The organism is Ammonifex thiophilus (genome assembly GCF_003368535.1).
In the GTDB taxonomy this organism is placed as follows: Bacteria; Bacillota; Desulfotomaculia; order Desulfotomaculales; family Ammonificaceae; genus Ammonifex; species Ammonifex thiophilus.
Genome location: NZ_QSLN01000008.1, coordinates 1 through 56715, shown reverse-complemented (window position 1 = coordinate 56715; position 56715 = coordinate 1). Strand labels below are relative to the sequence as shown.

The window sequence follows — 56715 nt, the reverse complement described above, 5'->3', positions numbered from 1 at the left end:
CCACGCTTATGCCCTCCGCCACAGAAAGCAAAGCGCACATGGGAGCCTGGAGATCGGTGGGGAAGCCAGGGTAAGGCATGGTGCGCAGGTCTACCGCCTTAAGGGGCTTCCGCCGCCAGACCCAGATCCTGTCTTCTCCCGCTTCTACCTCTGCTCCCGCCTCCCTCAATTTGGCGATGAGCGGCTCCAGGTGCTCCGGTATCACGTTCTCTACCTCCACCTCCCCCCCGGTGAGGGCAGCAGCGATGAGGTGGGTTCCCGCCTCGATGCGATCAGGGATGACCTGGTGTCCTTTGGGCGCCTGCAGCGGTTTGCTAACCCCCTCCACTCTTATGGTAGAGGTACCGGCACCCCTTATCCGCGCCCCCGCTCGGTTGAGGAAGTTCTGAAGGTCCACGATTTCCGGTTCTTTGGCCGCGTTCCCTATGATGGTGGTTCCCTCAGCCAGCACAGCCGCCATCATCAGGTTCTCGGTCGCCCCCACGCTGGGAAGATCGAGGTGGATCTCGGCCCCCCGTAGACGATCCGCCTCGGCTACGATGAAGCCTGCCCGTTCGGTGATCTTCGCCCCCATGGCCTTAAGCCCCTTGAGATGCAGGTCGATAGGCCTGGCTCCGATGTTGCAGCCGCCAGGAGCGGCAATCTTGACCCTGCCAAAGCGGGCCAGCAAAGGCCCCATGACCAGACAAGAGGCCCGCATGCGGCGGGTGAGCTCTTCCGGGATCTCCTCCAGCTGAAGAGAGCTGGTATCCACCTTTAAGGTTTCCCCTTCCCGGCGGCAAAGCACTTTCAGATGGCGTAAAACGACGCCCATCACCGCCACGTCACCCAGCTGGGGCACCCCGTGAATTACGCTTTCGCCATCGCAGAGAAGGCAAGCGCAAAGTATGGGCAAAATGGCGTTCTTGGCTCCACTCACCTTTATCTTTCCTTTTAGAACGTTGGGTCCCTTGATAATCAGGCGCATATCTCCCCGTCCCACCCAAAAGATCCTAAGAACTTTACCTCCGGTTCCAGCTTTATCCCGAACTTAGCTTCCACCAGGCTCTGCACCTGGCGGATCAGGCACAAGACGTCTGTCGCCCGCGCCCTTCCCAGGTTGACGATGAAGTTGGCGTGCTTGGGAGAAACCATGGCCTCCCCTACCCGCAGGCCTTTGCCCCCCGCGAGCTCTATGAGCTTCCCGGCTGCCGGGGCGCCAGGCGGGTTTTTAAATACGCTCCCTGCGCTGGGATATTCCAGAGGCTGGGTGAGTTGGCGCTTTCGCCAAACGGCCGCCATGCGTCGAGCCACCGCCGTGGGATCATCGGGGCAAAGCTCAAGCTCCACCTCCAGGACCACGACAGGTAAGTGCTGCAGGACGCTCTGCCGGTAGCCAAAACCCAGTTCCTCTCCTCGCAAAATCTCCACCCGTCCTTCTCGATCCATCACCTTGACCCATCGCACCACTTCGGCCATGCTCTGCCCGGCCGCCCCGGCGTTCATGACTACCGCTCCCCCCAGGCTAGCCGGAATACCACAGGTGAACTCCAGGCCGGCAAGCCCGGCTACCTGCGCCAAGGCCGCCAGGCGAGCGAGCTTCGCCCCCGCCCCCGCTCTCAACCGCCTCCCTTCCACCTTTACCTCGCCCATAGCCTGGCCCATCTTCACCACTATTCCTGGCACTCCGGCATCGCCGACCAGGATATTAGAGCCGTTGCCTATTAAGTTGAGAGGGATTCCTTCCTCTCTTGCCAAGCGCAGAATAAGAGCTAAATCTTCTTGGTCTGCTGGCTCTACCAGCATCTCCGCTGGCCCGCCTATGCGCCAGGTAGTATGGCGCTCCATGGGCTCCCGGAGGTAGACGTGACCCTTAAGCTTCACCTTAGAAACCCAGGAAGCAACCGGCGTCACTACTTCGCCCCCTTCAAGATTTCAAGCAGTTCCTTACCTACCCGGTAGATATCCCCTGCGCCCATGGTCAACACTAGGTCTCCTGGAGAAACGATTTCTTTAAGGAACGCCGCTTTTCCTGTGGAAGGCAGACGGTAAAGTGGGAGGTCGGGGCGATGAGCCTGGCAAGCCTTGGCAATGAGCTCCGCTGTCACCCCCGGAAGGGGCGGCTCACCGGCGGGATAAATCTCATCCAGCACCAAAACGTCACTACCTGCAAAAGACCGGCCGAACTCGAGATAAAGCAAAGCGGTGCGGGTGTAACGGTGCGGCTGAAACACCACTACCAGGCGCCCCTGGTGTATCTGCCGGGCGGCCTCGATGGTGGCCTGGACTTCCGTGGGGTGGTGGGCGTAGTCGTCCACCACCATCACTCCCCCCGCTTCTCCCAGGAACTCGAAGCGCCGCCGCACGCTTCTGAACTCCGCCAGCGCCTGCGAGGCCACCGCGAAGGGAATTCCTAAGTAAGCCCCTACGGCCACCGCCGCCGCGGCGTTCAAAAGATTGTGCTTCCCGGGCAGGTTAAGTTTGAGCTGCCCTAAGAGTCTTCCCCGGTAGTAAAGCAGGGCGGAAGAGGAGCTGCCGGAAAGCTCCACCTTTTTCAGGACGTAGTCGGCTCTTTCTTCCGTCCCGTAAGTGACCACCGGGATGCTCAAGACGTCGATCAGCTGGCGCGCCAGAGGGCTATCAAGGCAAACCACGGCCGTCCCCGGCGGCTCTATGCGCGCTAGGAAAGCGCGAAAGGCCCCCAGCAGCGCTTCCAGATCCCCGTAGTAGTCCAGATGGTCGTTTTCTACATTGGTGACCACCGCCACCATCGGCGTGAGGAGGAGAAAAGAAGCGTCGCTCTCGTCGGCCTCGGTAACGAAGTAAGGCCCCTTGCCCAAGCGGCAGTTACCCTCGATGGGCGGCCAGTACCCTCCCACCAGAACAGTAGGGTCAAGTCCCCCGGCCAGCAGCACGCTGGCCACCATAGCGGTAGTGGTGGTCTTTCCGTGCGCTCCCGCTACCGCTATTCCCCGATACTCCTTCATGACCCAGGCCAGCAGCTCCCCGCGCCGGACGATGGGGATCTCCCGCTCCCTGGCCGCAAGCAGCTCCGGATTGTCGGGCTTAATGGCGGAGGAAACCACCACCAATTCCGTTTCCGGAGCCAGATTGGTCGGCGCATGCCGGTCGTATACCCTGATGCCGGAAAGTCTTAAAGCTTGCAGGAAATAAGAGTCACCCGTATCCGAACCAGTCACCTCGTACCCCTGCTGCTTCAGGAGCAAAGCCAGACCGCTCATCCCCACGCCGCCTATACCTACGAAGTGAAGATGACGAGGAATTTCCCTCAAGCCCAAACTCCCCTTCTCCTCCGCTCCCGCCTTGCCCTGGGTATAATATGCGAGGCGGGAAACGACTGCTACTGAACTTGTCCTTTCCTGCGCCAAAAGATATCATCCCCTCGCCAATCTTATCACGAGATCCACCAACAGGTTAAGGGCCTCGGGCTTGCCCAGGCGGCGAGACTCTTCCGCCATACGAGAAAGTTCCGCTGGAGAAGCCAAAAGACGCTTAACTTCGGAGAGAAGCCTTTCCCCGGTAAGCTCGGCGTCTTCTATGACCACGGCCGCCCCCTTATCCGCCAGGGCCCGGGCGTTGTAGTCCTGGTGCCTGCCCGTAGCGTAAGGGTAAGGAATGAGAATGGCTGGACGGCCAAGGCAGGTAAGCTCCGCCAGCGTGGCCGCCCCGGCCCGGCAGATGACCAGGTCTGCTGCTGCCAGATAGTCGGCGATGTAATAAAAATAGGGGAAAATCTTGATGTTAGGTCGAGATCCGAGATCTATTCCCTCTGCTTCTAGTTCCTTGAGAAAAGACTCGTAGTGCCCTTGGCCAGTGGCGTGGAAGAGATAAATTCCTTCCTTATCCCTAAAGTAGCGGATGAGCTCCTTCACCGCCTCGTTTATCCGGCTGGCTCCCCGGCTCCCCCCAAAAGAGAGGAGCAGCTTATCTCCCTCTTTCAAGCCCATCTGCTTACGCGCTTCTTCCCGGCACACATTAAGTATTTCTTCCCGCACCGGTAGTCCCGTGACCACTACCCGGGCCCGGCGTGGCAAATAGCGCGCCGCTTCGGGAAAGGTGAGGGCCGTCACCTGGGCCAGGCGGGAAAGAAGGCGGTTGGTAAGGCCGGGGAAGGCGTTTTGCTCGTGAATGAGAACCGGTATTCCTCTAAGCCAAGCCGCCAGAACCACCGGTCCGGCCACATACCCCCCCGTGCCGATTACCACCCGCGGAGAAAGATGCCCCAGCAAGCGGTAAGCCGCCCCTAACCCCCGGAAAGCCCTAAAAAGAGCTTTGAGATTCCTCAAGGTTAGATGGCGCTTGAGGCCGGCCGCTTCAATGGCGTAGAAGGGAAAGCCGGCCTTGGGTACGAGGTCGGCCTCCAGCCCCTCTGCCGTTCCCAAATAAAAGATCTCCGCCTGAGGAAGTCTTCTTTTTAGCCCCTGAGCTATGGCCAGGGCGGGATAGATGTGTCCCCCTGTGCCCCCGCCCGTTACTACAAAACGCCACTTACGCATCCTTTCACCTTACGCTGTAGCGGGATATATTAAGCAAGATTCCTATAGAGGCCAAAGTGAAGACCAAGGAGGTCCCACCGTAACTTATCAGGGGAAGGGGGATGCCGGTTATAGGCAGACTGCCGGTCACCACTCCTATGTTTATGAAAGCCTGCAGCCCTATGCCCGCCGTGATCCCAGCAGCCAAGTAGCAGCCGAAGGCATCGGGAGCGTAAAGAGCCGTCCGCAACCCCCTCCATATGAGAATCACGAAGAGGGTTATGACCAGTAAGGCCCCTATAAATCCCAGCTCCTCGCCTATAACGGCAAAGATGAAGTCGGTGTGCTGCTCCGGCAGGTAAAGCAGTTTCTGCTTCCCTTGTCCCAGGCCCAGGCCAAAAAGCCCTCCCGACCCTATGGCGTAAAGGGACTGGATAATGTGAAAACCCGCCCCCAAAGGATCCTTCCAGGGATCGAGGAAGGCAAACAGGCGCTTTAAGCGGTAAGGCTCAAGCTTTATCGCTAACCCCACGCAGGCCAGGCCTGCTAGACCAAGAAGCCCTAGGGTGGAAAGAGGAACTCCAGCACAAAAAAGTAGCACAAAAACGGTACCGGCCAAAGCCAGCGCCGTACCCAGGTCGGGCTCGAGCAGGATGAGCAAAGCGGCCAACCCAGTAACTCCCAGGTAGGGAAGGAGGGCTTTGAACTTTCTAACTTCCGCTCCCCGGCGGCTCAAGCCATCGGCCACGAAAAGCAATAGCCCGAATTTCACTATTTCCGCCGGTTGAAAGCTAAAGCTGCCTATAGAAATCCAGCGCTGGGCGCCGTGAGAGGTATCGCCCACCCCGGGGATGAGTACTAAGATCAGGAAGATAAAGGACAGGCCCAGCAGAGGGAAAGTCAGACGGCGAAATTGCCAATAATCGTAGCGGAGGAAGAAGAAGAGGGCAGCTAAACCTAAGCAGGCATGAAGAAGCTGCCGCTTGAAAAAGTAGAGACCGTCACCGTAGTAGACCAAAGCCGCGTACTCACTGGAGCTTAAGACCATCACCAAGCCCAGGGAAAGAAGGGATAAAACGGTGAAAAAGAGCAGGAAGTCCGGCGCCCTCTTCTTCCGCATGTCGTTTCCTACCCCCGCTCGATCCCGGTTTCCTCCTGGACTAACTCCTTAACCGCCTGTCTAAAACACTCTCCCCGCTCCTCATAATTCCGGAACATATCCCAACTGGCGCAGGCGGGGGAGAGAAGAACCACATCTCCTGGCTGGGCTTTCTCCCGAGCTCGGCGTACAGCCTCGGGTAAATCCCGGGCTAGGATAATGTCGCTCATCCCTGCTGCCTTGGCCTGAGCCGCCAGAAGAGGAGCGCTTTCTCCGATCAACACCAGCGCTTTCACCTTCTCCTTCATTTTGGAAACCAAGAGGCGAAAGTCACTCCCTTTGTTGCGCCCTCCGGCTATTAAAACAATGGGGCAATCGTAAGCCTCCAAGGCTTTTATGGTAGCCTCAGGGTTGGTCCCTTTAGAGTCGTTCACGTACTTAACTCCGTTTATCTCGGCCACCAACTCCAGACGGTGGGCTACCCCCTTAAACTCCCTTAGGACCCGGCCGATCACCTCTAAGGGCACATTCCGGGCCACTGCCGCAGCGGTGGCCGCCAGCGCGTTTTCCAGGTTATGGGCCCCGGGAAGGGCCAAGAAGGCCACCTCCGCCACCTTTCCTTCCACCCCTTCCCACTTCACCAAGATTGCGCCCTCGGCTACCCAAACACCTGTTGCCAATTTATGTCGGCGGCTGAAGAATAATACCTGCCCTCTGGTTTCCGCTGCCATACTCCTGACTTCCGGATCGTCGTAGTTGAGCACTGTAACTTCTTTATCGGTCTGACGAGCAAATATCCGCGCCTTGGCCCGCCGGTAGGAGCTAAAGTCGCCGTGGCGGTCTAGGTGGTCAGGAGTAAGATTTAAGATCACCGCTACCGCTGGCCTAAAGGTGGAGGTGGTCTCGAGCTGAAAACTCGAAACTTCCACCACCAAGACATCCTCTGGCCCTGCTTCCTCCACCACCTCGCTCAAGGGTAGGCCGATATTGCCCGCCACCCAGGTGCGCAGGCCAGCAGCCTGGAATATGGCTCCGGTGAGGGCGGTGGTGGTAGTCTTGCCGTTAGTGCCAGTCACCGCCACTACTGGAGCTCGGGCAAAGCGAAAGGCAAGTTCCAGTTCCCCCACTATCTCGATGCCGGCCTCCTCAGCCTCCCTAACTGGTGGCACGGTCAGAGGCACCCCGGGACTTAAGACCAAAAGGTCGAAGTCTTTAGCCGAAGGATATCCCCCCTGAACCAGGTGAACCTTTCCAGGAAAAGGTGGCAAGTCTATCTTCTGGCTGTCCGCCAAGACAACCTCGGCACCATGGCGCAGGAGCAGACGGGTAGCCGCTATGCCGCTTTTCCCCGCCCCTATTACCAGTACCTTCTTTCCTTTGAGTTCCACTTCCTTAAAACCTACCTCCTAACCTAGGCGGTAAAGCCCTGAAAGTCCTAAGATTCCGGCCACTATTCCCCAGAAGGCAAAGATCAGGACCACCTTATTTTCCGACCACCCTTTAAGTTCGTAGTGATGGTGCAACGGACTCATGCGCCAAATCCGCCTACCGGTCAGGCGAAAAGAAACCACCTGCAAGATCACCGACAGGGTTTCGGCCACAAAGACCGCTCCGATCACGGGCAGGAAGAGTTCGGTGCGCGTCAGCACCGCCGCTGCACCTAGGGCTCCTCCCAGCGCCAAAGAGCCGGTGTCTCCCATGAAGACTTTCGCCGGGTGGCGATTGAAAACCAAAAACCCCAGGCAGCCGCCTACCACCGCCGCCAAAGCAACGGCCACGCCTACTTTGTCCACCACCAGGGCAATAAAAACGTAAAAGCCGGCTGCTATAGCCGTTAAGGTGGCGGCCAAGCCGTCCAGCCCATCGGTGAGGTTCAAGGCATTGGCTGAACTTACCAGCACCAGGATGGTGAAAAAGAAGAAAAAGAGAAAGCCTAAATCGAAGCGAACTCCTCCTACTTCCCAGAAGCCCGAGAAGGGAAGCACGTAATCGGTACCCCGTCCGGCGAAAGCGCAGGCCCACCAGGCCAAGCCCGCCGCCACCAAAACCTGCGCTAGAAGCTTTTCCCGAGCGCGTAGGCCCAGAGAGCGACCCTTTATGATTTTCAGAAAGTCATCTAAAAAGCCTATGAGACCGTAGGCAAGGGCCACCAGGAGGACCACTATTCCATCGGGTTGGTGCCGAGCCAGGGAGAGAACCGCCACGGTCATTCCGCCGAGAAACGTGATCCCGCCCATGGTAGGCGTGCCTGCTTTTACCAGGTGCCGGGCCGGGCCGTCGGTACGGATCCTCTGCCCCACTCTAAGCTGTCTGAGTAACGGGACGAGCCAGAAGCCCAGGATAACCGTCAAGCAGGCTGAAAGCCAGAAAGCCCGGCTCACCTCGGCCGTCAATGCCTCTCCCCCCATCGGCGTAGGGCCTCGACCACCCGCTCCAAGCCCACGGCCCGGGAAGCCTTAACCAGAAGCACTTCATCCCCTTTAAGCTCGCTCACGAGTTGCCTTATGGCCTCTTCCACCGTAGCCACCGCCAGAACCTTACCTGGGGGCATCCCAGCTGCCAGGGCACCCGCCACCAAGTCGGGAGCCCTTTCCCCCACCGCCACCAGCAGATCGGCCACCGCCGCCGCTCTCTCCCCCACTTCCCGGTGAGCCGCCGCCGCCCTCTCACCCAGCTCCAGCATATCCCCCAGCACCGCTACCTTGCGCCTGCCCTTTCCCAGCTCAGCCAGTACCTCCAAAGCACCCACCATAGAGGCGGGGTTAGCGTTATAAGCATCGTTTATCACGGTAAAGCCCCTCCAGTGTTCTATTTCCAGCCGCATTCCGCTTGTTTGCACCCGACGCAGGCCTTCCTGCACTTCTTCGGGGGAAAGACCGAGTTGCCGGGCTACCGCTACCACGGCCGTGCAGTTCAAAGCGTTGTGGTAGCCCGGAAGAGGAAGCTGATACTCTTCCTCACCCGCAGCGGTGCACACCCGGAAAATCCCCCCTTTCTCCCCCAGGGAAGCATAGGAGAGCAGGCGGACCTGGGCTTTGTCGCTTTCTCCGAAGTAAATTACCTTCCCCCGGCAGCGCCGGGCTTCCTCCTCGATGAAGGGGCTTTCCGCCGGCAGCACGGCGAAGCCTTCCGGGGGAATGTAGTCCAGGATTTCTCCCTTGGCCCGGGCGATGGCCCGCACGCTTCCCAGTCTTTCCAGGTGCGCCTCGCCGATGTTGGTTATCACCGCCGCGTTAGGTTCGGCCAAAGACGAGAGGGCAGCTATCTCCCCCTCTCCACGCATGGCCATCTCCACCACCGCGAACTCGTGCCCCGGTTCAAGTTCCAGGAGGGTAAGCGGAACCCCTATCTCGTTGTTGCGGTTGCCCCGGGTGGCCAACACCCGGTACCTAACCGCCAGCACGGCGGCCAGGAGGTCCTTAGTAGTAGTTTTGCCGGTGCTTCCCGTAACCCCTATCAAGAAAGGCATGACGGCCCGCCGCACATGGTGTGCAAGCCTTTGCAGGGCCGCCAGCACATCGGGCACTTCCAAGATGAGGAAATCGGAAGGTAAAGGTTGTTCGGGCAACCGGCTGACCACCGCCCCTAAAGCCCCCTTGGCTCCGGCCTCGACGACAAAATGGTGCCCGTCGAAACGCTCCCCTTTCAGAGCGAAGAAAAGAGCTCCTTCCGGTATCTCCCCCCGGGTATCTGTGAAGACAGCCCGAACTATCCGCTCGGGAGAACCGCTTACTAGGCGAGCCCCTATGATCTCGGCCAGGCGTCCGGCCTTTAGAGGTATCATCGGGTCTTCATCTCCCGCAAGAGACGGCGGGCCACTTCCCGATCGTCGAAGGGGATGCGCTCATCCCCTATTATCTGGCAGTTTTCGTGCCCCTTGCCCGCCAGTATTACTATATCTCCCGGCCGGGCACGGGCAAAGGCCTCTCTTATGGCCGCCTCCCGATCGGCGATGAGCAGGTAACGGGAGGGAGGGGCCACCTGGGCCAAGCCCTGGGCGATGGCCTGCATGATGGCAACCGGATCTTCGCTTCGGGGGTTGTCGGAAGTGACCACCACGAAGTCGGCGTGCTCCCCGGCTATTCTTCCCATTACCGGCCGTTTAGAGGGATCCCGGTCCCCACCGCACCCGAAAACCACGATGACTCGCCCTCGGCTTATATCTCTGGCGGTGCGCAGGATGTTCAGTAGACCGTCGGGGGTATGAGCGTAATCGACCAGCACTGTAAAATCCTGCCCCTCATCGATCCGCTCGCACCTCCCGGGAACGGCCTGCACCCGGGACAAAGCGCGGGCGGCCAAATCCAAAGACATCCCTTCGCCCACCGCCACAGCCAAAGCCGCCAGGGCGTTGTAGACGTTAAAGAGTCCCGGCAGGGAAAGCCTAACTTCTACCCTTTCTCCCCCCGCGTTAGCCAGAAGACGGGTGCCTTCGGGACGGAGCTCATAGTCTAAGGCGTGCACCTCCCCCTTTCTTAAACCGTAGGTCAGCACTTCTGCTCCCTGGCATAAAGATAAGAGTCGTTGCCCATAGGGATCGTCTCGGTTAATGACCGCCAGCTTCTTCCCCGGCTTCCCCGTCAAGAGCTCCGTAAAAAGCCGGGCCTTGGCCTGGAAGTAGTCTTCCAAGTCGCGGTGAAAGTCCAGATGGTCCTGAGTGAGATTGGTAAAAACGGCCACATCGAACGCCACCCCGGTCACCCGCTCCAAGGCTAGACCGTGGGAGGAAACCTCCATAACCGCCACCTCTATCCCTTCCTCCACCATACGAGCAAGCCAGGACTGCAGATCCAGCGACTCGGGCGTGGTGCGCTCCCCTGGGAAGATCTTCTCTCCCAGCTTCACGTAAAGGGTACCTATGAGCCCCACCTTTTTTCCCTGTTCCTGGTAAAGGGAGCGCAGGAGATGGGTGGTGGTGGTCTTCCCGTTGGTTCCCGTCACCCCCACCACGTGTAGCTTACGGCTGGGGTAGCCGTAAAACTGAGCCGCTGCCCAGGCCAGAGCCCGCCGGGTGTTGGGCACCACCTCCAGCACCACCCCCGGCGGGACCTCCACTTCCCTTTCCGCTACTACCCCTATAGCCCCCCGCGCTACAGCCTCAGGGATAAAATCGTGCCCGTCCCTGACCAGTCCCTTGATGGCGAAAAAGATGTATCCTTTCTCTACCCGCCGCGAGTCGTAGGCTAATCCTGTAGGGTTTAACTTCATTATCCTTTCCAGCGCCAACTCACCACCTGCCGCTAAAACAATTATTTCCACATCAAGGGGGTGTCTTGAGCTCCGGAGGAGCAAATTTGACCTTCACAGCCAGACCGCGCTTGACCCGCTCTCCCGGAGCTGGGGACTGGCTCACCGCTATCCCTGTACCTTCAGGGTTCAAGACCAACCCTAATTTCTCTAGGAGCACCGCCGCCTCCCGCACCCCCAGCCCGCCGAGGTCCGGTACGGTAACCTCCGCCCCTCCCCCTTCAGGAGTCGCCTTTAGATTCAATACTACCTGAGTGCCCGCGTTCACCGTGGCTCCTCCCTGCGGAACCTGGGAGCAAACCACGTCTCCTTCTCCCTCCAGGACAAAGCTAAGTCCCGCGGCCTTGAGGGCCCGCACCGCTTCGTGAACCGGCAGGTTCACTACCGAAGGCACCTTGACCGGTTTGGACTCCGGTACCTGCTCGTACCAGGGCTTGGTCGGCCGGGCCAGCCCCTCCTGCGGGGGAACTCCAAGGTAACGCAGGGCATCCTGCATTACTGCCTTGAAGACCGGCGCAGCCACCTCGCCGCCGTAGTAGGCTCCCTGGGGCTCGGAAATGACCACCAGCGTCACCAAGCGCGGATCCTCCACTGGAGCAAAACCCACAAAGGAGGCTACGTACTTGCCAGGAACGTAACCTCCTTTGGGGCTCACCACCTGAGCCGTTCCCGTCTTGCCGGCAGCCCGGTAGCCGTCGAGATAAGCTTTTACTCCTGTCCCCTTAAGAACTACATTCTCTAGTAACTTGCAAAGCTCTCGGGCCACCTGAGTCGGGATCACCTGGCGCACCGGCTGAGAAGAAAATTCCTTTATTACCTTGCCCTCCGGGGAAACAATAGCTTTCACTACATGGGGATGTACCAGGTATCCCCCGTTGGCCACCGCTGCAGCGGCAGTGATGAGCTGGATGGGGGTGACACCGATCGACTGACCGATGGAGATGGTGGCTAAGTTAAGGTTGGTAACCTTATCCTCCGGGATCAAGAGACCGGAAGCCTCGCCCGGAAGATCTATGCCGGTCGGCTTGCCGAAGCCGAAGGCCCGGATGTAGTGATAAAGCTTTTCCTTCCCTAACTTAAGCCCCACCTGGATAAAGCCCACATTGCAAGAGTTCTGCACCACTTCGGCGAAGGTTTCACTACCGTGTCCCCCGTCCTTCCAGCAACGGATGACGCGGTCAGCTACCTTAATGTATCCGGGGCAGTAAAAGTGGTCCTCCGGTCGCACCACTCCTTCGGCCAGGGCTGCTGCTGCCGTGACGATCTTGAAGGTAGAGCCGGGTTCATAAATCTGCCAGATGGCCAGGTTGCGGTTCCAGACCTCGGCTGGGGCCTTCTGCCAGTTCCCCGGGTCGAATGTGGGGCGGTTACCCAGGGCCAGGATCTCCCCCGTTTTCGGGTCCATAACGATTATAACTGCGCTGGCGGGATGATACTGCGCTACAACTTTATCCAACTCCCGCTCTACAAAGTGCTGGATGGTCTCGTCGATAGTGAGAACCAGTTTATCTCCCGGCCGGGGAGGATAAAAGCGGTGAAGGGCCGAGGGTATATCTCTCCCCACCGCATCTTGCTCGATGACGATTCGCCCTGGTACCCCCCGGAGCACCTGATCGTACTCCTTCTCCACCCCCAAAAGGCCCTGGTTATCCACACCGACGAAACCCAAAACGTGGGCGGCCAAGGAGCCGCAGATGTACTGTCGGCGGCTTTCCTCGTAAAGTTCTATTCCCTCCAAGCGCAACTTTCTTATTTTCTGCGCTGTGTGGTAATCCACCTTGCGCTTAAGCCACACGAAAGCCTGCCGACGGGAGAGAAGCTCTTTGAGCTTTTCTTCTGGCATCTCCAGAAGGGGAGCAAGCTCAGCTGCCACCTTCCCTGGATCCTTTATCTGTGGGGGGAAAGCAGCCACCGACTCAGCGCTGACGCTGGTTACCAGCAGCCGACCGTTGCGATCCGTTATATCCCCCCTTTTGGCCTCCACCGGAATGTCCCGCATGCGGTTTTCCTGCGCCTGCTTCTGCAACTCCGCTCCCTTCACTATTTGTAACCAAAAAAGCCTCCCCACCAGGCAGGTGAAGAACAGAAGAGAAGAGAGGAAGAGCAAAGCCAGACGCCGCCTGATTACGATGTTAGCCATCTACGCTCCCCTCTGTCCCAGGTGCGCCGCCAAAAATTGCAGCAACTCTTCCAGCCACCCCCTCCGCCCTTTATTCTCCTCTTGTTTAGCAGCTTCTACCTGATTTGCCGGTGGTAATACAATCTCTCCTGCTGCGGAGGAAGGATAGACCATGCCTAGCTGTTTCTTAGCGATGGCCTCCAGGCGGTCGGGGGCAACCAAGCTTTCCAGGTTGGTTTCCAGCAACTGGTTTTCGGCCCGCAAACGATCGATCGACTTCTCCAGCGCCTGCAGTCGAAAGCCCACCAGAGCTATCTGGGCCTGACAGTAAACCAGAGTGGTACACAAGAGGAAGCCCAGAAGAAGCAGAGAGCAGGCTTTCAGCCGCGAAACCTGAGCAAGCCTCTTGGCAGGCTTCCTTCTAGGCTTAGTACTCCTCTCCGGACCCCTTTGGGGCAGAGAGGGAGTCTGCCTTTCTTGCGCCGCTATCAACTTATTCGCCTCCCTCCGGGTTTAGAATTTTCTCCGCCGCACGCAACTTGCAGCTCGACGCCCGGGGATTCCGCTCCATCTCTTCTGGCGAAGGGGTCAACGGCTTTTTAGTAAGGGGGCGAAGGTAGGGGGATCGGCGGAAGAATTCCTTCACCAAGCGATCTTCCAATGAGTGGTAACTCAGCACTACCAGCCTCCCCCCGGGCTTTAAGTGGTCGGCCGCCTGGGGTAAAGAAGCCTTCAAAGCCTCCAGTTCCTGGTTTACCGCTATGCGCAAAGCCTGGAAGGTGCGGCGAGCGGGATGAGGACCCCGGCGCCGAGCGGGGGCCGGGATGGCCTCCTTGATTATCTCCACCAACTGGCCAGTGGTGAGGATGGGTCGGCGGGCCCGGGCCCGCACGATGAAGCGGGCTATTCTTTTGGCCCATCTTTCCTCGCCGAACTCCCGTATGATGCGGGCCAGCTCTTCCTCTTCCAGCCGATTCACCAGGTCGGCCGCCGTGATGGGAGAAGAAGGATCAAAACGCATGTCTAAAGGAGCGTCCTCGCGGTAGGTGAAGCCCCTCTCCGGTCGGTCCAACTGATAGGAGGAAACTCCTAGATCGTAAAGGACTCCGTCCACTTCCTTCACTCCTAACCCCGCTAGCACCTCCGCTAGGTCGGCAAAGCTGGCGTGGACCAGGTGCACGCGGGGGTCGCTTCCCAGCCGCTCCCGGGCAAAAGAGAGCGCTTCTGGATCCCGGTCAAGCCCGATGAGCCGGCCCTCATTTCCTATGAGGGCCAAGATAGCCGCCGCATGTCCTCCACCCCCCACAGTGCAGTCCACGTAGAGCCCCCCTGGCTTAACCGCCAGGTAGGCCAGCACTTCCTTCACCATTACCGGCTCGTGAAAAAACCCTTCCGGCAGAGCCTTTGGCCCCCTTTACCCTTCCTGGCCGGTGGAAAAAGCCACCAGCTTGGCCGCCAGTTCCTCGTACACCGCCTGAGTATCAGCCTGATAACGTTCCCATAGTTCCTGAGCCCAAAACTCCACCCGGTTGGCCACTCCTAGTATGACCACTTCGCGCTGGAGTTGGGCGTACTCGCGGAGATAGGGGGGAATCAAAACCCGTCCCTGCCGGTCGACCTCCAGCTCCGCCGCCCCGGCAAAGAAAAGGCGGGCAAAAGCCCGGACCTCCGGTTGGGTGAAAGGTAGCTTTAATAGCTTTTCTTCTAGCTTGGCAAATTCTGAAACCGAAAAACCGAAAAGGCAACCTTCCAGTCCCTTGGTAATCACGAAGCACTCTCCTAGACCTTCGCGCAAACGGGCCGGGATAAAAAGCCGCCCCTTGTTGTCCAGGGTGTGGACGTAGGTCCCGATAAACACCGGCAGTTTCTCCCCACTTATCCCCACCTTCACCCACCTGAATTCGCCGGGCAGAAAAAAATTCCTTCCGACCCGGTCCCAGCAAATTTTGCCGGGGTGTAAATTCCGACCGAAGTCCTTACAACCGGGCGTACTAAAGTCCCGGGTGGAAAGACATACTACCTAAAAAAGTGCACCCAAAGGGAGGAGAAGCAATGTATCGTTGGCAGGAAATCCAGGACCACCTGAACCGCCTGCGTCAGGAGATCAACAACATAAGCCAGATGGTGATGCAGCTGAGCCAGGCCGAAAGTCAGGCACAAAACCAACTTGCCCGGCTGAGCCAGACCGAAGGTATGAATAGCCAGCAACTGCAACGCATTCACCAGATATGCTTGAGCCTGCACAACGAAATTAACGCTCTGGCCAGCGCCACTCAGGCAATGATGCCCGGGGCCGCGATGCCTGGACAGTGGGGAGGCATGGGGACTCAGACCTGGACCCCAGGAATGAGTTACGGGGGCAGCATGGCTTACCGCACCGAGGAGACCAGCATCCGTAGCGATGTGGGAAACCTGGAGCAAAAGCGCGATCTTTAAGGAAATGAAGAGGGGAGGTCCGACAAAGACCTCCCCTCTTCTTTCTTTTAGAACCGTTCCCTTCTATCTACTTTTGTGTTATTGTATAGGCAAAAAGGGGAGGTAAAGGAAATGATTAAGCTTTTGCGGGAGGGAACTACTTACACCCAGAAAGACGTCATTGAAATGCTGTCCGAGTTTTCCGCTTTCAAAGACCGGGTAGCCAAAAAATTCCGGGAGGTGGCCAAGGAGCTGGAGGGAAAGAGTAACGAGCACGAGTTGTGGGTAAACCTTTTCCTCATCGCCAGCGATTACGCTGACGACTGGCTTGCCCGCCGCCAGCGCCAGGAAGTGGCCCTGCAAAAGATCTCCTAGGAGGGATTGCGGCCCCCCGGTCAAGCGTGGTAAAATACGCACGTCATACGAGGCGAAACCACCGGAGTGCTAGGGGGAAGAGAAGTGGCTAAAAAATCTTCGCTTAAGCGGCTGCGCCAAATTCGCAAGCGCACCTTGCGCAACAAGATGCTACGCTCGGCCTTGAAGACAGCCATCAAAAAATTCGAACAGGCTTTGGCGCAGGGAGCTCCCGATGTGGAGGAAAAGCTGCGGGCCGCCCTGCGGGCCATCGACAAGGCCCGGACGAAGGGCATCTTGCACCGCAACACTGCGGCGCGCAAGAAATCGCGCCTTATGCGTAAGTATAACCAGGCCAAGCTGGTCGCCAGCTAACCAGCCCCAGCCATAAGCCAAGCCTGCCACAGGTTGCGCTCCAGTCCCAGCCAGAAATCCTCTCGCCCGCTTTTGAAGGCGGCGTCCAGTTCTACCAACTGCAAGAAGAGCTGCTGGGCCTGTCCGCGGGGAAAACATCGGGCATGGCCCAATACCTTTTTAGCCACCCAGAGGGGTATTTTCCCTTCCTGGGCCAGCCTTTCTTCTCCTCCTCCCTCTGCTAAGATCTCCTGGGCCAGGAGCAGGAGACGCAGCTGCCGCAAAAAGAGGGCCAGAACCACTCCCGGGGGTTCCTTTTCCGCCAACACGCGGAGGCGGCTGAGGGCTCTCAGGTACTGCCGCTGGCTCAGATCGTCGGTCACGCGGAAAAGGAGTTCCTCTGGCGGAGGAGTTACCACTTCCTCCACCAGAGAGGAGGTAATTTCCTTTCGCTCCCCGGCGTAGTTCAGAACCTTCTCCCATTCCTGCCGCAGGAGGAAGAGATCCTGCCCCACACTCAAGAGTAGCCGGGCAGCTTCGGGAGCAATCTGCTTCCCAGCCTCACGAGCGCGCTTCTGCAGCCAGCGTAAAAGGTCGGAGGAAGAAAGATAAGCAAACTCTATTATCTTGCCTTTCTCAGCTAGCAAGCGGATAAGACCCTGCCTCTGCCGGTCGATCGGGGCCGTGGTGCAGAAGATGAGACAGGTAGTGGGAGAAGGATGGCGCAGGTAAGCAAGCAAGGCCCGATCCGCCTGCCTCCTGCCTGCGGCGAAATAAGGGGCGTTGTCTACCACCACCAGGCGCCACTGGGCCAGCACCGGCGGGGTACTGGCCGCGGCGGCCACCTGTTCGCCTGAAGCCTCCTCTCCGTCCAGCCGGACGAAGTCGAAGGGGTTGTCCTCCCCCACCAGCAGGACCCTGAACCAGCGCACGGCCTCCTTCTGCAGGTAGCGCTCCGGCCCCCAAAAGAGGTAGAAGGGACGAATCTCCTGCCGCTTTAGCTCTTCTAAAAGCTCAAGAAAGTACTGCACCTTAGCTTTCCCCCAGTTCGCGCTTTACCGCCGCTACCTTCCCTTCCAGGCTAAGCTCTTTGTCCCGGCGTTCATCGATCTTAACGGTAGTCACCACCCGCTGCACCCCCGCCGCGAAGGGGGCCAGGTGCATTTTCCGCACCAACTCTAGAATCTCTTCCAGCTCCCCCTCCACCAAAGTCCCCATGGCGGTTATCTCGTGCTTAAGGCCGCTTTCCTGGACGATTTTCACGCACTCGGCGACGTAACGCCCCACGCTGGGCGAACCCGTTCCCAGAGGAACCACCGAAATCTCAGCCACTACCATCTTTTTCGCCCCCCGTGGCCAAGCCTCTCCCCACGTTTCTTAAATTTTATCACGCCCCGAAAAAGTCTTGCGCCCTCTCTTTAAGAGAGGGCGCGCACCTGGTGAAGAAGCCTAGCTCAACTCTTCCCACTTGGAGCGGTAGAAAGCGCAAAATTCCTCGCCCAACTTAGTCAGGCTGCAAATCTTACTCTTGCCCTCGGCGGTCACGTCCACCAATCCCAGGGCGTAAAGTTGCATCACCACGTGATCAAGAACTGCCCGTTTCACCCGGGCCATGAGCGAGAGCTCCTCTTTGTTCATGCGCCCACCGTCACCCAAAGCGCGCAGCACCCGCCAAGCTTCCTCCGGGAGGCGGTGGTTGACGTAGGAGAAGTACTCGGAAAGAGGAGTCGCTAAGCTCAGCAAGGGGTCTTCCCTCCTCCAACCAAATAATTAACTTTTCGGCTTTTATTATGCTCCGGTTCACAGTTTTTTATTAGCGATTAAAAGTCGCCTTCGGTAGAGAAAAGACCCCTTAAAGGCGAGCCAGATACCGTTCTAGGGCATCCTCCCAAGAAGGCAAGCTGTAGCCTAGGTACTCTTTAAGGGGAAAGGTATCCAGAACCGTGTAGCGGGGGCGGCGGGCCGGACGGGGAAAATCCTCGCTGCGACAGGGGACAACGTTAGCCTTGATGCCGGCCAGGCGCACAGCGCTGCAGGCCAGTTCGTACCAGGAAGCTTTTCCCCCGTTGGTCACGTGGAAAGTCCCTCTGGCTCCAGCCAGGATGAGGTCGGTGATGGCTCGAGCGGCATCCGGGGTATAGGTGGGAGAGCCGTACTGGTCTTCCACCACCTTTATTTCTCCCTCGGCTTCCGCCAAGCGCAAAATCATACTCACGAAATTGCGCCCGGTGCCGAAAAGCCAACTGATCCGCACGATCAGGTAATCTCCGCCCTCCTCTCTTATTGCCGCCTCCCCCCAGTACTTGCTCTCTCCGTAGCGGTTTATAGGACGAGGAGGATCGTAAACGTGGTAAGGCTCTCCTTTTTCCCCGTCGAAGACATAATCAGTGCTTATGTGCACCAGCTTGGCCTCACTGGCAGCACAAAGGGAAGCCAGATACTTAACCGCCAGGCCGTTTACCAAAAAGGCCCGCCGGGGATCCTCCTCGGCCCCGTCCACATCGGTGTAAGCGGCGCAATTAACCACCACCCGAGGCCGGTACTCCCTGAGAACTTCCGCCACCGCCTTGCGCGAAGTTATATCTAGCTGCTGCCGCGCCAGCCCGATCACGTCAAAGCCACGTCCTTCCAACTCTTTAACCATGGCGCGCCCTAGGCGCCCTGCAGCTCCCGTCACCAGCACCCGCATAAAATCCCTCCTCATTCGACCCACTCTAAGGGTGGAAGATGGGGAATGATTCCCTGGCGGTGTCCCTCCTCCAGCAAAAGCCTCACCGCCTCTTTTCCTTTCGGCCCCAAGTCGAGCGTCCAGGAGTTGACGTACATCCCCACGAAGCGATCGGCCTCTTTTCGCTCCAGCCCCCGGGCAAAGGAAAGAGCGTAGTTTAGGCTTTCTTCCCGATGGGCCAGAGACCAAGCAATGGCTTCGCGTAGAAGGGAAGCCAGAAGAGAAGCTTTTTCCTGGTGGCGCCGGTGCAGTACGTTCCCCCCTAGAGGCAGGGGGAGACCGGTTTTTTCTCGCCACCATACTCCCAGATCGACCACAAGTTTTAGCCCCTCACGGGCATAGGTCAGCTGCCCTTCGTGAATCAGAAGACCCGCCGGCACCTCTCCCGACTTGACCGCCTCACCTATGCGGTCGAAAGGAAGAGTGACCGTCCGCACCTCTGGGGACCAGAGTTTGAGGGCCAGGTAAGCCGTAGTCCACTCCCCCGGAACGGCCACCAAGGAAGGAGTTCCCTTTACCTCTTCCCGCGTCACCACCACGGGACCGTAACCATCCCCCACACTGGCCCCGCAGGAGAGCAAGAGATAGTGCCGGGCCACATAAGGGTAGGCGTGGAAGGATATGGCCGAGAGATCGTAGGTCCCCTCCCTGGCCGCTCGGTTGAGCGTTTCGATGTCGGCCAGCACGTGCCGGAAAGTGAAGCCCTGGGTGTCGATCTTCCCTAGGCTTAGAGCGGCAAACATAAAGGCGTCGTCCGCATCCGGGCTGTGAGCCAAAGTAAGCTCCAAGGACTGCTCGCTCCTTTCCTCAAGGCTCGCTTTAACAGGACTTCTACAAAACTCGTTTCACCCCCTCCTCAGAACGGAGGAAATACTTCGGCACCGGGAGAAACTAAAGGTAAACGACGCTAAAGGGGGACCTTTATGGCAAAGATCGCCATCATCGGAGCAGGATCGGTAGGAGCCACTGCCGCCTACGCGCTTATAGCCAGCGGGCTAGGAGAAGAGATAGTGCTCATAGACGTAAATCGCGCCAAAGCCGAAGGAGAAGCCCTGGACCTGGGAGACAGCACCGCCTTCACTACCCCGGTTAAGATCTACGCAGGGGATTATTCGGATGTCGGCAATGCCGATCTTATTATTTTCGCCGCCGGGGCCAATCAGCGCCCCGGTGAGACACGGCTCGATCTCACCCAGCGCAATGTGGCCGTGCTGAAAGAGGTGGCAGGAAAGCTGGCCGTCCACTGGCGAGGGGGCATTTTGCTGATGGTGACCAACCCCGTGGACGTACTGACCTACGTGGCCTCGCGCCTGCTCGACCTCGATCCTCGACGCGTTCTAGGCACAGGAACCATTTTAGACAGCGCCCGCTTCCGCTACGCCCTAAGCCAGTATACCGGGGTGGATGCCCGCAACCTACACGCCTACGTCATCGGCGAACACGGAGATACGGCCGTTCTCCTGTGGAGCCGGGCCACCGTGGCCGGCATACCCTTGGAAGACTTTTGTCAACAGCGCGGCCTAAAACCGCCAGATAAGGAGCAAATCGACCAGTATGTGCGCCAAGCCGCCTACCGCATCATCGAGCGCAAAGGAGCCACCTACTATGCCATCGGGCTCGGGATCCGCCGCCTCTGCGAGGCCATACTCAAGAACCAGCATAGTGTGCTAACCGTCACCGGTCCGGTGGAGGGAACCTACGGGTACGAAGGGGTGGCCTTCAGCCTGCCTACCGTGGTGGGCAGAGAAGGACGACTCTTCACCCTTGAGCTCCCCCTTTCTTCCAGGGAAGAAGAAGAGCTCAGGCGCTCGGTGGACACGCTTCTAAAGGCACAAGCCGAGGTAGGTTTCTAAGAGCCTACCTCGGCCACATAGTATTCGAGAAAGGTGAGGAGCTCTTCCTTGAGCTTGTTCTGCTGGTAGATGCCCCAGCCAGCTGTGAGCATGAGGGGAGAAAAGATGAGCACCCCTGCTGCTCCTGCTGCTGCCTTATCAAGCCAGCGAGTGACTTGAGTGGAAACCTCCACTCCTTCTCCGCGCGGGCGCAGGTAAACGGTAAAGGCGGCGGACATGCCTGCCACCTGCGCCCACGTCCCTCCCTTGCGGGCCTGCACCACCACCCCGGTCTCGTCCTTGAGCCTCTGGGTCTCAAAACCCCGCCTTTTGAACCACAGCTCCACCGCCTGCCCCAGGTGTTCAGGGGTGAGTGAAGTACGATAAATGCGCAGGCTCAATTTTTAAGCCACCACCTATCTTCAAAGGATTAGCATGGCATCCCCGAAGCTAAAAAAACGGTAGCGCAAGCGTACGGCTTCAGCGTACGCGCGCAGGATTTTTTCCCTCCCGGCAAAAGCCGCCACCAGCATGAGGAGTGTGGAGCCGGGGAGGTGAAAGTTAGTCACCAGGGCGTCTATCACCTTGAAGCGGTAGCCTGGATAGATGAAAAGGTCAGTAAAGCCTCTCCCGGCTCGTACGAGTCCCCGCTCGTCGGCCACCGACTCCAGGCAGCGAACTACCGTGGTCCCCACCGCCACTATCCTCCTTCCCTCTCTCTTGGCTCGGTTCACAGCTTCGGCCGTAGCCTCCGGGAGATGGTACTCCTCCGAGTGCATGCGGTGGGCGGTTATGTCTTCCTCCTTGACCGGGCGAAAGGTATCTAGCCCTATATGCAGGGTGAGGGTTACCACTTCCACTCCCTTTTCTTGAAGCTTTTGCAAAAGCTCCGGGGTGAAGTGAAGTCCGGCCGTCGGCGCGGCAGCCGAGCCAGGCTCAGAAGCGTAGACCGTCTGATAGCGCTCCGGCTCAGCCAGCTTCCTTTTTATATAGGGAGGGAGAGGAATCTCCCCTAGCCGGTGCAGCAAAGAGAAAAAATCCCCTTCGCAGGTAAACCGGATGAGTCTCCCCCCACTTCCCAGGCGGCTCAGGACCTCCCCCCGCAAAAGCCCCCCACCGAACACTATCCGGGTGCCCTCCGGCACCCGGCGCCCGGGGCGGACCAGCACCTCCCACAAGTCCGGTTCCAGCTGTCTCAGCAGCAAGACCTCCACTTTCCCGCCAGTGCCTTCTTTCGCGCCGTAAAGGCGCGCCGGCAAAACGCGGGTGCGGTTGAGCACCAGAACGTCCCCGGGCACCAGGTACTCTGGCAGGTCGCGGAAAAGCCGATGCTCGAACTCCTCCCGGTCGCGGTAAACCACCATGAGACGCGACTTGTCTCTTTCCGGCAAAGGTTCCTGGGCAATGAGCTCCTTGGGCAAATAGTACTCGAAATCGCTGCGCTTAAGCGCCACCGCCATTTTAACCTCCAGGCACTATTTTAACACTCTCCGTCTGTCTCAATTGACAAATTCTCTAGCCGAAAGTTAAAATGAAGCCAATCGCAAGCTCTTTAAAGGAGGTTTTCGTCCATGCAGAAGATCCTGGTGCCGATAGACGGCTCGGAAAACTCCCTGCGCGCCCTACGGGAAGGGATTAAATTGGCGCGGATAAGCAACCAGGCCAAGCTCACCATTCTCACTGTGGCACCGCCGATAGACCCCACTTTCGAGTACGGCCCCTGGCTTACTCGGGAGCAGGTGGAGGAGGCCGAAAAGAGGGCTGCGGAAAAGATACTGGACGAGGCAGAAAAGATAGTTAAGGAAGAAGGATACCAGGCAGACAAGGTAGTGCTAGTAGGGGACGCGGGGCAAGAAATAGCCAACTACGCGGCCCAAAAAGGCTACGACCTTATAGTCATGGGCAGCCGGGGCATGAGCCCCCTCAAAGGAATATTTTTAGGGAGCGTGAGCACTAAGGTCATCGCCCTCGCTCCCTGCCCGGTTGTGATCGTGAAGTGAAAGGCTCCCAGCCTTTAAGACAGCCGGGCAGCCAAAAAGCTCAAAAGGTAAAGAAAGGCCAGCGAACCAGCAGTCAAAGCCAAAACCCAAAGGTCGGTGGTAGAAAGCTCGACTCTATCGGCCAGATGATGCCAGAAGGTTTGCTTATTCTCGCTTACCGCTCCTAACCCCAACGCTCTTTCCTTCATCAACTCTTCCTCCTCCGGGAAAAATTAGGCGCGACCGCCGGTTTTCACCCCCCCGGCGGTCTACCACGATAGAGGGTTTCGCTTTTTATCTCTTGCAAAAAGCGTGCCACAACTCCTGCCCTTTCCGTCACTTATTTTTCCCCGCAAGGAGGAAAAGCCGCCGCCTAAAATCTGAACACCGGTGTTCATAAGGTTAACAACTCTCTCCCGGGGAACGGACAACCTTGCGGGCGAAGACCAGGAAGCCCGTATGCCCTACCATACGATGGTATGGGCGCACGCTCTTCCCCTCTACCTGCCAGTGACGTACCAATACTTCCAAAGACTCTATCAAAGCGAAACTTTCCCTCTCCTCCAGCGCTTTGACCAACTGATCCACCTGAACGATGGAGGGAACGTAAGCGGAGAAAATTCCACCGGGCAAGAGGGTGGCCTCCACCGTATCCAAGGCCCGCCAAGGTTCAGGCACGTCGAGCAAGACTCGATCGAAATTTCTTTCAGGTATAGGCTCGTAGATGTCCCCCAACTTGAGCTCCAGCCCAGGAAGTTCTCCTAGGAAGTTTTTAGCATTCTGCTCTGCCCAGGCCAGCATGTCCTCTCGCACATCGTAGGCCACCACCCTGCCTGTCGGCCCCACCTGGCGCAAAACGGCTATGAGCAAAGCTCCACTCCCCACCCCACCGCAGAGAACCCTCGCTCCGGGGAAAATATCTGCCCAGACCAAGATAGTAGCCACATCCTTGGGATAGATAATCCCGCTTTTACGCGGCATGTTGAGGGTGTACTCCTTAGTAGAGGGATAGAATACCAAAAACTCGCGTCCCAGAGAAGACTTTACCACGGTGCCGGCCGGAGCCCCTATAATTTGGTCGTGGTCGATGTAGCCCCGGTGGGTGTGGAACCTTTTACCTGGGGTCAGTCGTTGCAAAAAATAACTCCCTTTGGGATCGACAAGTATCACTAGGTCGCCTTCCTTGAAAACCAAACCTTTCCCCCCTCCCTACTTCTCCGATAAGTTTAACAAGCCCCTTGCCTCCAGGCCAAGAAGGGAGCAAAATAGAAGCAAGCGAAGCTTGAGAATTTGGTAGTAAGGAGGAAAAGAAGTGGAAGAAGAGCTTTTGCTTCCCCCGGGAATGAAGCCGATAATCCATAACCTGGCCAGTGAGCTCGTGCTCAACCCCGGAGAAGAAAAGGTTTTCCCCGAGCTCAAAAGCCGGCTACTCAACGCCAACTTCCGCATCAAAACCGACGGGAAACTCATCCTCACCCTGGAGGAGAACCAGGACTCGAACTGGGTAGCTACCGACAAGACCGCCTGCCACGAGGGGGTTACCCTCTGGCAGTGCCTGCTTAAAAAGTCCACCTTCCGAGCACGGGTGAAAAACCCTACGAACAGAAAGGTGCAGGTGACCCTGGATGTGCTCATCCCCGAGATCGAGGAATAACTTGCCTCGGCGCGGAACCTTGGTAGCAGTGTGCCTCAGCGGGCAGAAGGGAACCGCCAAGGAACCGGTGGAGATGGGGAAGCTGGTGGCCGACTGGGGCCTGGAAGGGGACGCCCACGCCGGTACGGAGAGGCAGCTTTCCCTTCTTAACGAAGAGAAGGCCCTGCAGCTTACCCGCGCGTACGGTCTACCTTACCGCCCCGGGGTCTTCGCCGAAAACCTGGTGGTGCGCGATCTGGATCTGGATCAGCTTCAACCAGGCGACCGGCTGCGGGTGGGAGAAGCTCTTCTGGAAGTAGTGCAGCGGGGCAAAGAAGCAAAACCCCACCACTACTCCTATCACGGGTTGCGCCTTCTGCCTACAGATGGGATCTTCTGCCGGGTGGTCAAAGGCGGTTTAGTGCGCCAAGGAGATCCGGTGGAGCAAGTGTAGCCGTGAAGGAAGGTCGGTTCTTCCTAGGAACGAGTGGCTATAGCTACTCGCACTGGCGGGGGAAATTTTACCCGCTGGAGCTCGAGCGCGACAAGTGGCTTTCTTTTTACGCCCGGGAGTTCAACGCCGTGGAGCTCAACGTGACCTTCTACCGCTTGCCCCGACCCTCCACTTGGAAAAAGTGGCAGGAGCTAACCCCACCGGCTTTCGCCTTTGCCGTAAAGGGGCACCAGAACATCACCCACCGAAAGCGCCTGCGGGAAGTAGAAGAGGAGCTAGACCGTTTTTTGGCCCATGCTTCTCTGCTGGGAGAAAAGCTTCACCTTGTTCTCTGGCAGCTCCCTCCCGGAGCTCGTGCCGAGGAGGAGCGCCTGGAAAGCTTCTGTCGGCTGCTGAAAAGCCACCCGGTGGCCAGTAACTGCCGGCACGCCTTCGAGTTCCGTCATCCCTCCTGGTTCCGCAACGAGACATACGCGCTTCTGCGCCGCTTCAACTTCGCCCTCTGCTGGGCCGACGCTCCCCGCTGGCCCTGCGTGGAGGAGGTGACCGCTGATTTCGTCTACCTCCGCTTCCATGGACACGAGAGACTCTACGCCTCCTGCTACCCCACCGAAATACTGAACCGCTGGGCGCAAGTCATCCGCCAGCAGCTGAACACCGGGAGAGACGTCTACGCCTTCTTCAACAACGACGCCGCCGGTTACGCCGTGGCCAACGCTCGGGAATTAAGGGAGTTGGTGAAGGCCCTTAACCCCCCAGGCGGCTAAGGTGGTCTATCTCCGGCAAGGAGGAAGGGCGGGAGCGCTTCAAGACTATCGCTTGAGCCAGAAGGCGCACCAGCTCTTCTTCCCCTGCTCCTGCCCGCAACGGGCCTTTCAGGTCCACCTCCCCTCTTCCGAAAAGACAGGGGTGGAGCATACCGGTGGCGCTCAGACGCAGACGGTTGCAGCGGGAGCAGATGTGTCCGCTCATGCCGGCAATGAATCCTACGGTACCCTGCGCTCCGGGAATCCGATAGTAACAGGCCGGGCCAGCACCCTGTAGTTTTTTCACCTCAAGCAGGGGACCGAAATGTTTTTCCAGTCGCGCTCGCACTGCCGCCGCGCTCAGAAAGGCCTCCCGAAACCAGGCACGGGCCGGACCAAAAGGCATGAGCTCGATGAAACGGACGTGCAAAGGACGTTCCAGGGAAAGAGCAGCCAGCTTGATAAGTTCGTCTTCGTTAAACCCTTTTATGACCACCACGTTGAGCTTGACCGGCTCAAGCCCCAGCTCTAAGGCTAGTTCGATTCCCTCCCACACCCGGATAAGTTCTCCTCCCCGCGTGATGAAGCGGTAGCGGTGGGGGTCTAGGGTGTCGAGGCTCACGTTCACCCGCCTAAGCCCCGCTGCCGCCAGTTCCCTGGCCTGCGCCGCCAGAAGAATCCCGTTGGTAGTAAGGGCCAAATCGTCGATCCCCTCGACAGCTGCCAGCTGGGCCACCAGAGAGGAAAGATTTTTGCGCACCAAAGGCTCTCCGCCGGTAAGCCTTACCTTCCTTACTCCTATGCGGGTGGCGGCCCTCACTATCCGGGTGATTTCCTCGAAGCGCAAGATTTCCGCGTGCGCCACTGTCTTTACCCCTTCTGGCGGCAGGCAGTAACGACAGCGCAGGTTACAGCGATCGGTCACCGACACCCGTAAGTAGTTGACCTTCAAAGTATCGCCCCTCTTAATGGGGGAGGGTGCCGTGGGAGAAAAAGGCTAACAGCACGGTGATTATCAGAAGGAAAGCCACCGCTACCAGGTCGAGCGTCACCGTGGGACGGTAGACTCCCAGGATGAGCTGCCGCCGCACCCAGAGAAAGCGAATGGTGGCCAGCACTAGGAGTACCGCCGCCCCGCCCAGCAGTATCTCCCCCATTATTTTCAAGTGCCCCCCGCCAGCCCGTGCAGCCCCGGTCGGAGAGGCCATCTCTATGAGAGAAGTCCAACGAACCAGCACGAAACCAAAAGCGATAAGCGCCAGGCAGGTGCGCACCCAGGCCAGAAAAGTGCGCTCGTTGGCCAGGTGAGCCCGCACGTGCGCCCGCACGGTGAGGTACTCTTCCTCTTTCTTCCCCTTATCTACCGGCTCCTCCGGTCGCATATCAACTCTTCTCCTACCGTTCCCGGCGGAACGAAAACCACCCGGCTGCGCAAACGCATAACCTCCTTGGCGCGGGCCGCCAAGCGCTCTGCCAGCTCCTCCTTAGGCTCTACCCCTTCCGCCAGCTCCGCCTCCAAGGTGAGTTCATCTTTAAAATCGTGCTGGGTGACCACGGCCCGCAAGGCTTTGATTTCCGGAAACTCCTGGGCCAGAGCCTTGACTTGATGGGGGTAAAGGAAAAGACCCCGCACCTTGACTCCCGCCGCCGTACGCCCCAGCACCCCCGCTAGGCGCCTGCCCGGGCGTCCGCAGGGACAGGGCTCGGTTATGAAGGCGCTCAAGTCACCGGTAGCTAGCCGCAGGAGAGGATAGGTGGCATCCATCAAGGTTAGCACCACCTCACCCACCTCCCCTTCTCCCACCGGCTGCCCTGTATCCGGATCCACTATCTCCACGATGACTCCTTGAGCCAGGTGCATCCCTTGCTTAACCGGACACTCGTAGGCCACACAGCCCACGTCCGCCGTCCCGTAGCCCTGGAAAACCTCTACGTCGTATTTGCTCCGTAAAAGCTCTCGGAGCTCCGGGGCCAAATACTCGGCCGTCACCCAAGCCCGCCGAAGCTTGAGCTCCCCTACCAGGTTCATCTCCTCCGCCTTCTTGAGAAGAGAGTAAAGGAAGCTTGGCACCCCGACGTAGCCGGTAACCCCTAGGTCGCGCATCACCTTTACCTGCAGCTCAGTATTTCCTACCCCGGCCGGGACCACCACGCAGCCCAGTTTTTGCAGAGCTTCGTCGAACATGAAGCCAGCCGGAGTGAGATGGTAAGAGAAGGTGACCTGCACGATGTCTCCCGGGCCGAAGCCGGCGGTGCTCAGTGCCTCTTCCCAGCGCCAGTAGTCCTCTTCCCTCCCCTGCGGGTCGTAGATGGGCCCGGGGGAGACGAAGATGCGGCGCAGATGGGAAACTGGAGCAGCTAAGAAACCTCCGAAGGGGGGTTCGGCCTGCTGGCGCTCCCCCAACTCCGTCTTGCGCAAAAGGGGGAGCCTAGGGAGATCGGCCGGGGAGCTCACATCTTCCGGCCTGAGCCCTGCCCGGTCAAAGCGCTCCCTTATCGCCGGAGCTCGTTCGTAGGCGTAGCGGATGAATTCTTGGAAGCTTAAAAAGCTCACGACAGCCACCTCTTGCGCCGTTTGTAGTGTTTGACCTCTCGGTAGCTCTTGCGCCCTTCCGGCGTAAGCCCCAGATAGAACTCCCGCACATCTTCATTTTCTCTAAGCTTCTCCGGTTCTCCTTCCAGGACTATACGCCCGTTTTCCATGACGTAAGCGTAATCGGCCACCGACAAGGCCACCCGCGCGTTCTGCTCCACCACCAAAATGGTGGTCCGCTCCCGGCGGTTTATTTCCTTGACGATGTGGAAGATTTCGCTGACCAACAGGGGCGAAAGGCCCAAAGAAGGCTCGTCCAGCAGAACAAGGTGCGGACGAGACATCAAAGCCCTGCCTATGGCCAGCATCTGCTGCTCCCCACCGGAAAGGTAACCGGCTATCTTCCGTCGCAGTTCCTTAAGACGGGGAAAATAGGAGTAGACCTTCTCCAGGTCCTCTTTTATACCCTGGCGATCGCGCCTGAGACAAGTGGCGGCCAGGAGGTTTTCCTCCACCGTGAGGTGCTCGAAGACATGTCTTCCCTCCAAGACATGAAAGATTCCTTTACGGGACACCTTTTCCGGGTCCCAATTAGTGATATCCTCTCCCTGAAAGATGACCTGCCCGTCGGTAACCTTACCCCGTTCCACTTGCAAAAGACCGGAGATAGCCTTGAGGGTAGTGGTCTTCCCAGCACCGTTGGCCCCCAGCAGGGCCACGATGCTGTGCGGGGGCACTTTAAGCGAAAGCCCCTTGAGCACCAGCACCACGCGGTCGTAGATCACCTCTACGTTGTTGAGCTCTAGCAAGGCTGCACCCCCTTCTTGAGAGTATTTTTGGGGGGCGCCTCTAAGCACCCCCCTGTCCCTACCTGCAGCTTATCCAGTCGGTGATATATACAAACTTGCCGTTTTCCACCCTGGCTAGCCGTATGCGATCCGTACCCCGGTGGCTGGTGGCGGTAAAGGTTATGGGGGCAGACAATCCACCGGTGTCGAAGTCTTTCAAACTCTCTAGGCCCTTGCGCACTCCCTCTCCGGTAAGATTGTTGCCGGCCCGCTTCACCCCTTCCAGCATGATCATGGCCGAGACCCAGCCCTGGATAAACTTCTGGTTTTTATCCTCCAGCTTCTGCCCTTTAGAAGCCAGGTACTCCTTAATGGTCTTGAGCCCGGGAGCATTGTCATAAGGGAAGGCGAAGGGTATGACCCCGATGTAACCTTCCGCCGCCGGGCCGGCCAGCTTGATCACCTTTTCATCCGCCGCCCAGTTGAGCCCAATGAACTGGGTCTTGAGCCCCAACTTTTTGGCGTCCTTTAGCGTGGTAGCGGCCAAGTTGGAAGTGCCCTGGACGATGGCGAAGTCGGCCCCCTTGTTCTTAAGGTCGAGCATCTGCGGGGTGGCGTCCAGCGCGGTCAGCCCCACTATCTCGTCCCCTACTACCTCTATCCCTATCTCCTTGGCAAACTTCTTGGCGTCGTCAATGGGAGAGCGGCCGAAGGGAGTATCGTTGTAAACAAAGGCCACTTTAGGCGGTCCCTGACCCTTCCAGTTATCTTTGATCCACTTGAGGGCCGCCTTGGCCTGATCGGAATAAGAAGCCGCCACCAGGAAGTTGTAAGGGCAGGTCTTGATATCCGCCAGGCTTTCCGCGTAAGAGCCAGAGATGTAAGGGATCTTGTCAGCGGCGATCATGCTTTTCAGCGCCTCGGTATCGCCCGTCCCCCATCCCAGTATGGCGATGACCCGCTCCTGCTTCACCAGGCGGTTGTAGGCCTCTACCGCCCGATTCTTGTCGTAGGCGTAGTCAATCTCCTTGAGCTCCACCTTGCGGCCGTTAATACCGCCGTGCTGGTTCACATAGTCGATGTAAGCCCGCACACCCTCAGCGTAAGGGACTCCTACATCGGAAGTGGCGCCGGTAAGGTCGAAGATCCCGCCGATCTTAATGGGACCTTCGGCCGAGGGAGCGGCACCTTTGCCACCACAGCCGGCAACCACCACCAACCCCAAAACCATAACCGCCAAAATCAACCACCGGTAACGCTGCATCTTCTTCCCTCCTTGTCCGGAATGTTTGGCTTAGGTCTGCAGCCTCCACCCGTACACTTCAAGAAGACTCCCACCTCCCCTTAGTAAGAAAAGGGCCACAGGCGGAAGTAGTCTTTAATGTGCCGCCAGAGCTTGGCCAGGCCCTGAGGCTCGAAGATCAAAAAGAGGATGATCACTAAACCGAAAAGAGCTGTCTGGCAGGCCGAGAGAAGGTTGACCATCTGGGGGAGGACGCCCTGCAGGGCTTGAGCCAGGTAACTCAAGGCTATGGGGAGCAAGGAAACGAAGGCCGCCCCGTAAACCGAGCCCAGGACGTCTCCCAGTCCTCCGATGACGATCATAGCCAGAAATTGGATGGAAACGTCCAGGGTGAACTGCTCCGGGGTGACCACACGGGTATAAGCGGCCAACATTCCTCCCGCCAGGCCGGCGTAGAAGGAGCTCAGGAAGAAGGCCCGGAGCTTGTAGCCGAAGAGGTCCACCCCCAGCATGGCCGCGGCCAAATCCCGATCCCTTATGGCCATGAAGGCTCGCCCTACCCGGCTGCGGGAAAGGTTAAGGGCGAAGATGACCCCGGCCATCGTCAGGGCCAAGGTTACGTAGTAGAAGACGGTGTCGTCGGCCAAAGAGAGAGGTCCTAGGCTCGGGGGGGTAAGAACCAGCCCGGCTGCCCCTCCGGTTATGGGTTCAAGCCGCACAAAGGCAAAGTCCAGTATAACCTGAGCCGCCAGGGTTGCTATGGCCAAGTAAAGCCCTTTCAAGCGCAGGGAAGGAAGGCCAAAAAAAGCCCCCACCAGAGCCGCCGCCAGCCCGCCCAGAGGTAAGGCCAACCAGAAGGAAAGCCCCAGCTTGGTGGTAAGCGCCCCCACCGCATAGGCTCCCACGCCCATAAAGGCAGCGTGCCCCACCGATATCTGCCCGGCAAAGCCGGTGAGCAGATTAAGTCCCACCGCTCCCAGGGCCATGATGGCCACCTGACTAGCTATGCGCAGAGGATAAGGTCCAACCAGCCAGGGAAGGGCCAGAAGCAGAGCGAAAAGGCAGAGCACTTTAATTTTGGCCGCTCGCGAGGGGAGAAAAGCCTGGTCTTCCTCGTAGCGGGTGAAGAAAAGGCCGCAGTTGGTCGTCCAGGGAAAGCGTAACCGCATCCTCTACACCCTTTCGATGATTTCCTCGCCAAAGAGCCCGTAGGGCCTCACCAGCAACACCAGGAGCAAAATGACGAAGGGAACCACTTCCCTGAGCCCTCCACCTACCAAGGGGTCGAGGTATCCGCCCACAAAGCTTTCGATGAGGCCGATGACAAAGCCTCCTACCACGGCGCCGGGCACGCTTTCTAGTCCTCCCAAGATCACCACCGGCAGGACCTTAAGCCCCAGAGAGGCTAAGGAGGCGTTGACCCCGTTGATGTTGCCCAGGAGAATGCCTCCCACCGCCGCTACTACCGCTGCGATGGCCCAAGTGATCCCGAAAACTCGCTTGACACTTATGCCCACCGAAAGGGCCGCCTGCTGGTCATCCGCCACCGCCCGCATCACAATACCGGTAGTGGTGAACTTGAAAAAGAGGGAAAGCAAGAGTAAAAGGAGTACGGCCAATCCCAGCGACCACAGGTAAACGGCCGAAACGCTCACCCCACCTAAGGATACCGGCTCCTGGGGGAAAATCGGGGGAAAGACGCGGGTGTCGGTTCCCCAAAGGGCTTGGAATATACCGCGCATTAAGGCGGACAAACCCAGAGTCACCATGATAACTGAAATCACCGGCTCCCCGATGAGGGGGCGCAAAACTAACCGTTCCACCACAAGCCCCGCCAGCGCAGCCACCGCCAGGGTCAGAATTACGGCGGGAAGGAAGGGGACTTTGTAGGTTGTCACCAAGGTCAGAGCCACATAGGCTCCCAGCAGCAAAAACTCTCCCTGCGCGAAATTGAGACAGCCGCTGGCCTTGTAGATCAGTACAAAGCCCAAAGCCACCAGAGCGTAAATACTGCCTATGGCCAGACCGGTAAGCAAAAGCTGCCAGAACATCTATTTCCCCTCCTCCGGCTCCAGCACCCTGAGCTGGGTCTTGACTATACCTTCCCTTCCGTCCCGGTACTTCACCTTGGCTTCCACCGGAATCTCCTTGGCCCCGGCGTACATCCCCTCTATGAGCTCGGCGTACTTTCTTGCCACAAACCCCAGGCGCACCTTGCGGGTACGGGTAAGCTCCTCGTCATCGGCATCTAGCTCCTTGTGCAGGATGACGAATTTCTTCACCCGCACCGCCGGAGGGAGCTCTTGGTTTACCCGGCGCACCTCTCTGCAGATGAGCTCCTGCACCTCTGGCTTTTGGGTGAGGTCCACATAGGTAGTGTAGGGAATGCGGTGGGTCTCCGCCCAGCGCCCCACGTTAGCCGGATCGATATTTATAAGGGCGACCACGTAAGGCCGGTCCTGCCCTATTACCACCGCCTCCTTTATGTAGGGGGAGAACTTTAGACGGTTGCTTATGTACTGAGGAGAGAAGATACTCCCATCCTCTAGCCGGATCACATCTTTTAACCGATCGATGACCACCAGATGCCCGTCTTCATCCAGGTATCCCGCATCGCCAGAGTGCAGCCAGCCGTCAGCCAAAGCTTCCGCCGTGGCCTCGGGATTTTTATAGTAACCGACGAACACCGCCGGGCTGCGGGATAAAATCTCTCCTTCAGGGGAAATGCAGATCTCCGTCTCCGGCAGGGGCTTGCCCACCGTGTGAAACTTAATGTCCCCGTCCCGGTGCACCACGGAAATGCCGGCAATCTCCGTCTGGCCGTAGATCTGTTTGAGGTTGACTCCTATGGCGTGGAAAAAGCGGAAGACATCCGGCCCCAGGGCCGCCCCGCCCGTGTAGGCTCGCCGTAACCGACAGAACCCCAGATGATCCTTTATGGCGCTGAAAACCAAAAACTCTCCCAAGGCGTTCAGTACCCTTAGGCCCAAGGAAGGGGTCTTCTTGGCAAAGCGGGTATCGGCCACCCGGTAGCCCACCTGCAGAAAGAAGTGATAGAGCTTACGCTTAAGCCAAGTGGAGTCCTCCATCTTCACCTGAATACTGGATACCAAATCTTCGTAAATGCGGGGAGGAGAGAACATCACATGGGGGCCGATCTCCCGCAGGTTCTCCCTTACCGTATCCGTTTCCTCCGGGAAGTTGACCGTAAAGCCCACCCAGAGGGCGGAAGAGACGGTCATCATTTGTTCCCCCATCCAGGCCAGCGGGAGGAAAGAAAGGTACTCGTCCCCCGGCTCCAGCGGGTCCACCGCCATGAGGTTACGCGCCATGCTCAGCATGTTGCGGTGGGTGAGCATAGCTCCCTTGGGAGGACCGGTAGTGCCCGAGGTGTAAGCGATTACCGCCAAATCGTCCCCTTTCCCTTCGGCCACCATAGCCTCAAAAAGGCCCGGCCGCTTCTTAGCCAGCTCCTCCCCCATTTTCTCCACTTCGGGAAAAGAAAGGAGCAAAGGATCGCGGTAGTTGCGCAGGCCCCGGGGTTCGTAGTAGATGACCTTCTCCAGGTGCGGCAACTCCCCTTTGACCTCTAGAAGCTTGTCTACCTGCTCTTGGTCTTCCGCCACTACGAAACGGGCATCGGAGTGGCAGACGATATAGGCTACCTCGCGCGGGAGTGAGTCCTGGTAGATGCCCACCGCCACCCCGCCGGCTGCCTGGGCCGCCAGCTCAGCGTACACCCATTCCGGACGGTTGTCTCCTATGATGGCCAGCTTATCCCCCCGCTTAAAGCCCAGGGCACAAAGCCCCAGACAGAAGCGGCGCACATGGTCGAGATACTCTTCCCAGGTAATCGTCTGCCATATGCCGAACTCCTTTTCCCGCAGGGCCACCCGCTTGCCGAAACGCTGCGCGTTGCGGTACAGGAGCTGAGGAAAAGTCTCTTCCCGCATCTTGACTGCTCTCATGCCTCCTCTGCCAGCTGCCCCCCCAGGTAGGCCTCCACCACCCGGGGATTCTGTTTAATTTCTTCCGGCAGACCCTCGGCGATCTTACGGCCGAAATCGAAAACCGCCACCCGGTCTGAAAGATCCATGACCACTCCCATGTCGTGCTCGATGAGCACCAGGGTAACCCCCCACTCCTCCGCTATATCGAGGATGAAGCGGGCCATATCCTCCTTCTCTTCCACGTTCATCCCCGCCATAGGCTCATCCAGGAGCAAAAGCTTCGGTTCCAGCGCTAGGGCCCGGGCCAGCTCCACCCGCTTTTGCAGCCCGTAAGACAGAGAGCCCACCACCCGGTTCCTTATAAACTCGATCTCCAAAAAGTCGATGATCTCTTCTACCCGGCGGCGGTGGCGTACCTCCTCCTTCTGAGCTAGGCCCCAGTAAATGCCCCCCGCCAGTATGCCGGAGCGCAGGTGAACGTGACGCCCCAGCATGATGTTGTCCAGAACGGTCATGTGCTTGAAAAGCTCTATGTTTTGGAAGGTGCGGGCTATTCCCAGAGCGGCCCGCCGGTGGGGGGACAGGCGGGTGATGTCCCGCCCTTCAAAAAAGATGCGGCCGCCAGAGGGACGGTAAAGGCCGCTTATGCAGTTAAGGAAGCTGGTCTTACCGGCCCCGTTAGGGCCGATTATGGCCAAAATCTCCCCTTTTCGCACGGTAAGATCAATGTTGGTTAAAGCCGCCACGCCGCCGAAATGAAGTGACAAGTTCTCTACCACCAGAAGTTCCTGCTGCAAGGGGCCGAAACTCCTTTGCTTCTCGGATTATAATTGACGATTATTCCACTCTCGTCCCGAAAATCCTCTCAGCCTCACCGTTTTCTAAAACCGCCACTCCAGACCGCAGAGAGTTAAGGCCTGCCGCCACCCGACCCAGCCAGACCCGCATATCCTGCTGGGAGTTGACGAGCATGGTGAGGGCCCGGGCTATCCGGCCCTCCACTTCTTCCTGCAGACCGCGCAGCCCTTCCTCTAGGGAGGACAGGGCGGCGTCCAAGCGCCGAAGATCCAGGCTGCGAGCGTACCGCAGCACTACCTGGTAGATCAGCAGGAGGTAGGGAAAGAAGAGACTGTAACTCACCAGCACCACGTTGAACTGGTAGACCAGAGACTGAACCCCGCTACTCAGCTCGAACACGGCATCGGGCACTACTACCAGCCCAAAGTTGGGGGTGAGGGAAGGATCGAGGTATTTCTTGAGTTCCCGCGCTTTAGCCACCACCACCTCCTCAATTTGCCGTCTGATCCTTTGTCGCTTTTCAGGATCCTCGGCCTGGTGGAACTCTTCCAGCAGGTTGGTGGCCGGCCACTTGCTGTCGATGGGCAGCACCAAACCATTGGGTAGGCGCAGGCCAAACTCCACCACCCGGTTGCCCACGCGGAAATTGCGCACCTGCCATTCCGGAGGGAGCTGGGAGAAGAGGAGGTCCAGGACATTTTCCCCCGCCGCCCCCTTGCTGCGGCTACCCGCCAGGACCAACTCCAGGCGCCGCAGCACCTCCAACATTTGCCCTCCCTTTTCCGCCTGGGCGTGCGTATGTCCTCGCAGCTCGGCCAGCAACTCCAGGGCCCGGCCTAATTCTTGCCCCAGCCGGTGCGTCACTTCTTGCAGGCTACCTGTGAGGGTTCCCGTACGAGCCAGATCGGTACTAATACCTTGGAGACTCTGCCGTAAGGCGCTTTGCTGCTCCTCCAGCCAGTGCAGGCGCTCTCCCACCTTTTTCACCTGCCAGGCTAGGAAGAAGAGGAGCGGGATCCCCACCAGCACAAGTACCGCTTCTACGCTCACGGACCCTCTCTCCTCCGGTCTCTTGTTAACTAAGGATTTTACCCGGCTTGAGGGTTCAAAGTCTAGCCCCCAGACATGAGAAGGCGTTAAGCGTGGTACAATGGAAAAAAGTTTTGCCCGAAAGGAGATGGGTTCTCTTTGGATCAAGAAAAGCTGCTGGAGGAACTCGTCCATCCCGCCGACACCAAGATGGTACTGGTGGTGCTTGACGGGCTGGGAGGCCTTCCTTTGCCGGAGAGAGAAGGGAAGACGGAGTTGGAGGCGGCCCATAAGCCCAATCTAGACGCCCTGGCCCGCGTCTCGGAACTGGGCCTAGCCCACCCTGTCCTTCCAGGTATCACCCCGGGGTCGAGCGCTGGACACCTGGCTCTCTTCGGCTATGACCCGATCAAGTACGTCATCGGCCGGGGAGTGCTGGAAGCGTTGGGAATTGACTTCCCGTTAGAGCCGGGTGATATAGCGATAAGAGGAAATTTCGCCACGGCCCGCTTCACCCCCCAGGGCCCCATCATCGTAGACCGCCGCGCCGGGCGCCCCTCCACCGAACATACCGCCTCCGTCTGCCGACGCTTACAAGAGAAAATTCAAAAGATAGAAGACGTGGAGGTCCTAATCCGCCCGGTAAAAGAGCACCGCTTCGTGGTGGTTTTTCGCGGTCCGGGGCTCGATCCTCGAGTAGCGGATACCGACCCGCAAGAGGTGGAGGTCCCCCCTTTACCCCCGCAGCCCCTGGTTCCGGAAGCCGAAAAGACCGCCCGGCTGGCCACCATATTTCTCAACAAGCTGGCCGAAGTGCTCCAGGAGGAACCCGCCACCAACTTCGCCTTGCTGCGCGGCTTCTCCCAGCGCCCGCACCTCAAGCTTTTTGGCGAGCGCTTCCGCCTGAAGGCCGCCGCCATAGCCCTCTACCCCATGTATCGGGGGCTGGCTGCGCTGGTGGGGATGGAAGTCTTGCCGGTAAAGGAGGAAAGCTTGGCTTATCAGCTCGCCGTCCTGAGAGAGTCTTGGCCCAGCTACGACTTTTTCTTCTTCCACGTGAAGGCCACCGACTCGCGGGGAGAGGACGGCGACTGGGAAGGGAAGATTAAGGTTATCGAAGAGTTCGACCGGTATCTACCTCAGATAATGGAACTCAAGCCCGACGTCCTGGTGATTACCGGCGACCACAGTACCCCCGCCCTCCACCGGGCACACAGTTGGCACCCCGTACCCTACTTGCTCTACTCTCGCTGGGCCCGCTACCACCGGGATACTACCGGCTTCGGCGAGCGAGACTGCGCGCAGGGAGCTCTAGGGCACTTCCCCCTGCTCTACAACATGAACCTTATGCTGGCCCATGCCCACCGCCTGGCCAAGTTCAGCGCTTAAAGATTGAGCCCCCGCAGCCCCCAAAAGATAAACCCCACTCCTACCAGGAGGTAAAGGAGGTTGAGGGGGGAGATACGACCGGCCAGGCCCGCCAGGCCCAGGAGGGTGACCAGAAAGAGGATACTGGGGCCCACCAAGCTCATAAGGGCGTTGACCTTGAGCGCCGCTTCTACCCGGCCCCAGTAAAGCATGAGCAAAGCACAGGTGAATTCCAGGATAGAGGAAAGAAAGCGTAAGGAAGCCATGCCCCACACCACCGGATCGTGAACTCGAAACAAGGCTTCATCCTCCGTAAAGGCCGAAATCCCGGTAAAAGATATGTCCGCTCCGGCACCAAAAGACCTGGTATCAAACCCTATCCGCCGGGGAATATTAGAAGCGGTCATGAAAAAGCAAGGCGCGTGGCTTCTGGTAGGCGTTCCTTTCGTCATGGTGCTGGGGAACTCAATGCTCATTCCCGTCCTCCCCAGCTTAAAAAAAGCCCTAGGGATGAGTACTTTCCAGACGGGCTTAGTAATTTCCCTTTTTTCCCTGGCCGCCGGTCTTTCTATTCCCTGGGCAGGCCTTTTAGCCGACCGCGTAGGCCGGCGCCGGGTCCTGCTCCCGGCCCTGGCCTTGTACGCCTTGGGGGGACTGGGGGCGGGCTTCAGTTGTTTCCTCTCCCCCGCCCTGGCCTCCACCTTTCTTCTACTGAGCCGAGCAGTGCAGGGTGTGGGAGCGGCCGGCACGGCGCCAGTAGCCATGGCCATGGTGGGGGATTTAGTCCAGGGAAGCAAGCGCAGCCGGGTTCTGGGCCTTTTTGAAGCGTCCAACGGTCTAGGCAAGATCCTGAGCCCGCTTCTGGGAGCGGCGGCGGGCTTAATCGGTTTCTTCTGGCCTTTCTTCCTCTTCCCCTGCTTCGTTTTTCCTCTCCTTATCCTCCTCTGGTGGTCAGTTCCCGAACCTGAAAGCCGCCCCCAAGCGGCCTCCTTGGAAGCCTACTGGGAAGTTTTAAAGGGTATAGGGCGGCGTAAAGGGGTTTGGCTGGCCGGCATTTTCTTAGCCGGCCTTACCGCTCTACTCACCCTATTTGGCCTCCTTTTCTTCCTCTCCGAGTACTTCGAAACAGCCTGGCGCATAAAAGGGCTGGGGAAAGGAGTACTGCTGGCCTTCCCTACCGGCTGTACCTGTCTCGCCGCTTTCTTAACCGGTAAGCTCATAAAGCCCGGGAGCGGGCTTCCCCGCCTCTTCGCCCTCTCCGGTATGCTCTTGATGGCCCTGTCTTTTGCCGGGCTCATCTTATCCCGGCAGTTCGGACCGCTGGTCCTCTTATCAGGTCTCGCCGGGATAGGCGCAGGTGCTACCCTGAGCTCGCTCAACACCCTGGCCACTTCCAGCGCAGGGCCCCAGGCACGAGGACTGGTGACCTCCCTTTACGGTGGGGTACGCTTCTTAGGGGCGGCCAGTGGGCCTCCCCTCTTTGGTCTGCTCATCCCCCACTCCCTCCCCCTCACCTTCGGCCTTACCGCCGCCCTTTGCTTGCTTTCGGCCCTAGCCCTCTTTTTGGTCAAGCCCGAAGCCGCCGGTCTGCACCCTTAACCGCGCTTCTTGCATACACTGGTCGTGTGACTTGCGCAGTTAAAGGAGCGGAGAAACTTTGCCTGCTGGCGGAATCACCATGGTGCTGGATAAAGGGCTAGGTATACGGGAACTGGAGGACCTGCTTGAGGTGGCCGGCAATTACTTTCATTTCCTGAAATTGGGTTTCGGAACCGCCGGTCTTTACCGCGAAGAAGTGCTACGTCGGAAGACGAGCTTGGCTCGTTCTTTCGGCGTAGAAGTCTATCCGGGAGGAACTTTTCTGGAGATCGCGCTGGCGCAGGGAGAGAAGATAGAGCACTTGCTCGAGCGGTTCTTAGACTTGGGTTTTTCGGCCGTAGAGATCTCCGAAGGAACCGTGTCCTGGGAGAGGCGAATGAGGGAAAGACTGATAAAGCTCGCCCGCCAGGAAGGCTTCACTGTGCTCACCGAGGTGGGCAAAAAGAATCCCCTTTACCCTTTCGACCCGGCCGAAATCGCCCGCCAGATAGCCGCCGACCTGGAAGCTGGAGCCCACTGGGTAATCATCGAGGGGAGAGAACAGGGGCGGCGGGCAGGCATTTATGACGCTCAGGGGAGGATTAAGGAAGGAATCTTCCGGAGCCTCTTGGAAAAGTTAGAAGATCCTAGCCGCCTGATCTGGGAAGCTCCCCTTCCTTCCCAGCAACTGGCCCTTATCCGGCACCTGGGACCGGAGGTAAACCTGGGGAACGTGCCTCCGGGAGAGGTCCTATCTTTGGCCGCGCTGCGACGAGGGCTGCGCAGCGACACTTTCTTCTTGCTGGAGAGGCTGGGAGCCAGGCCCATCCGCCTGGTGCGCGCGAAGCTTGGCTAAGACCCGCTCCAGCTCTGGAGGGAGAGGAGCTTCGAAGCGCAAAAACTCCCCCGTGCGAGGATGGGTGAAGCCCAACACCCCGGCATGAAGAAACTGCCCTTCCAGCCCCAGATGAGGGCGGGCCGGGCCATACTTCAGATCTCCCACAATGGGGTGCCCTAAATAATGCAGGTGCACCCTTATCTGGTGCGTGCGCCCGGTCTCTGGCTGCACCTTTAAGAGGGTGTACCCGGGAAAGTACTCCACCACCTCGTAACGGGTGACCGCCGGCCGCCCCCCGGCCACCACTGCCATCTTCTGCCGGTGCCGGGGATGGCGCCCGATGGGAGCCTCGATGCGTCCTTGAGCTGGCTTTACTTCCCCGTAAACTAAAGCCCAGTACTCCTTCAGTACTCGCCGCTCCTTGAGTTGGGCCGATAAGGAAAGGTGCGCTTCGTCGTTTTTGGCCACCACCAGAAGGCCGGAAGTATCTTTGTCCAGGCGGTGTACGATCCCGGGGCGCAAGACGCCATTTATGCCGGAGAGGTTGCGGCAGTGATAAAGAAGGGCGTTCACTAGAGTGCCCCGCTTGTGCCCCGCCCCCGGGTGTACCACCATCCCCCGGGGCTTGTTCACCACCAGCAGGTCCTCGTCCTCGTAGATTATCTCCAGGGGAATGGGTTCCGGCTCCACCTCCGGGGCCTCGGCCGGTGGGAGGAAAACCATGATTTCTTCCCCTGACTTAACCCTGTAGCTCGGCTTGACCTTTCTTCCTCCCACCTGAACGTACCCTTCGTTAATGAGACGCTGGAGATAGGAGCGGCTGTTCTCCGGGAGATTGCGAGCCAGGTAAACGTCCAATCGGACCCCTGCCTCTTCTTCTTCCACCTGCAGACGACAGGCTAGGATCAAAGCTATCTCCCCCGCCACCAGTACCAAAGGATGAGCCCCATTCCCGTGACAATGGCCACATCGGCCAAGTTAAAGACCGGCCAGAACCTCAGATCGATGAAATCCACAACGTAGCCGAACCTGACCCGGTCCACAAGGTTGCCCAAAGTGCCCCCCAGGAAAAGGCCCAGACCCCAGCGCACCACCGAAGGGGCTAGCAGCAAGCGTTTATACCCTAGGAGCAGGGCCAGACTCGCGATCGCGGCTATCAAGATGAGTAAGGGGGTTTGGTAGGCTAGAAAACCGAAGGCCGCTCCTGGATTGCGCACACAGCGCAGGGCAAGGAGCCCTGGTATGACAACCACCGGCTGAGAAAGATAAGCTAAAGCCCAGAACTTGGTAATCTGATCTACTGCCAGAGAAACGAGGCAAGAAAACCAGAAAGCGGGCAAAATACCGCATCCTCCTACAGTTTAAGTTCCTCATCCTCTTTCCCAGTCTTACCACAAACGTCATTCAAAAGCAATCTCGAACCTTCAAGCGACGCCATAGAATGCTTCCTAGGAAAAATAAACCTGCCAGCCCCACCGCAGCGTAAAGATAGCGAACCAGAGAGGCGAACCCCAACAAGCTTACCCCAAAGGCCGCAAGCGCCGCGAGCAAGGCCAGAAAGCGAAAAAATCTCCCCTCGCCTGGCACCAACCGGTTGACCAGCCCAAAGAGGCTGGCCACGGCGGTGGTGTAGACTTCCGCCAGCAAAATCAAAGCATACCCTCCTTGAACCCAGGGAGAGAACTGCCCCGCCAGATGAACCATGGGAACTTCGAAGCGCACCGCCTCCCAAGGAAAGCTCAAGAGCCCCAGGTTTATCGCTGCCGACCCCAGGAAAAGGCCAAGCGCCCCTCCTAACGCCCCCCAGCGTAGCGCCCCTTCCCCCCCGGCCCGCGCTCCTAAGGGAGCCAGAACGCAAACGGCCATCACCAGGTTGTAGGACACGTAAACCAAGACCGAAAGCGGACCGAAGGGAATGGCCGGGCGGTAAAGGGAACTCCACGTTTTTAGCTCGTGCCAGTCTGGCGGGTGCTTCAGTCCAAGGCAGACCCCTAGAAACAGAGCCCCCGTTACCAGCACGGGGGCCACCAGGCTTATGCTGGTAACCACGCCGCTGAACCCCGCTAGCACCGTCAGCAGTGTAAGCCCCAAAAGGATGACCCTTCCTGCCAGCGGAGGAAGAGCAAACTGCTCGGTCAGAAGTGCCCCAGCGCCCGCTGCCATGACGGCCAGAGTGGCAAAGAGGAAAAAAGTAATGAGTAAATCCAGCAGTCGGCCACCCCAGTCCCCAGCAGCCCAGCGAGTCACTTCGGCATGGGAGCGAGCTTTGAGTTTGTACCCGGCTTCCAGTATAGCTAGCCCAAAAAAGAAGAACAGGAAGGCGGAAAGGCAAAGAGAAGGAAAGCTAGCCACTCCTTGGAGAGTAAAGAACTGTAGTATTTCCTGCCCGGAGGCAAAACCTGCGCCTACTACCGTACCTATATAGGTTCCTGCGATGGCCAAAGCACCTATCTGCCCTTTCCGCAATCCCATCAGCTCCCCTATTAGTATAATCGCCTACTCTATAAATTTATCCTTGTCTATTTACAGCTCCACTTTTGTGGGCTATAATACAAAGTGTAAACATGCCTATAAAGGAGGCTGAAAGGATGCGCGAAAAAATACTCTGGTTTAAACCTAAAGAAGCTGGTAGATGGGTGCGAGCAGGAGTTCCTACCTGCACTATAGGTAAGACCTTGTCTCTGAACGTGGTTAGCGCGCGTTATATTAAACCCCCCACACGTGCCAACGTTGGTCTTGACCTCGACCAAAAGCTCCTAATCATTAAGGAAGATCCTGAGCATGGCGAATTGAAAGTAGAGGCAGTAAACCGGGGAAAGAGCGGTAAAATAGTGAGTCGTACACTGCTGCGCTGGCTGAAAAGCCAAGGCTTGTCGGAGGGCCGCTATCTGGGACATTACGACGAGGAACTAAAAGCTTTGGTCTTCCCTATCGGCGAGCAAAAGTCGTAAAATATAGTTCAAAACGAATCACCCCCAAGAAAGGAGTTGTTGGCGTTGGCCGGAGGAGCCATAGATGAACGTCTAGTTTCCCGCGCCATCATACAGACTTACTACGAAGAGTTGCTGCAGCTCACCGACTTCGATGTAGCGGTGGTGGGAGCTGGGCCTTCCGGCCTAACAGCAGCCTACTACTTGGCCCAAGGGGGCCTAAAAACAGTAGTCTTCGAGCGGCGTCTGAGTGTGGGAGGCGGTATGTGGGGCGGAGCTATGATGTTCAACTACCTGGTCTTCCAGGAGGAAGCCCGCCCCATCTTCGAAACTATGGGCGTGCGCTACCGGGAGTATCAGCCGGGTTACTACGTCGCCCATTCAGTAGAGACAGTAGCCGCCTTCACCTTAGCTGCTTGCCGGGCGGGAGCTCAGATCATGAACCTCATCACCGTGGAGGACCTGGTTCTGCGGGATAACCGAGTAACCGGCCTGGTACTTAACTGGACCGCCGTGGACATGGCAGGAATGCATATCGACCCCTTAGCTGTACACTGCCGCTACGTGGTAGACGCCACAGGTCACGACGCCGAGGTGGTTCGAATACTGACCCAGAAAAACCAGGCGACCGTCAAAGTGCCCGGAGGGCACGTCCAGGGAGAAAGGTCGATGTGGTCGGAAAGGGGAGAAAAACAGACCTTGGAGCACTCTGGCGAGGTCTTCCCCGGCCTCTACGTGGCCGGAATGGCCGCCAACGCCGTGGCAGGGGGCTACCGTATGGGTCCCATTTTCGGTGGCATGGTCCTGTCCGGCAAAAAGGTGGCAGAGTTGATCCTGGAAGCCTACCGCCGCGAAAGAAGTCAAGCCCCTTAAAGCTCCCCCTTGCCCGAAGGGAGAGCCAGGGATTATAATTTAGAGTAGATAGCGATCAAGCGGCAGTGGCGGAATGGCAGACGCGCCAGACTCAGGATCTGGTGGGGGCAACCCCGTGGAGGTTCAAATCCTCTCTGCCGCACCAATTTAAGTCTAAGAGGCCGGGAGCTTCGTAGCTCACCGGCCTTTTGTGTCTAATCACTTCTCAGCCCGGAAGATAAGCACGGCAGCCAACGGCCTAAAGAGAAGTCGGCCAAGAAACTCAAAGAGGGGAACCAGGAAAAAGAGCCAAGAAGGGAGCTCAGGGGGGAAGTAGACAACACCCTGCCACTTTACCCGTCGAGGGTTAAGCTTTCGGATAAGTCGCTCTAACTCCTCAGCCGAGTAAAAGTGGGCGTAGGCAAAAATCCCCTTGCCTTTACGGCGCCGAGCCCAAGAGCTCTGGCGGTTAAGCACTCCCACGATCAGCCTTCCCCCTGGCTTCAGAACCCGCCACATTTCCTCCAGAGCCCTTTCCGGCTCAGCCACAAACTCCAAGGTGGTAAAGCAGACCACGGCGTCGTAAGAAGCATCAGGGAAAGGAAGCGAAGTTATGTCTCCTTCTAGATAAGTAATATCGGTTCCGGCGCTTTTTTCCCGCGCCACGGCCAGCATGGCCGGTGAAATGTCTATCCCCGTCACCTCCGCTCCATCGGCCGCTAGGGCGCGGGAAACTATGCCTGTGCCACAGCCGGCGTCCAGTACTTTCTCCCCCGGTCGAAGGGAAAGAAGCTTCTGCAAACACCGCCACTCGAGCTCCCATGCCAGCCGCCCCCGGGGGGTGGAGTACCAGTCATCGTAATGCCTGGCGTAAGCGTCGAAAAGGGGCATGGTCAGAAGAGCAGGCGCCGGCTGCGCCGATAGATATTCTCCAAAAGGCCTATGGACGCCAGATTCACTATCATGGAGCTGCCTCCGTAGCTGAAAAGGGGTAAGGGAATGCCGGCGGCAGGCATGATACCCATGGTCATGCCCACGTTGACGAATACGTGAAAAGCGATCATACTGATGATACCCGCCGCCAGCAGGCGCCCGTAGGTGTCTTTGGCCTCGACCATTATCCTCACCCCCCGGAAAAGCAGGAGGAAGTAAAGAAGGAGCAAGAGGGTGGAGCCGCAAAAGCCTAGCTCCTCCCCCACTACCGAGAAAATGAAGTCGGTATGCTGCTCCGGCAGAAAATTTAACTGGCTCTGACTACCCTGATAAAGGCCTCGGCCCCAGATCCCACCCGAACCTATGGCTATCTGTGACTGTATTACATGGTAGCCGGCTCCCTGCCAGTCACTCCAGGGGTCGAGAAAAATGATTATGCGGTTGAGTTGGTACTCCTTCATCGGTATCCAGACACCGAAGCGAAAATGGGCCCATACCCAAGCAACGGCCAGGAAGAGCCCTCCCCCCACCAGCGAGAGGAGCAGGCGTGGTGGCGCTCCCGCCACGTAAAGCATGCCCACCGTGATGGCGACAAAAACCAAAGAGGTGCCCAGATCCGGCTGCTTCATCACCAGAAGGAGAAGCGGGGCTACGAAGGCGAAAACGGGAAGCAGGTCTTTTAATCTGTGAAGCTTCCCTTCCCGCTGGGCCAGAAAGCTGCCCAAGCTTATCACCAGCGCCAGCTTAGCGAACTCCGAAGGCTGAAAGATAAAGGGACCCAACCTTATCCAGCGCTGGGCTCCTAGCGCCTCATGCCCCACCGCTAGTACCGCCAGGAGCATAAGAAAGGCGCCGCCGTACACCCACCAACTGTAGCGGGCCAACTCCTCGTAGCGCCAGGATATGAGCGCCAGAGCTGCCGTCCAACCCAGAACCACCCAGACCACCTGCCGTTTCACATACAGCAGCGGATCAGAAACGGACGGGCTGGTAGCGTGGGTAGCGCTGGATATAGCCACCATGCCGTATAATATTATCAGCAAGGTGGTGGCAATTAGCGTCCAGTCGAGACTTCGCTTCAAGCGGCTAAACATTCTTCCTTCCACCCCAACCACCTCGCGCTCCATTATAGTGCCGGCGGCCAAGCGCGAACAAGTTGAGCCGGGATAAAAATTTTTGCCCTTAAAGAAGGGAAACGGACCGAGATAGCGAAAATATTCACTAACTAAAGACCTTTTCAGGAGGTGGTTTCATGAGCGAAGTCTACGTCATCGGGCACAAGAGCCCGGACACGGACAGTATCTGCTCGGCCATAGTTTACGCCGGGCTCAAGGGCTACAAGCCGGCCCGGGCCGGGGAGATCAACGAGGAAACGGCCTATGTCCTTGACTACTTCAAAGTTCCGGTACCCGAACTTCTGGAAAACGCCGCCGGAAAGAAACTGGTATTGGTGGACCACAACGAAGCTGGGCAGTGCGTTGATGGCCACGACCAGGCCGAAATCCTAGAAGTGATCGACCATCACAAGATGAACTTCAACTATCCCAATCCCATCTTCATCCATGTAGAGCCGGTGGGGAGCACGGCTACGGTCATCGCCAAGATGTTTAAGGATAAGATCAAGGAAAATCCCACCTACGCCGGGCTTCTGCTGGCGGCCATCCTCTCGGACACAGTGGTCTTCAAGTCCCCCACCACCACCGAGGAAGACAAGGCCATTGCCGCCGAGCTAGCTCAGATCGCCGGGATTGCCGATATCAACCAGTTCGGCGTGGACATTAAGAAGGCCAAGGCTTCCATCAAAGGCAAGTCGGTGGCTGAAGTCGTGCATGTGGACTTCAAAGATTACGACTTTGCCGGTAAGAAAGTGGGCATCGGACAGACGGAGCTGGTGGACATCAACGAGGTGTACGAGCGGCAGGAGGAGTTCATCAACTACCTCAAGGAACTTAAAGAAAGTAAGAACTATGACATGGTCATCTTCATGGCCACCGACATCATCAAAGAGGGTACGGAGCTTTACTTTGTCGGCGACCCTGCCATCATTGAAAAGGCTTTCGGTGTAAAGCCCGAAGGGAACTCGGTGTGGCTGCCCGGCGTGATGTCCCGTAAGAAGCAGGTAGCCCCGCCGGTGGAAAAAGCTTACTGTCAGTAAAACTTGAGGCCCGCCCCTCCATCTCCGGGGCGGGCCTTATTTACCTCTGGTGCCACACTACCAGGAGCAAAGAAAGGCCACCGAAGGCTATAGCCAGCCATACAGTAACTCTGGCAAGCCATTCATCCAGTCCCTTCTTCTTACCCAACAGGGTTTCCGCCGCTCCACCTATCGCTCCAGAAAGGCCGGCACTCCGACCCGATTGCATAATTATCACCGTGATAAGTAGAAGGCATACCAGCACGTAGACTATGGTCGCCAGCGTCTTGAGCATCTGAACTCCCTCCATTTCTATGGGTGCCGGAAAATCTCCTTGCCCGGGTAGCGAGCCACTTCCTCCAATTGCTCTTCAATACGCAGCAGCTGATTGTACTTAGCCACCCGTTCGCTGCGGCAGGGGGCTCCGGTCTTAATCTGCCCTGCCCCCGTGGCTACGGCCAAGTCGGCAATAAAAGTATCCTCGGTCTCTCCCGACCGGTGGGAGATGACATAGCGGTAGCCAGCCCGGCGGGCCAGAGTAATGGTCTCCAGCGTCTCGGTCAGGGTACCGATCTGGTTCACCTTTATCAAAATGGCATTGGCCACCCCCAGAGAGATACCCTTGGCCAGACGCCGAGGATTGGTCACGAAAATGTCGTCCCCTACCAACTGCACGGAGCGCCCCAGCCGCCGCGTTAGAAGCTCCCAGCCTTCCCAGTCCTCTTCAGCCAAGCCGTCTTCAATGGAGACAATGGGGTAACGGTTGACCAGATCTTCGTAATAGTCTACCATCTCAGCGGAGGTGAGCTCCCTGCCCTCACCAGCCAGCACGTACTTCCCTTCCCGGTAAAACTCGCTGGCCGCGGGATCTAGGGCTAGGGCCACATCCTCCCCCGGGCGATACCCAGCCGCTTCGATGGCCGCCACCAGAAGCTTCAAAGCCTCCTCGTTGCCTTCCAGCTCCGGCGCGAAACCTCCCTCGTCCCCTACCGCTGTAGTCAGCCCCCGCTCTCTGAGGACGCGGTGCAGTTGATGGTAAACCTCCACCCCCAGGCGGAGGGCCTCGGCGAAATTGCCGGCACCCACGGGAACGATCATGAACTCCTGGAAGTCGAGATTGTTGTCGGCGTGCTTCCCTCCGTTAAGCACGTTCATCAAGGGGACAGGCATGAGGGTATTCCCTACGCCACCCAGGTAGCGGTACAGGGGAAGACCGAGAAAGGCTGCCGCCGCCCGCGCCACCGCCAGACTTACCCCTAGAATGGCGTTGGCCCCCAGGCGACCTTTATTTTCCGTGCCATCCAAAGCAATAAGTAGGCGATCGATTTTCTCCTGTTCCAGGGCGCTGAGCCCTATCAACTCCTCCGCGATAACGGTGTTAACGTGCTCTACAGCCTTTCTCACTCCTTTGCCGCCATAGCGCTTCTCCTCCCGGTCCCTTAGCTCCACCGCCTCGTGCGTGCCGGTAGAAGCGCCTGCCGGTACAGCTGCCCGCCCTACTGTACCGTCCTCCAGCGTCACCTCCACTTCGACGGTGGGATTACCCCGCGAATCCAAAATCTCCCGTGCCCAAATGTCGGATATTATGGCCAAGTTTTCAAGCCCCCTTTGCCTTTGCTGCCGCTCGGATGATGGCGGCGAAGCTCTCGACCTTTAAGCTAGCCCCTCCCACCAAGGCCCCGTCTATGTCGGGCTGGGCCAGGAGCTCCGCCGCATTGTCCGGAGTCACGCTACCGCCGTACTGGATGCGCCAGGACCCCGCCTTCACAGGAGAGTACCGTCGGGCCAACCAATCTCTTATGAAGCAGTTCACTTCCTGGGCATCCTCTGGACGCGCGTTCCTTCCTGTGCCGATGGCCCAGACAGGTTCATAGGCTATCACCAGTTCCTTTATTTCTTCTTCGCCTATACCGGATAAGGCTCCTTCCAACTGCTTCGCGATGAGGTCGAAGGTCCCTCCCCTTTCCCTGACCTCCAAGCTTTCCCCCACGCACAGAATGGGGATAAGATCGTGTCGGAGGGCGGCCTTGAGCTTGCGCTGGATGATCTCGTCGGTTTCGCCGAAGTACTGACGGCGCTCCGAGTGTCCTATGATCACATAGCGGCAGCCTGCTGCCTTGAGCATAGGAGGAGAGACTTCGCCGGTGAAAGCACCCGCATCCTCCCAGTGAACGTTCTGCGCCCCGAGAGCGATCTCCGTGCCAGCCAACACCTCGGCCACCGGCGCCAAGGCAGGGTAAGGGGGGCAGATTAGAACCTCCACCCCCGGGAAAGGAGCTAAAAGTTTGAGCTCTTGCGCAAAAGCCACCGCTTCGGAGATGGTTTTATTCATCTTCCAGTTGCCGGCAATAAGCGGAACCCGCAAACTCCCACCACCTTATTCCTTGTCCTCTAGCACCGCGATGCCGGGCAGTTCTTTCCCTTCCAGGAACTCCAGAGAAGCTCCTCCACCGGTGGAAATATGGGTTATCCGGTCGGCTACCCCAGCCCGCATCACCGCCGCCACCGTGTCCCCACCGCCGACTATGGTTTCGGCCGTAGCCGGCAAAGCACGAGCCACGGCTACCGTGCCCGCATCATAGGGAGGCTGTTCGAAATAACCCAAGGGGCCATTCCAGAAGATGGTACGGGCTTCGGCCAGTATGCGGCAAAACTCCTCCACCGTCGCTGGTCCCACATCGAGCGCCATCCACCCCTCCGGTACCTCGCTAACGGGCACCACTCGGTACTCGGCTCCTGGTTCCTTGCTGGCCGCCACCACCAGATCGCGGGGGAGAACCAGATTCACCCCTCGCTCCCGAGCCTCCTCCATAATAGAGCGGGCCTGCTCCAGTTGGTCGGGCTCCAAGAGAGACTTTCCCAGGTTATAGCCTTGAGCCGCCAGAAAGGTGTTGGCCATGCCCCCACCGATCAGCAGGGAATCCACCCGAGTGAGAAGGTTGCGCAGCACCCCGATCTTGTCGGAGATCTTGGCCCCTCCTATGAGAGCCACAAAGGGGCGAGCGGGAGAGGATAGGAGCCGGCTCAAGGTTTCGATCTCCTTGGCCATTAGGAATCCAGCCACCGCCGGGCGGAGCTTGGCCACGCCTACCGTGGAAGCGTGGGCCCGGTGCGCCGTACCGAAGGCGTCGTTAACGTAGAGATCGCAAAGCTTGGCCAGGCCCTGGGCCAGCTCCGGGTCGTTTTTGGTCTCCCCCGGGTGGAAACGGATGTTCTCCAAAAGCAGCACATCGCCGGGGTTTAAAGCCGCCACCGCTTCCTCCACTTCCGGCCCCACGCAGGAGTCGAGCTTGCGCACCGGCCGCCCCAGTAACTCCTCCAGGCGCCGCGCCACCGGATCTAGGCGCAAAGACTCATCGGGCCCCCCCTTGGGCCGCCCCAGGTGAGAAACCAGGATCACCTTGGCTCCCTGCCGACACAAGTACTCAATGGTGGGAAGAGCAGCTCGCAGCCGGGTGTCATCCGCCACCTTTCCGTCCTTCAAGGGGACGTTGAAGTCTACCCTTACCAGCACCCTTTTCCCCTTGACCTCTACGTCCTGGACCGTCTTTTTGGCCAAGAGCCCTCACACTCCTTTTTTCTCTTACTTTAGCCCCCGGGAGGCAAGATATGCGACCAGATCGGCCAGCCGGCAGGAATAGCCCCACTCGTTGTCGTACCAAGCCACCACCCGTACCATATTTCCACCGATGACCATGGTCGAAAGGCCATCCACCACGGCCGAATATGGGTTACCATTGTAGTCACAGGAGACTAGCGGAAGTTCCGTGTAAGCCAGGATCCCCTTGAGCTCCCCCTCGGCTGCCTCTTTGAAAGCCGCGTTGACCTCTTCCACCGTTACCGGTCTTTCCAGCTCCGCCACCAAATCGACCACCGAAACGTTGGGAACCGGCACGCGAAAGGCAAGGCCGTTGAGTTTGCCGTTGAGCTCCGGCAGAACCTTACCTATGGCCGCAGCGGCACCGGTAGTGGTGGGAATGATCGACAAGGCAGCGGCACGCCCGCGGCGGTAGTCCTTGTAGGGCATGTCTAGAATCTGCTGGTCGTTGGTGTAGGCGTGCACGGTATTCATAAGTCCCTTAACTATGCCGAAGCGCTCATGTAGCACCTTGGCTACCGGTGCCAGACAGTTGGTGGTACAGGAAGCGTTGGATATAATGTGGTGCTTTTCTGGATCGTAAAGGTGATGGTTGACCCCCATGACCACGGTCAAATCTTCGTTTTTGGCTGGTGCCGAGATCACCACCTTGCGGGCCCCGGCAATAAGGTGGCTGCGGGCCAGCTCCCCGTCCCGGAAGCGCCCGGTAGATTCTACCACCACCTCTACTCCTAGATCTTTCCAGGGAAGCTGCGCCGGATCTTCTTCGGCAAACACGGTTATCTCCTTCCCGTCAACGCAGAGCTTGCGGTCACCAGCGGTAACCTGGGCCCGGAAGAGGCCGTGGACGGAGTCGTAGAGCAGGCTGTGCGCCAGGCGCTGGGCGTAGTCCTCCGCTGAAGGGTTCAAGCGTCGCGACCGGTGGTTAACCGCTACTATCTCTATATCCCCTCGAAACCAGGCTGCCCTAAAAAAGAGTCTCCCGATGCGGCCAAAACCGTTAATCGCCACCTTTACCGCCACTTCATAATTACCCCCTTCCGACGACGTTTTTACCGGCTTTTGCGTTTTGCCGCGTTTGGGATCCCCATCTCCATCCGGTATTTGGCCACTGTACGCCGGGAAAGCTCTATTCCCTGCTTCTTAAGCTCCTCAGCTATCGCCTGGTCGCTCAGAGGAGCAGCAGGATCTTCCTTTTCAATTAACTGCTTGATCAGCCATTTAACTGCTTGAGCTGCTACCTCCTGCCCCTGGCTGCTGACCCCGCTAGCGAAGAAAAAGCGAAGGGGGAAGATCCCCCGGGAACACTGGAGGTATTTGTTGGCGATGGCTCGAGAAACGGTGGACTCGTGTACCCCTATCTCCTCCGCTACCTCCCGGAGGGTAAGAGGTTTCAAGCCCGAAAAGCCTTGGTCAAAAAAGCCCCGTTGCTTTTCTACCAGCACCACGGCGACCCGATAAAGAGTCAGACGTCTTTGCTCCAGATTCTTTATCAGCCAAAGGGCTTGCTTCAACCTCTGTTGCAGGAAAGCCCTGGCTTCAACGCTAAGTTGGGGATGGCGGAGGAGATCGCGGTAGGTAGAGTTGATCACCAGGCGGGGGCACGCAGATTCGTTAAGCAGAACTTCGTAGTCACCTTCCACTTCCTGCACGATGATGTCGGGGACAACATACTCCACCCAGTTGCTGCCGAAGTTCATACCCGGTCGGGGATTAAGCTGGCGGATCCTCTCTACCGCCTGTTCCAGCTCCCTCTGACTCACGCCCAGCTTCCGGGCCAGCTCCGACCAGTCCTCTTCAGCTAGCTCCCGCAGGTGCTCCTTGACCAGTAGCCGGGCCAGCCGGTCTTCCGGATGGTTGCGCTCCAACTGCAAAAGCAGGCATTCTCGCAAATCGCGCGCTCCTACCCCAGCGGGTTCCAACGACTGGAGGATTTTCAGCCCCTTTACTACCTCCGCTTCGGGTACCCCTAGAAGGGAAACCGCCTCGGCCACAGAGAGGCGCAGGTAACCGTTCTGGTCCACGTTTCCAGCTAAGAACTCGGCCACCGCCCGCTCATTGCTGCTGAGGGGAAGAAAAGCCAGCTGCTGCAACAGGTGCTCGTAAAGGGAGGGTCCAGGAGCCACCGGCACTGGCTCTGGCGAAGAGGCCGGTTCTTGCTGGCTAAAGCCCAGGTCGCTAGCATCACAAAGGTAATCCATCCAGGATTCCCCACCCACTTCTTCCTCCAGCGGCTCCCCGCCTTCCCCTTCCTCCTTCAGCTCGAGTAAGGGGTTTTCCGTTAGCTGCTGTTGCACATATTGCCAGAGTTCCTGGGTAGAAAACTGCAGCACCGCCACTGCTTGCTGCAGTTCCGGACGAAAAGCCAGTTTCTGGGATGTCTCCAATCGGATGTCGGCCTTGGTAACCATAAAGCTTACCCTTCCTTTTTCAGCTCCCGCGCCAGAGCGGCAAGACGCCGCAGACGGTGGTTAACGCAAGACTTAGAAACTGGAGGGTGAAGGAGCTCCCCCAATTCCTTCAAGGTGGCTTCCGGGTAGCGAAGACGTAGCTCCGCCACTTCGCGCAAGGGAGCAGGCAGGTTCTCCAGCCCTACCCAAGCGATCAGCTGCTCTATTTCCTTGCGGCGCGAGAGGGCCGCCTCCACCGTCCGCGCCAAGTTGGCCGTTTCGCAGTTTACCAGGCGGTTCACCTGACCCCTGACCTCTCGCAGGATCCGGGTGTTCTCCAGTTCCAAGAGGGAGGCGCTGGCTCCCATGAGACGCAGGCACTCGGCCACCGCTCCCCCTTGTTTCAGGTAGACCACCTTGGGGCGACGGGAGTGACGGCGGGCCCTCACCCCCAAGCGCTGCAGCAAGGCTACCGTTTCCTGCGCCGCCTCCCCGGTGGGAAGCTCTAATTCCAACTGGTAACCTCCCTTTACTCCTATCCAGCCCCCTCCTAGAAAAAGGCCCCGCAGGTAGGCGCGGCGGCAACACTCCCGGCGCAGAAGGGACTTGCGCAAACCGACGACCTTCCTTCCCCACCGGTCCTTGAGACCCAGCTTTACCAGAAGGGCAGGATTGGTCAGGTGCACCTTAAGCCGGTAAGAGCTCAAAGAGCCCTTTGCCCTATCCACTAAAATTTCCTCTGTTTCCCCCAGCACCGCCCGTAGCAGACGGTAGGCCTTGCGCGCCAGGTTGGCCCCTTGAGCCTTAATAATCAGGTACTTGCCCTGCTTACCCTCCGCCACTTGAGAGGCAACCCTGGCCCATCCCGCCAACTCGCTCCAGCAACAGCAAGAACTTTCTGGCAGAAGGCCGGCTAACTCGGCCTTCACTTTGGCCTCAAAAGGTAAGACATACTTGGGTTCTTTCCTTAATGCCATTATAACTCACTCTCCTCGCCTGGGGAAAACTCGCCGGCCCGGCTTATCTACCTTTGGGCTCTTCCAAGTAACGCTTCAGTTCGTGGACGAATTTGGCCTCGCTGTAAGAACCCATAACCCGCACCCTTTTTAGAGTGTAGGGGTCGGCGCCGGGCCAGTTCACTCCCTGCACGCAGGTGACGGCTCCTTTGAAGCCTGCCTCCTTAACCAGCTCCACCACCCGGGCATCGAAATCGCCGTAGGGATAGGAAAAGAAATCTATCGGGCGCCCTATTTTCTGAGCCAGAACTTCCCGGCAACGGAAAATTTCGTAGCGTTGCCTCTCAGGATCCACTTGGGTAAGGCGCGGGTGGGTCATGGTGTGGGCGCCAAAGGTTATCTTCCCTGAAGCTGCCATCTCCTTTATCTCCTGCCAGTTAAGCATCTGGTTGCGCGGTTGCCGGCCGTAATCGGCATCAAAAAAGTTATAGCCCCCCACTGCGTCCGCCACCAGGAAGATAGTGGCAGGGTAGCCGTAGCGCTTCAAGATAGGCCAGGCATAAAGGTAGTTATCCTTATAGCCATCATCGAAAGTGATTACCACCGGCTTGGGAGGTAAGGGCTTCCCCTGGGTGAGATAAGCATAAGCCTCCTCCATGCTCACCACGTGGTATCCGTGGTTCTTGAGGTAGCGCATCTGCCAATCGAACTTTTCCGGCGGCACGCGCAGGCCCAAGCCCCCAGCCCGAGGGTCGGGGTTGACCTTATGGTACATAAGAATGATGAGCGCCTTGGAGCTCCTAGCCGAAGACTCCTTAGCCCCCAGCCAGCGCATCCCTCCCCACAGAAGCAGGCCCAGCAAGCCCACGCCCGCCAAGGCAACCAAGGCCCAGCGCCGCACTCTCTTTTCCCCCCTCAGGCCGAATCGCGGTTTACGTCCCGGTGGCGCACCGTCACTTGGTAATCCTTGCTGCGAAGGATCTCGGCCAGGCGGTTGACTATTACCACCGAGCGGTGCTTGCCCCCGGTGCAGCCTACCGCAATGGTGAGCATGGCCTTACCCTCTTTAATGTAAAGTGGAATTAGAAACTCCACCAGGCTGGTGAACCGGGCAATAAACTCCCCTGTGACCGGCGAGGCAAAAACGTACTCCTTTACCTCTGGATCCTCTCCGGTCAGGTTTTTGAGACGAGGCACGTAATGAGGGTTGGGAAGGAAGCGAACGTCCATCAGGAGGTCGGCATCCAGCGGGATGCCGTATTTGTAACCGAAAGACATAAGGGTTATCCGGAAGCGCCTTAAAGTCTCTACGTCGCCGAAGAGATTGGCCAGCTGTTCCTTTAGCTGGCTTACCGACAGATTAGAGGTATCGATTATCTTGTGCGCTCGCCCCCGCAGCTCCTCAAGCCTTTTTCTCTCCTCCCTTATGGCGCTTAAAAGATCCCCTCCCAAAGGATGGGGGCGCCGCGTTTCCTTAAAGCGGCGCACCAGTACCTCGTCCGAAGCCTCCAGAAAAACTATCTCATAAGGTACAGCCTCCCGGTCGAAGCGGGAGAGGACTTCAAAAACCTTTTCGAAAAGCTCCCCCCCACGCACATCCACCACTAGGGCCACCTTTTTTATGGGTACCGCCGCCCGGGCGCAGAGTTCGGTAAAAGTGGGGATGAGTGTGGGAGGAAGATTATCGACGCAGAAAAAGCCCAGGTCCTCCAGACAACGCAGGGCCTGGGTCTTACCCGCACCTGAAAGACCGGTTATGATTACCAGACGCGGCCAGGTCACTTTTAAGCTTATCTCCCTTTCACTTTTTTAGCCTATACGGTATAGATCCGGCGGCGGCGAACAAACTCCTCTACCAACGCTTCGAACTGCGGGCGCCTCGCCTCGTAATCCTTCCGCCCCATAAGGGCATAGGTGATCTGCTTGCCCTCCTCCACGCCGGGCTGGTCGAAAGGGTTGACCTGCCAGCACTCGGCTACGAAGACTACCAAAGCTTCGAAGAAGTAAAAGAGAGCTCCCAAAGAAGCAGGAGAAACATCATGCAGCGCCACGTGGTAGCAGGGCCTTCCCTCGCGCACCAGACTTATCTCGGTGGCCAGCTGCTCCACGGCCAGCTGCTCCCCTAGAGTACGCCCGCCGAAATAGGCGTACTCCTTCTCAGTGGTAAAGAGAGAAGGAAGCACGACCTCCGGCTTCTCCTCGATAGTGACAAAGCCGTAGATCTTGTCATCCGGCCCTTCCTTGAAAAGTTGGAGCAAAGAGTGCTGGTCGGTAGTGCCCACGCAGGCCAGTGGGGTCGTACCAGCCCGCACCTCCGCACCGGTAAGAGAAAGCTTTTTTCCCAAACTCTCGGCCCACAACTGCATAAACCAAAAGCCAAACTCGCTCAAAAGCGTCTCGTAATTAAACAGCACGTGGATGTTCTTCCCCCGCGCCGACCAGTAGCAGATGCCTCCTCCTAGCAGGAACAGGGGGTTAGTCTCCGGGCCCTTTGCCGTAAGGACTTCGTGCACCCGTCTGGCCCCTTCTAAGAGCTCCTCCCCCGAGATTCCCAGCAAGGCAGCCGGGAAAAGTCCTACCGGGGAAAGGACCGAATAGCGCCCTGGCAAAGGCGGTGGAAGATGAAAGACTTCTGCCCCCAACTCCCGGGCAATGCGGTTCATACCGTTATCACCCGGATCGCAAATAAAGACCAGGTCTTGCGGTCTTCCCCCGGCCTCGCGGTAAACTTGGTAGAAGTATATGAAGTTAGCTGCCGTCTCCGGTGTGGAACCAGACTTACTTATGTAGATAAGCCCTGTTCTCCTCCAGTCAAGCAAATCGGTGAGCTGCCGCGCAAGGTGAGGAGAAATGTTATCCAGCACCAGAAGGCGGGGCGAGCCGGCGAGGTTATAGTAAGGTCCTTTGAGAAACTGTACCAAAGCCTTTATGCCTAGCGAAGAACCGCCGATACCTAAAACCAGAAAGGTTTCGTAAGCGCTGCGCAGGCGCTCGGCCACCGCCTCCATCGCCGGGATCTTGCGCCCCTCCTCTAAAGAAAGGGTGAAGGGATAAGCGCAGGAGTCCAGACGCTCCTGAAAGCGGAAGAAGGGTTCCTGGTAAATCTTCAACTCTTCCTCGGCCCCGGCCAGAAAGTGCCCTACATCTACTTTGAGCACCCGACCACACCCCCTTACCGCTACTTTCTTATTATCCCCGCCCTTTTCTTGCGGTGTCAACCTGCGCAAGCTCCAGCGATCGTGTCAACCTACTGTAGGAGTCTCGAGCCCCACCATCCCCGGACCAGGACGAACTACCAGAGAAGATCGATGTTCCGGCTCAAAGCTTTGAGGGCTCTGGTTAATGATGTTACCGGACCTCGC

The 56715-nt window shown here is 58.2% G+C and carries 62 protein-coding genes and 1 tRNA gene (1 of these 63 only partly in view); 15 read left to right on the top strand and 48 right to left on the bottom strand.

Annotated elements, in window-relative coordinates:
• The 13 genes in view from murA to mraZ are tightly spaced (at most 34 nt apart) and all read right to left on the bottom strand, a layout consistent with a single transcriptional unit that may run on beyond the window.
• Positions 1-967, bottom strand: partial view of a UDP-N-acetylglucosamine 1-carboxyvinyltransferase gene (gene murA, locus DXX99_RS06795; RefSeq protein ID WP_115792747.1) — the 5' portion only. The gene continues 287 nt to the left of window position 1, outside the view; 967 of the gene's 1254 nt are visible here — the first part of the coding sequence; its start codon is at positions 965-967; its stop codon lies off the left edge, out of view.
• A complete protein-coding gene (gene murB, locus DXX99_RS06790; protein ID WP_115792746.1) occupies positions 958-1893 on the bottom strand; it encodes a UDP-N-acetylmuramate dehydrogenase in 936 nt (311 codons plus the stop codon). The genes murA and murB overlap by 10 nt, the downstream gene beginning before the upstream one ends.
• Positions 1893-3368, bottom strand: coding sequence for a UDP-N-acetylmuramate--L-alanine ligase (gene murC / locus DXX99_RS06785; RefSeq protein ID WP_240610856.1), 1476 nt, complete (start codon positions 3366-3368; stop codon positions 1893-1895). Before murC ends, murB begins: the two co-directional genes overlap by 1 nt.
• A gap of 6 nt (positions 3369-3374) precedes the next feature.
• Positions 3375-4496 carry an undecaprenyldiphospho-muramoylpentapeptide beta-N-acetylglucosaminyltransferase gene (gene murG, locus DXX99_RS06780; RefSeq protein WP_115792744.1) on the bottom strand — a complete coding sequence of 374 codons (1122 nt, stop codon included), beginning with the start codon at positions 4494-4496 and terminating at the stop codon, positions 3375-3377.
• A gap of 4 nt (positions 4497-4500) precedes the next feature.
• On the bottom strand, positions 4501-5595 hold the full coding sequence (gene ftsW, locus DXX99_RS06775) for a putative lipid II flippase FtsW (protein WP_115792743.1): 1095 nt from the start codon (positions 5593-5595) through the stop codon (positions 4501-4503).
• 8 nt (positions 5596-5603) lie between these two features.
• Entirely contained in the window at positions 5604-6962 is a 1359-nt protein-coding gene (gene murD / locus DXX99_RS06770; RefSeq protein WP_115792742.1) for a UDP-N-acetylmuramoyl-L-alanine--D-glutamate ligase, read from the bottom strand.
• Between the two features lie 18 nt (positions 6963-6980).
• Entirely contained in the window at positions 6981-7967 is a 987-nt protein-coding gene (gene mraY / locus DXX99_RS06765) for a phospho-N-acetylmuramoyl-pentapeptide-transferase (RefSeq protein WP_240610855.1), read from the bottom strand.
• The gene (locus DXX99_RS06760) at positions 7964-9358 is read right to left on the bottom strand and encodes a UDP-N-acetylmuramoyl-tripeptide--D-alanyl-D-alanine ligase (protein ID WP_115792740.1); all 1395 of its coding nucleotides are present in this window, start codon (positions 9356-9358) and stop codon (positions 7964-7966) included. The genes mraY and DXX99_RS06760 overlap by 4 nt, the downstream gene beginning before the upstream one ends.
• Positions 9355-10800 (bottom strand): UDP-N-acetylmuramoyl-L-alanyl-D-glutamate--2,6-diaminopimelate ligase, encoded by a 1446-nt coding sequence (locus DXX99_RS06755; protein ID WP_240610854.1) that lies wholly within the window; start codon positions 10798-10800, stop codon positions 9355-9357. Before DXX99_RS06755 ends, DXX99_RS06760 begins: the two co-directional genes overlap by 4 nt.
• Before the next feature lie 34 nt (positions 10801-10834).
• Positions 10835-12961: a stage V sporulation protein D gene (locus DXX99_RS06750; RefSeq protein WP_115792738.1), complete on the bottom strand. Its 2127-nt coding sequence runs from the start codon at positions 12959-12961 to the stop codon at positions 10835-10837.
• A complete protein-coding gene (locus tag DXX99_RS06745; RefSeq protein WP_115792737.1) occupies positions 12962-13432 on the bottom strand; it encodes a septum formation initiator family protein in 471 nt (156 codons plus the stop codon).
• 1 nt (position 13433) lies between these two features.
• Complete coding sequence (gene rsmH, locus DXX99_RS06740; RefSeq protein ID WP_115792736.1) at positions 13434-14339, bottom strand: 16S rRNA (cytosine(1402)-N(4))-methyltransferase RsmH; 906 nt, start codon at positions 14337-14339, stop codon at positions 13434-13436.
• 15 nt (positions 14340-14354) lie between these two features.
• A complete protein-coding gene (gene mraZ, locus DXX99_RS06735) occupies positions 14355-14798 on the bottom strand; it encodes a division/cell wall cluster transcriptional repressor MraZ (protein WP_165847757.1) in 444 nt (147 codons plus the stop codon).
• Between the two features lie 194 nt (positions 14799-14992).
• On the opposite strand from mraZ, the gene DXX99_RS06730 reads away from it, so the two are divergent.
• The 3 genes from DXX99_RS06730 (at position 14993) to rpsT (ending at position 16084) form a co-directional block, all read left to right on the top strand.
• On the top strand, positions 14993-15376 hold the full coding sequence (locus tag DXX99_RS06730; protein ID WP_115792735.1) for a hypothetical protein: 384 nt from the start codon (positions 14993-14995) through the stop codon (positions 15374-15376).
• A 111-nt stretch (positions 15377-15487) separates the two neighbouring features.
• On the top strand, positions 15488-15730 hold the full coding sequence (locus DXX99_RS06725; RefSeq protein ID WP_115792734.1) for a hypothetical protein: 243 nt from the start codon (positions 15488-15490) through the stop codon (positions 15728-15730).
• A gap of 84 nt (positions 15731-15814) precedes the next feature.
• Complete coding sequence (gene rpsT, locus DXX99_RS06720) at positions 15815-16084, top strand: 30S ribosomal protein S20 (RefSeq protein WP_015739548.1); 270 nt, start codon at positions 15815-15817, stop codon at positions 16082-16084.
• Here the strand turns inward: rpsT and holA are convergent.
• From holA to DXX99_RS06695, 5 genes are all read right to left on the bottom strand, one after another.
• A complete protein-coding gene (holA, locus tag DXX99_RS06715) occupies positions 16081-17094 on the bottom strand; it encodes a DNA polymerase III subunit delta (RefSeq protein WP_115792733.1) in 1014 nt (337 codons plus the stop codon). The genes rpsT and holA overlap by 4 nt on opposite strands.
• 1 nt (position 17095) lies before the next feature.
• Positions 17096-17401, bottom strand: a complete 306-nt coding sequence (locus tag DXX99_RS06710; RefSeq protein ID WP_115792732.1) for an MTH1187 family thiamine-binding protein — start codon at positions 17399-17401, stop codon at positions 17096-17098.
• A 111-nt stretch (positions 17402-17512) separates the two neighbouring features.
• A complete protein-coding gene (locus DXX99_RS06705) occupies positions 17513-17806 on the bottom strand; it encodes a helix-turn-helix domain-containing protein (protein WP_115792731.1) in 294 nt (97 codons plus the stop codon).
• 109 nt (positions 17807-17915) lie between these two features.
• Positions 17916-18752 (bottom strand): dTDP-4-dehydrorhamnose reductase, encoded by an 837-nt coding sequence (gene rfbD, locus DXX99_RS06700; protein ID WP_115792730.1) that lies wholly within the window; start codon positions 18750-18752, stop codon positions 17916-17918.
• Between the two features lie 11 nt (positions 18753-18763).
• On the bottom strand, positions 18764-19579 hold the full coding sequence (locus tag DXX99_RS06695; protein ID WP_115792729.1) for an MqnA/MqnD/SBP family protein: 816 nt from the start codon (positions 19577-19579) through the stop codon (positions 18764-18766).
• A gap of 135 nt (positions 19580-19714) precedes the next feature.
• On the opposite strand from DXX99_RS06695, the gene DXX99_RS06690 reads away from it, so the two are divergent.
• Complete coding sequence (locus DXX99_RS06690; protein ID WP_115792728.1) at positions 19715-20644, top strand: L-lactate dehydrogenase; 930 nt, start codon at positions 19715-19717, stop codon at positions 20642-20644.
• Here DXX99_RS06690 and DXX99_RS06685 read toward each other — a convergent pair.
• Both DXX99_RS06685 and queA read right to left on the bottom strand, forming a co-directional pair.
• Entirely contained in the window at positions 20641-21024 is a 384-nt protein-coding gene (locus DXX99_RS06685) for a hypothetical protein (protein WP_115792727.1), read from the bottom strand. The two genes, DXX99_RS06690 and DXX99_RS06685, sit on opposite strands and share 4 nt — an antisense overlap.
• A 21-nt stretch (positions 21025-21045) precedes the next feature.
• Positions 21046-22083 (bottom strand): tRNA preQ1(34) S-adenosylmethionine ribosyltransferase-isomerase QueA, encoded by a 1038-nt coding sequence (gene queA, locus DXX99_RS06680; protein ID WP_134642962.1) that lies wholly within the window; start codon positions 22081-22083, stop codon positions 21046-21048.
• Between the two features lie 111 nt (positions 22084-22194).
• On the opposite strand from queA, the gene DXX99_RS06675 reads away from it, so the two are divergent.
• Positions 22195-22623, top strand: coding sequence for a universal stress protein (locus tag DXX99_RS06675; protein ID WP_115792726.1), 429 nt, complete (start codon positions 22195-22197; stop codon positions 22621-22623).
• Positions 22624-22637: 14 nt separating this feature from the next.
• Here DXX99_RS06675 and DXX99_RS11525 read toward each other — a convergent pair whose 3' ends face one another.
• Positions 22638-22811, bottom strand: coding sequence for a hypothetical protein (locus DXX99_RS11525; RefSeq protein WP_165847752.1), 174 nt, complete (start codon positions 22809-22811; stop codon positions 22638-22640).
• A gap of 193 nt (positions 22812-23004) precedes the next feature.
• Entirely contained in the window at positions 23005-23796 is a 792-nt protein-coding gene (locus DXX99_RS06670) for a tRNA (adenine-N1)-methyltransferase (protein WP_115792725.1), read from the bottom strand.
• Positions 23797-23914: 118 nt separating this feature from the next.
• Here DXX99_RS06670 and DXX99_RS06665 point away from each other — a divergent pair, with 118 nt between their 5' ends.
• From DXX99_RS06665 to DXX99_RS06655, 3 genes are read left to right on the top strand one after another with little or no spacing between them, the layout of a single operon-like run.
• On the top strand, positions 23915-24256 hold the full coding sequence (locus DXX99_RS06665; RefSeq protein ID WP_115792724.1) for a hypothetical protein: 342 nt from the start codon (positions 23915-23917) through the stop codon (positions 24254-24256).
• Position 24257: 1 nt separating this feature from the next.
• On the top strand, positions 24258-24689 hold the full coding sequence (locus DXX99_RS06660) for an MOSC domain-containing protein (RefSeq protein ID WP_240610852.1): 432 nt from the start codon (positions 24258-24260) through the stop codon (positions 24687-24689).
• Positions 24690-24691: 2 nt separating this feature from the next.
• Positions 24692-25456: a DUF72 domain-containing protein gene (locus DXX99_RS06655; RefSeq protein WP_115792722.1), complete on the top strand. Its 765-nt coding sequence runs from the start codon at positions 24692-24694 to the stop codon at positions 25454-25456.
• Here the strand turns inward: DXX99_RS06655 and moaA are convergent.
• From moaA to rmuC, 10 genes are all read right to left on the bottom strand, one after another.
• Positions 25437-26387: a GTP 3',8-cyclase MoaA gene (moaA, locus tag DXX99_RS06650; protein WP_115792721.1), complete on the bottom strand. Its 951-nt coding sequence runs from the start codon at positions 26385-26387 to the stop codon at positions 25437-25439. The genes DXX99_RS06655 and moaA overlap by 20 nt on opposite strands.
• A 13-nt stretch (positions 26388-26400) precedes the next feature.
• Complete coding sequence (locus DXX99_RS06645) at positions 26401-26817, bottom strand: YidH family protein (protein WP_115792720.1); 417 nt, start codon at positions 26815-26817, stop codon at positions 26401-26403.
• The gene (locus tag DXX99_RS06640; protein ID WP_115792719.1) at positions 26796-27989 is read right to left on the bottom strand and encodes a phenylacetate--CoA ligase family protein; all 1194 of its coding nucleotides are present in this window, start codon (positions 27987-27989) and stop codon (positions 26796-26798) included. Before DXX99_RS06640 ends, DXX99_RS06645 begins: the two co-directional genes overlap by 22 nt.
• Complete coding sequence (locus DXX99_RS06635; protein ID WP_115792718.1) at positions 27986-28777, bottom strand: ABC transporter ATP-binding protein; 792 nt, start codon at positions 28775-28777, stop codon at positions 27986-27988. The genes DXX99_RS06640 and DXX99_RS06635 overlap by 4 nt, the downstream gene beginning before the upstream one ends.
• 58 nt (positions 28778-28835) lie before the next feature.
• A complete protein-coding gene (locus tag DXX99_RS06630; RefSeq protein ID WP_115792717.1) occupies positions 28836-30020 on the bottom strand; it encodes an ABC transporter substrate-binding protein in 1185 nt (394 codons plus the stop codon).
• A gap of 80 nt (positions 30021-30100) precedes the next feature.
• A complete protein-coding gene (locus DXX99_RS06625; protein ID WP_115792716.1) occupies positions 30101-31168 on the bottom strand; it encodes a branched-chain amino acid ABC transporter permease in 1068 nt (355 codons plus the stop codon).
• Positions 31169-31171: 3 nt separating this feature from the next.
• Positions 31172-32050 carry a branched-chain amino acid ABC transporter permease gene (locus DXX99_RS06620; RefSeq protein WP_115792715.1) on the bottom strand — a complete coding sequence of 293 codons (879 nt, stop codon included), beginning with the start codon at positions 32048-32050 and terminating at the stop codon, positions 31172-31174.
• Entirely contained in the window at positions 32051-33967 is a 1917-nt protein-coding gene (locus DXX99_RS06615) for an AMP-binding protein (protein WP_240610851.1), read from the bottom strand. It lies immediately after the preceding gene.
• Complete coding sequence (locus DXX99_RS06610; RefSeq protein ID WP_115792714.1) at positions 33964-34746, bottom strand: ABC transporter ATP-binding protein; 783 nt, start codon at positions 34744-34746, stop codon at positions 33964-33966. The genes DXX99_RS06615 and DXX99_RS06610 overlap by 4 nt, the downstream gene beginning before the upstream one ends.
• Before the next feature lie 40 nt (positions 34747-34786).
• Positions 34787-35797 carry a DNA recombination protein RmuC gene (gene rmuC, locus DXX99_RS06605; protein WP_165847751.1) on the bottom strand — a complete coding sequence of 337 codons (1011 nt, stop codon included), beginning with the start codon at positions 35795-35797 and terminating at the stop codon, positions 34787-34789.
• A 138-nt stretch (positions 35798-35935) separates the two neighbouring features.
• Between rmuC and DXX99_RS06600 the strand changes: the two genes are divergently transcribed.
• On the top strand, positions 35936-37165 hold the full coding sequence (locus tag DXX99_RS06600; protein ID WP_115792774.1) for a 2,3-bisphosphoglycerate-independent phosphoglycerate mutase: 1230 nt from the start codon (positions 35936-35938) through the stop codon (positions 37163-37165).
• Here DXX99_RS06600 and DXX99_RS06595 read toward each other — a convergent pair.
• Complete coding sequence (locus tag DXX99_RS06595; RefSeq protein WP_115792712.1) at positions 37162-37443, bottom strand: YqhV family protein; 282 nt, start codon at positions 37441-37443, stop codon at positions 37162-37164. The two genes, DXX99_RS06600 and DXX99_RS06595, sit on opposite strands and share 4 nt — an antisense overlap.
• A 106-nt stretch (positions 37444-37549) precedes the next feature.
• Here DXX99_RS06595 and DXX99_RS06590 point away from each other — a divergent pair, with 106 nt between their 5' ends.
• Together DXX99_RS06590 and comA are read left to right on the top strand one after the other, a co-directional pair.
• A complete protein-coding gene (locus tag DXX99_RS06590) occupies positions 37550-38743 on the top strand; it encodes an MFS transporter (RefSeq protein WP_165847750.1) in 1194 nt (397 codons plus the stop codon).
• A gap of 58 nt (positions 38744-38801) precedes the next feature.
• Positions 38802-39578 carry a phosphosulfolactate synthase gene (comA, locus tag DXX99_RS06585; RefSeq protein ID WP_115792710.1) on the top strand — a complete coding sequence of 259 codons (777 nt, stop codon included), beginning with the start codon at positions 38802-38804 and terminating at the stop codon, positions 39576-39578.
• Here the strand turns inward: comA and DXX99_RS06580 are convergent.
• From DXX99_RS06580 to DXX99_RS06570, 3 genes are all read right to left on the bottom strand, one after another.
• Entirely contained in the window at positions 39474-40469 is a 996-nt protein-coding gene (locus DXX99_RS06580) for an RluA family pseudouridine synthase (RefSeq protein ID WP_115792773.1), read from the bottom strand. The genes comA and DXX99_RS06580 overlap by 105 nt on opposite strands.
• Before the next feature lie 2 nt (positions 40470-40471).
• On the bottom strand, positions 40472-40900 hold the full coding sequence (gene lspA, locus DXX99_RS06575; RefSeq protein ID WP_165847749.1) for a signal peptidase II: 429 nt from the start codon (positions 40898-40900) through the stop codon (positions 40472-40474).
• Between the two features lie 64 nt (positions 40901-40964).
• Positions 40965-42026: a YkvI family membrane protein gene (locus DXX99_RS06570; protein ID WP_115792708.1), complete on the bottom strand. Its 1062-nt coding sequence runs from the start codon at positions 42024-42026 to the stop codon at positions 40965-40967.
• A 122-nt stretch (positions 42027-42148) separates the two neighbouring features.
• On the opposite strand from DXX99_RS06570, the gene DXX99_RS06565 reads away from it, so the two are divergent.
• The 3 genes from DXX99_RS06565 (at position 42149) to DXX99_RS06555 (ending at position 43508) form a co-directional block, all read left to right on the top strand.
• Positions 42149-42511, top strand: a complete 363-nt coding sequence (locus DXX99_RS06565) for a hypothetical protein (RefSeq protein WP_115792707.1) — start codon at positions 42149-42151, stop codon at positions 42509-42511.
• Between the two features lie 45 nt (positions 42512-42556).
• Positions 42557-43363: a sulfide-dependent adenosine diphosphate thiazole synthase gene (locus tag DXX99_RS06560; protein ID WP_115792706.1), complete on the top strand. Its 807-nt coding sequence runs from the start codon at positions 42557-42559 to the stop codon at positions 43361-43363.
• A gap of 59 nt (positions 43364-43422) precedes the next feature.
• Positions 43423-43508 (top strand) — tRNA-Leu (locus tag DXX99_RS06555).
• A 53-nt stretch (positions 43509-43561) separates the two neighbouring features.
• On the opposite strand, the gene DXX99_RS06550 is transcribed toward DXX99_RS06555, so the two are convergent.
• A complete protein-coding gene (locus DXX99_RS06550) occupies positions 43562-44233 on the bottom strand; it encodes a class I SAM-dependent methyltransferase (RefSeq protein WP_115792705.1) in 672 nt (223 codons plus the stop codon).
• A 2-nt stretch (positions 44234-44235) separates the two neighbouring features.
• Positions 44236-45357 carry a rod shape-determining protein RodA gene (rodA, locus tag DXX99_RS06545; RefSeq protein ID WP_240610850.1) on the bottom strand — a complete coding sequence of 374 codons (1122 nt, stop codon included), beginning with the start codon at positions 45355-45357 and terminating at the stop codon, positions 44236-44238.
• Between the two features lie 170 nt (positions 45358-45527).
• Here rodA and DXX99_RS06540 point away from each other — a divergent pair, with 170 nt between their 5' ends.
• The gene (locus DXX99_RS06540; RefSeq protein ID WP_115792703.1) at positions 45528-46430 is read left to right on the top strand and encodes a manganese-dependent inorganic pyrophosphatase; all 903 of its coding nucleotides are present in this window, start codon (positions 45528-45530) and stop codon (positions 46428-46430) included.
• Positions 46431-46470: 40 nt separating this feature from the next.
• Here the strand turns inward: DXX99_RS06540 and secG are convergent, their stop codons facing one another.
• Genes secG through DXX99_RS06490 form a run of 10 tightly spaced genes read right to left on the bottom strand, consistent with a single transcriptional unit; the run spans position 46471 to position 56511 of the window.
• Positions 46471-46704 carry a preprotein translocase subunit SecG gene (gene secG / locus DXX99_RS06535; protein ID WP_115792702.1) on the bottom strand — a complete coding sequence of 78 codons (234 nt, stop codon included), beginning with the start codon at positions 46702-46704 and terminating at the stop codon, positions 46471-46473.
• Between the two features lie 17 nt (positions 46705-46721).
• Positions 46722-48002 carry a phosphopyruvate hydratase gene (gene eno, locus DXX99_RS06530; protein ID WP_115792701.1) on the bottom strand — a complete coding sequence of 427 codons (1281 nt, stop codon included), beginning with the start codon at positions 48000-48002 and terminating at the stop codon, positions 46722-46724.
• A gap of 4 nt (positions 48003-48006) precedes the next feature.
• The gene (gene tpiA, locus DXX99_RS06525; protein ID WP_115792700.1) at positions 48007-48774 is read right to left on the bottom strand and encodes a triose-phosphate isomerase; all 768 of its coding nucleotides are present in this window, start codon (positions 48772-48774) and stop codon (positions 48007-48009) included.
• Positions 48775-48786: 12 nt separating this feature from the next.
• The gene (locus tag DXX99_RS06520; protein WP_115792699.1) at positions 48787-49968 is read right to left on the bottom strand and encodes a phosphoglycerate kinase; all 1182 of its coding nucleotides are present in this window, start codon (positions 49966-49968) and stop codon (positions 48787-48789) included.
• A 24-nt stretch (positions 49969-49992) separates the two neighbouring features.
• A complete protein-coding gene (gene gap / locus DXX99_RS06515) occupies positions 49993-51030 on the bottom strand; it encodes a type I glyceraldehyde-3-phosphate dehydrogenase (RefSeq protein WP_115792698.1) in 1038 nt (345 codons plus the stop codon).
• Between the two features lie 29 nt (positions 51031-51059).
• Positions 51060-52418: an RNA polymerase factor sigma-54 gene (gene rpoN, locus DXX99_RS06510; protein WP_115792697.1), complete on the bottom strand. Its 1359-nt coding sequence runs from the start codon at positions 52416-52418 to the stop codon at positions 51060-51062.
• Between the two features lie 5 nt (positions 52419-52423).
• Positions 52424-53374 carry a DNA-binding protein WhiA gene (gene whiA / locus DXX99_RS06505; RefSeq protein WP_115792696.1) on the bottom strand — a complete coding sequence of 317 codons (951 nt, stop codon included), beginning with the start codon at positions 53372-53374 and terminating at the stop codon, positions 52424-52426.
• A 43-nt stretch (positions 53375-53417) separates the two neighbouring features.
• Positions 53418-54254 carry a polysaccharide deacetylase family protein gene (locus DXX99_RS06500; protein WP_115792695.1) on the bottom strand — a complete coding sequence of 279 codons (837 nt, stop codon included), beginning with the start codon at positions 54252-54254 and terminating at the stop codon, positions 53418-53420.
• A 14-nt stretch (positions 54255-54268) separates the two neighbouring features.
• Positions 54269-55135 (bottom strand): RNase adapter RapZ, encoded by an 867-nt coding sequence (gene rapZ / locus DXX99_RS06495; RefSeq protein ID WP_115792694.1) that lies wholly within the window; start codon positions 55133-55135, stop codon positions 54269-54271.
• A 32-nt stretch (positions 55136-55167) separates the two neighbouring features.
• On the bottom strand, positions 55168-56511 hold the full coding sequence (locus DXX99_RS06490) for a glucose-6-phosphate isomerase (RefSeq protein ID WP_115792693.1): 1344 nt from the start codon (positions 56509-56511) through the stop codon (positions 55168-55170).
• Positions 56512-56715 lie beyond the last annotated feature (204 nt).

Excerpts from the sequence above, each read along its gene's own strand:
- DXX99_RS06620 (WP_115792715.1), bottom strand. The coding sequence starts at position 32,050 with ATGTTCTGGCAGCTTTTGCTTACCGGTCTGGCCATAGGCAGTATTTAC.
- DXX99_RS06725 (WP_115792734.1), top strand. The coding sequence starts at position 15,488 with ATGATTAAGCTTTTGCGGGAGGGAACTACTTACACCCAGAAAGACGTC.
- ftsW (WP_115792743.1), bottom strand. The coding sequence starts at position 5,595 with ATGCGGAAGAAGAGGGCGCCGGACTTCCTGCTCTTTTTCACCGTTTTA.
- whiA (WP_115792696.1), bottom strand. The coding sequence starts at position 53,374 with ATGGCATTAAGGAAAGAACCCAAGTATGTCTTACCTTTTGAGGCCAAA.
- rfbD (WP_115792730.1), bottom strand. The coding sequence starts at position 18,752 with ATGCGGGTGCTGGTGACGGGAGCTGCAGGGCGCCTAGGGCGCGCCATG.
- DXX99_RS06615 (WP_240610851.1), bottom strand. The coding sequence starts at position 33,967 with ATGAGAGCAGTCAAGATGCGGGAAGAGACTTTTCCTCAGCTCCTGTAC.
- DXX99_RS06550 (WP_115792705.1), bottom strand. The coding sequence starts at position 44,233 with ATGCCCCTTTTCGACGCTTACGCCAGGCATTACGATGACTGGTACTCC.
- DXX99_RS06750 (WP_115792738.1), bottom strand. The coding sequence starts at position 12,961 with ATGGCTAACATCGTAATCAGGCGGCGTCTGGCTTTGCTCTTCCTCTCT.
- DXX99_RS06540 (WP_115792703.1), top strand. The coding sequence starts at position 45,528 with ATGAGCGAAGTCTACGTCATCGGGCACAAGAGCCCGGACACGGACAGT.
- murG (WP_115792744.1), bottom strand. The coding sequence starts at position 4,496 with ATGCGTAAGTGGCGTTTTGTAGTAACGGGCGGGGGCACAGGGGGACAC.
- DXX99_RS06625 (WP_115792716.1), bottom strand. The coding sequence starts at position 31,168 with ATGCGGTTACGCTTTCCCTGGACGACCAACTGCGGCCTTTTCTTCACC.
- DXX99_RS11525 (WP_165847752.1), bottom strand. The coding sequence starts at position 22,811 with ATGAAGGAAAGAGCGTTGGGGTTAGGAGCGGTAAGCGAGAATAAGCAA.
- DXX99_RS06590 (WP_165847750.1), top strand. The coding sequence starts at position 37,550 with ATGAAAAAGCAAGGCGCGTGGCTTCTGGTAGGCGTTCCTTTCGTCATG.
- queA (WP_134642962.1), bottom strand. The coding sequence starts at position 22,083 with ATGGCGGTGGCGCTTAAGCGCAGCGATTTCGAGTACTATTTGCCCAAG.
- DXX99_RS06710 (WP_115792732.1), bottom strand. The coding sequence starts at position 17,401 with ATGGTAGTGGCTGAGATTTCGGTGGTTCCTCTGGGAACGGGTTCGCCC.
- DXX99_RS06690 (WP_115792728.1), top strand. The coding sequence starts at position 19,715 with ATGGCAAAGATCGCCATCATCGGAGCAGGATCGGTAGGAGCCACTGCC.
- DXX99_RS06565 (WP_115792707.1), top strand. The coding sequence starts at position 42,149 with ATGCGCGAAAAAATACTCTGGTTTAAACCTAAAGAAGCTGGTAGATGG.
- secG (WP_115792702.1), bottom strand. The coding sequence starts at position 46,704 with ATGCTCAAGACGCTGGCGACCATAGTCTACGTGCTGGTATGCCTTCTA.
- DXX99_RS06730 (WP_115792735.1), top strand. The coding sequence starts at position 14,993 with ATGTATCGTTGGCAGGAAATCCAGGACCACCTGAACCGCCTGCGTCAG.
- DXX99_RS06630 (WP_115792717.1), bottom strand. The coding sequence starts at position 30,020 with ATGCAGCGTTACCGGTGGTTGATTTTGGCGGTTATGGTTTTGGGGTTG.
- DXX99_RS06675 (WP_115792726.1), top strand. The coding sequence starts at position 22,195 with ATGCAGAAGATCCTGGTGCCGATAGACGGCTCGGAAAACTCCCTGCGC.
- DXX99_RS06645 (WP_115792720.1), bottom strand. The coding sequence starts at position 26,817 with ATGCGACCGGAGGAGCCGGTAGATAAGGGGAAGAAAGAGGAAGAGTAC.
- DXX99_RS06760 (WP_115792740.1), bottom strand. The coding sequence starts at position 9,358 with ATGATACCTCTAAAGGCCGGACGCCTGGCCGAGATCATAGGGGCTCGC.
- rpoN (WP_115792697.1), bottom strand. The coding sequence starts at position 52,418 with ATGGTTACCAAGGCCGACATCCGATTGGAGACATCCCAGAAACTGGCT.